The sequence below is a fragment of the Rhodococcus sp. OAS809 genome (assembly GCF_040546695.1).
GTDB lineage: Bacteria > Actinomycetota > Actinomycetes > Mycobacteriales > Mycobacteriaceae > Rhodococcus_F > Rhodococcus_F qingshengii.
Window position 1 is genome coordinate 2,299,379 of record NZ_JBEPOI010000002.1, and the last position, 56,600, is coordinate 2,355,978.

General features: G+C 62.2%; 58 protein-coding genes and 1 pseudogene (2 of these 59 running past the window's edge). 27 read left to right on the top strand and 32 right to left on the bottom strand.

Annotated elements, in window-relative coordinates:
* The 4 genes and pseudogenes from ABIE52_RS13680 to ABIE52_RS13695 all read right to left on the bottom strand — a co-directional run.
* A protein-coding gene (locus ABIE52_RS13680) for an ESX secretion-associated protein EspG (RefSeq protein WP_054187843.1) crosses the window boundary here: on the bottom strand, positions 1 to 431 show its 5' portion. It extends 328 nt beyond the left edge of the window; the window shows 431 of its 759 coding nt (coding positions 1-431); the start codon lies at positions 429 to 431; the stop codon falls past the left edge of the window.
* Complete coding sequence (locus ABIE52_RS13685) at positions 428 to 1,966, bottom strand: hypothetical protein (protein ID WP_158170617.1); 1,539 nt, start codon at positions 1,964 to 1,966, stop codon at positions 428 to 430. Before ABIE52_RS13685 ends, ABIE52_RS13680 begins: the two co-directional genes overlap by 4 nt.
* A 120-nt stretch (positions 1,967 to 2,086) precedes the next feature.
* Positions 2,087 to 3,284: pseudogene (locus ABIE52_RS13690) on the bottom strand (L,D-transpeptidase).
* Between the two features lie 32 nt (positions 3,285 to 3,316).
* Complete coding sequence (locus tag ABIE52_RS13695) at positions 3,317 to 4,360, bottom strand: UDP-N-acetylmuramate dehydrogenase (protein ID WP_158170618.1); 1,044 nt, start codon at positions 4,358 to 4,360, stop codon at positions 3,317 to 3,319.
* Between the two features lie 74 nt (positions 4,361 to 4,434).
* Here ABIE52_RS13695 and ABIE52_RS13700 point away from each other — a divergent pair, with 74 nt between their 5' ends.
* From ABIE52_RS13700 to ABIE52_RS13710, 3 genes are all read left to right on the top strand, one after another.
* Positions 4,435 to 4,932: a DUF2505 domain-containing protein gene (locus ABIE52_RS13700; protein ID WP_003942023.1), complete on the top strand. Its 498-nt coding sequence runs from the start codon at positions 4,435 to 4,437 to the stop codon at positions 4,930 to 4,932.
* Between the two features lie 76 nt (positions 4,933 to 5,008).
* Complete coding sequence (locus tag ABIE52_RS13705) at positions 5,009 to 5,509, top strand: DUF2505 domain-containing protein (protein ID WP_007735352.1); 501 nt, start codon at positions 5,009 to 5,011, stop codon at positions 5,507 to 5,509.
* 7 nt (positions 5,510 to 5,516) lie between these two features.
* On the top strand, positions 5,517 to 6,305 hold the full coding sequence (locus ABIE52_RS13710; RefSeq protein WP_007735354.1) for a hypothetical protein: 789 nt from the start codon (positions 5,517 to 5,519) through the stop codon (positions 6,303 to 6,305).
* 70 nt (positions 6,306 to 6,375) lie between these two features.
* Here ABIE52_RS13710 and ABIE52_RS13715 read toward each other — a convergent pair whose 3' ends face one another.
* The 3 genes from ABIE52_RS13715 to ABIE52_RS13725 all read right to left on the bottom strand — a co-directional run bounded on the left by ABIE52_RS13715 (position 6,376) and on the right by ABIE52_RS13725 (position 10,816).
* Positions 6,376 to 8,409: an Ig-like domain-containing protein gene (locus ABIE52_RS13715; protein ID WP_065352114.1), complete on the bottom strand. Its 2,034-nt coding sequence runs from the start codon at positions 8,407 to 8,409 to the stop codon at positions 6,376 to 6,378.
* 81 nt (positions 8,410 to 8,490) lie between these two features.
* On the bottom strand, positions 8,491 to 9,927 hold the full coding sequence (locus tag ABIE52_RS13720) for an Ig-like domain-containing protein (RefSeq protein WP_042923274.1): 1,437 nt from the start codon (positions 9,925 to 9,927) through the stop codon (positions 8,491 to 8,493).
* 310 nt (positions 9,928 to 10,237) lie between these two features.
* Positions 10,238 to 10,816: a type IV toxin-antitoxin system AbiEi family antitoxin domain-containing protein gene (locus ABIE52_RS13725; RefSeq protein ID WP_003941523.1), complete on the bottom strand. Its 579-nt coding sequence runs from the start codon at positions 10,814 to 10,816 to the stop codon at positions 10,238 to 10,240.
* Positions 10,817 to 10,943: 127 nt separating this feature from the next.
* On the opposite strand from ABIE52_RS13725, the gene ABIE52_RS13730 reads away from it, so the two are divergent.
* Positions 10,944 to 11,714, top strand: coding sequence for an LmeA family phospholipid-binding protein (locus ABIE52_RS13730; protein WP_007735358.1), 771 nt, complete (start codon positions 10,944 to 10,946; stop codon positions 11,712 to 11,714).
* Here the strand turns inward: ABIE52_RS13730 and deoC are convergent.
* Positions 11,711 to 12,376 (bottom strand): deoxyribose-phosphate aldolase, encoded by a 666-nt coding sequence (gene deoC / locus ABIE52_RS13735; RefSeq protein ID WP_047268935.1) that lies wholly within the window; start codon positions 12,374 to 12,376, stop codon positions 11,711 to 11,713. The two genes, ABIE52_RS13730 and deoC, sit on opposite strands and share 4 nt — an antisense overlap.
* A 64-nt stretch (positions 12,377 to 12,440) precedes the next feature.
* On the opposite strand from deoC, the gene purU reads away from it, so the two are divergent.
* Positions 12,441 to 13,328: a formyltetrahydrofolate deformylase gene (purU, locus tag ABIE52_RS13740; RefSeq protein WP_003941509.1), complete on the top strand. Its 888-nt coding sequence runs from the start codon at positions 12,441 to 12,443 to the stop codon at positions 13,326 to 13,328.
* 12 nt (positions 13,329 to 13,340) lie between these two features.
* On the opposite strand, the gene ABIE52_RS13745 is transcribed toward purU, so the two are convergent.
* The 5 genes from ABIE52_RS13745 to ABIE52_RS13765 all read right to left on the bottom strand — a co-directional run bounded on the left by ABIE52_RS13745 (position 13,341) and on the right by ABIE52_RS13765 (position 17,643).
* Positions 13,341 to 14,372 (bottom strand): alpha/beta fold hydrolase, encoded by a 1,032-nt coding sequence (locus ABIE52_RS13745; RefSeq protein WP_021333908.1) that lies wholly within the window; start codon positions 14,370 to 14,372, stop codon positions 13,341 to 13,343.
* Between the two features lie 168 nt (positions 14,373 to 14,540).
* Positions 14,541 to 14,837, bottom strand: coding sequence for a DUF2516 family protein (locus ABIE52_RS13750; protein ID WP_003941505.1), 297 nt, complete (start codon positions 14,835 to 14,837; stop codon positions 14,541 to 14,543).
* 95 nt (positions 14,838 to 14,932) lie between these two features.
* Positions 14,933 to 15,760 (bottom strand): heparin-binding hemagglutinin, encoded by an 828-nt coding sequence (locus ABIE52_RS13755; RefSeq protein ID WP_003941552.1) that lies wholly within the window; start codon positions 15,758 to 15,760, stop codon positions 14,933 to 14,935.
* The gene (locus tag ABIE52_RS13760) at positions 15,753 to 16,259 is read right to left on the bottom strand and encodes a helix-turn-helix domain-containing protein (RefSeq protein WP_003941483.1); all 507 of its coding nucleotides are present in this window, start codon (positions 16,257 to 16,259) and stop codon (positions 15,753 to 15,755) included. The genes ABIE52_RS13755 and ABIE52_RS13760 overlap by 8 nt, the downstream gene beginning before the upstream one ends.
* Before the next feature lie 103 nt (positions 16,260 to 16,362).
* On the bottom strand, positions 16,363 to 17,643 hold the full coding sequence (locus ABIE52_RS13765) for a DUF445 domain-containing protein (RefSeq protein ID WP_020968906.1): 1,281 nt from the start codon (positions 17,641 to 17,643) through the stop codon (positions 16,363 to 16,365).
* 170 nt (positions 17,644 to 17,813) lie between these two features.
* On the opposite strand from ABIE52_RS13765, the gene ABIE52_RS13770 reads away from it, so the two are divergent.
* Both ABIE52_RS13770 and ABIE52_RS13775 read left to right on the top strand, forming a co-directional pair.
* On the top strand, positions 17,814 to 18,548 hold the full coding sequence (locus ABIE52_RS13770) for a TetR/AcrR family transcriptional regulator (RefSeq protein WP_003941527.1): 735 nt from the start codon (positions 17,814 to 17,816) through the stop codon (positions 18,546 to 18,548).
* 57 nt (positions 18,549 to 18,605) lie between these two features.
* Positions 18,606 to 19,460 (top strand): polyphosphate kinase 2 family protein, encoded by an 855-nt coding sequence (locus ABIE52_RS13775; protein ID WP_054827968.1) that lies wholly within the window; start codon positions 18,606 to 18,608, stop codon positions 19,458 to 19,460.
* Positions 19,461 to 19,476: 16 nt separating this feature from the next.
* Here ABIE52_RS13775 and ABIE52_RS13780 read toward each other — a convergent pair whose 3' ends face one another.
* Positions 19,477 to 19,698, bottom strand: coding sequence for a hypothetical protein (locus ABIE52_RS13780; protein ID WP_039973486.1), 222 nt, complete (start codon positions 19,696 to 19,698; stop codon positions 19,477 to 19,479).
* Positions 19,699 to 19,812: 114 nt separating this feature from the next.
* Here ABIE52_RS13780 and ABIE52_RS13785 point away from each other — a divergent pair, with 114 nt between their 5' ends.
* A complete protein-coding gene (locus ABIE52_RS13785; protein WP_003941554.1) occupies positions 19,813 to 20,382 on the top strand; it encodes a DUF2231 domain-containing protein in 570 nt (189 codons plus the stop codon).
* Positions 20,383 to 20,404: 22 nt separating this feature from the next.
* Here ABIE52_RS13785 and ABIE52_RS13790 read toward each other — a convergent pair whose 3' ends face one another.
* Entirely contained in the window at positions 20,405 to 20,818 is a 414-nt protein-coding gene (locus tag ABIE52_RS13790; protein WP_003941464.1) for a DUF6292 family protein, read from the bottom strand.
* A 120-nt stretch (positions 20,819 to 20,938) separates the two neighbouring features.
* On the opposite strand from ABIE52_RS13790, the gene ABIE52_RS13795 reads away from it, so the two are divergent.
* Positions 20,939 to 22,207, top strand: a complete 1,269-nt coding sequence (locus ABIE52_RS13795) for a glycosyltransferase (protein WP_003941555.1) — start codon at positions 20,939 to 20,941, stop codon at positions 22,205 to 22,207.
* A gap of 55 nt (positions 22,208 to 22,262) precedes the next feature.
* On the opposite strand, the gene ABIE52_RS13800 is transcribed toward ABIE52_RS13795, so the two are convergent.
* Entirely contained in the window at positions 22,263 to 22,682 is a 420-nt protein-coding gene (locus tag ABIE52_RS13800) for an STAS domain-containing protein (protein WP_354541577.1), read from the bottom strand.
* A 415-nt stretch (positions 22,683 to 23,097) separates the two neighbouring features.
* Here ABIE52_RS13800 and ABIE52_RS13805 point away from each other — a divergent pair, with 415 nt between their 5' ends.
* Together ABIE52_RS13805 and ABIE52_RS13810 are read left to right on the top strand one after the other, a co-directional pair.
* Positions 23,098 to 23,529, top strand: coding sequence for an ATP-binding protein (locus ABIE52_RS13805; RefSeq protein WP_003941553.1), 432 nt, complete (start codon positions 23,098 to 23,100; stop codon positions 23,527 to 23,529).
* Complete coding sequence (locus tag ABIE52_RS13810; protein WP_054781917.1) at positions 23,526 to 24,320, top strand: RNA polymerase sigma factor SigF; 795 nt, start codon at positions 23,526 to 23,528, stop codon at positions 24,318 to 24,320. The genes ABIE52_RS13805 and ABIE52_RS13810 overlap by 4 nt, the downstream gene beginning before the upstream one ends.
* A gap of 37 nt (positions 24,321 to 24,357) precedes the next feature.
* Here ABIE52_RS13810 and ABIE52_RS13815 read toward each other — a convergent pair whose 3' ends face one another.
* The 4 genes from ABIE52_RS13815 to aceA all read right to left on the bottom strand — a co-directional run bounded on the left by ABIE52_RS13815 (position 24,358) and on the right by aceA (position 30,239).
* Positions 24,358 to 25,398 (bottom strand): NAD(P)-dependent alcohol dehydrogenase, encoded by a 1,041-nt coding sequence (locus ABIE52_RS13815; protein WP_042452947.1) that lies wholly within the window; start codon positions 25,396 to 25,398, stop codon positions 24,358 to 24,360.
* A gap of 72 nt (positions 25,399 to 25,470) precedes the next feature.
* Positions 25,471 to 27,777, bottom strand: coding sequence for a 5-methyltetrahydropteroyltriglutamate--homocysteine S-methyltransferase (gene metE / locus ABIE52_RS13820; protein WP_064443305.1), 2,307 nt, complete (start codon positions 27,775 to 27,777; stop codon positions 25,471 to 25,473).
* Positions 27,778 to 27,868: 91 nt separating this feature from the next.
* Positions 27,869 to 28,765: a 3-hydroxybutyryl-CoA dehydrogenase gene (locus ABIE52_RS13825; protein ID WP_003941541.1), complete on the bottom strand. Its 897-nt coding sequence runs from the start codon at positions 28,763 to 28,765 to the stop codon at positions 27,869 to 27,871.
* A gap of 184 nt (positions 28,766 to 28,949) precedes the next feature.
* On the bottom strand, positions 28,950 to 30,239 hold the full coding sequence (aceA, locus tag ABIE52_RS13830) for an isocitrate lyase (protein ID WP_003941533.1): 1,290 nt from the start codon (positions 30,237 to 30,239) through the stop codon (positions 28,950 to 28,952).
* Positions 30,240 to 30,743: 504 nt separating this feature from the next.
* Here aceA and ABIE52_RS13835 point away from each other — a divergent pair.
* The 4 genes from ABIE52_RS13835 (at position 30,744) to ramB (ending at position 34,626) form a co-directional block, all read left to right on the top strand.
* Complete coding sequence (locus ABIE52_RS13835) at positions 30,744 to 31,367, top strand: serine/threonine protein kinase (RefSeq protein WP_223304378.1); 624 nt, start codon at positions 30,744 to 30,746, stop codon at positions 31,365 to 31,367.
* Between the two features lie 79 nt (positions 31,368 to 31,446).
* Positions 31,447 to 31,734 (top strand): FmdB family zinc ribbon protein, encoded by a 288-nt coding sequence (locus ABIE52_RS13840; RefSeq protein WP_037129638.1) that lies wholly within the window; start codon positions 31,447 to 31,449, stop codon positions 31,732 to 31,734.
* Positions 31,735 to 31,828: 94 nt separating this feature from the next.
* Positions 31,829 to 33,088 (top strand): formamidase, encoded by a 1,260-nt coding sequence (gene fmdA, locus ABIE52_RS13845; protein WP_042923284.1) that lies wholly within the window; start codon positions 31,829 to 31,831, stop codon positions 33,086 to 33,088.
* 125 nt (positions 33,089 to 33,213) lie between these two features.
* Positions 33,214 to 34,626, top strand: coding sequence for an acetate metabolism transcriptional regulator RamB (gene ramB / locus ABIE52_RS13850; RefSeq protein ID WP_003941547.1), 1,413 nt, complete (start codon positions 33,214 to 33,216; stop codon positions 34,624 to 34,626).
* Positions 34,627 to 34,631: 5 nt separating this feature from the next.
* On the opposite strand, the gene ABIE52_RS13855 is transcribed toward ramB, so the two are convergent.
* From ABIE52_RS13855 to ABIE52_RS13895, 9 genes are all read right to left on the bottom strand, one after another.
* Complete coding sequence (locus tag ABIE52_RS13855; RefSeq protein WP_192712096.1) at positions 34,632 to 35,654, bottom strand: alpha/beta hydrolase; 1,023 nt, start codon at positions 35,652 to 35,654, stop codon at positions 34,632 to 34,634.
* A gap of 131 nt (positions 35,655 to 35,785) precedes the next feature.
* Positions 35,786 to 36,805, bottom strand: a complete 1,020-nt coding sequence (locus ABIE52_RS13860; protein ID WP_058227461.1) for an alpha/beta hydrolase — start codon at positions 36,803 to 36,805, stop codon at positions 35,786 to 35,788.
* 68 nt (positions 36,806 to 36,873) lie between these two features.
* On the bottom strand, positions 36,874 to 38,514 hold the full coding sequence (locus ABIE52_RS13865) for a class I adenylate-forming enzyme family protein (RefSeq protein WP_192712095.1): 1,641 nt from the start codon (positions 38,512 to 38,514) through the stop codon (positions 36,874 to 36,876).
* Positions 38,515 to 38,523: 9 nt separating this feature from the next.
* Complete coding sequence (locus tag ABIE52_RS13870; RefSeq protein WP_020906733.1) at positions 38,524 to 39,228, bottom strand: ABC transporter ATP-binding protein; 705 nt, start codon at positions 39,226 to 39,228, stop codon at positions 38,524 to 38,526.
* A gap of 1 nt (position 39,229) precedes the next feature.
* A complete protein-coding gene (locus ABIE52_RS13875; RefSeq protein ID WP_192712094.1) occupies positions 39,230 to 40,003 on the bottom strand; it encodes an ABC transporter ATP-binding protein in 774 nt (257 codons plus the stop codon).
* Positions 40,000 to 40,959, bottom strand: a complete 960-nt coding sequence (locus ABIE52_RS13880) for a branched-chain amino acid ABC transporter permease (protein ID WP_354541578.1) — start codon at positions 40,957 to 40,959, stop codon at positions 40,000 to 40,002. Before ABIE52_RS13880 ends, ABIE52_RS13875 begins: the two co-directional genes overlap by 4 nt.
* Before the next feature lie 68 nt (positions 40,960 to 41,027).
* Positions 41,028 to 41,903, bottom strand: a complete 876-nt coding sequence (locus ABIE52_RS13885; RefSeq protein WP_054186876.1) for a branched-chain amino acid ABC transporter permease — start codon at positions 41,901 to 41,903, stop codon at positions 41,028 to 41,030.
* 15 nt (positions 41,904 to 41,918) lie between these two features.
* Positions 41,919 to 43,103, bottom strand: a complete 1,185-nt coding sequence (locus ABIE52_RS13890) for an ABC transporter substrate-binding protein (protein ID WP_162114618.1) — start codon at positions 43,101 to 43,103, stop codon at positions 41,919 to 41,921.
* A gap of 126 nt (positions 43,104 to 43,229) precedes the next feature.
* Complete coding sequence (locus tag ABIE52_RS13895; RefSeq protein WP_162114617.1) at positions 43,230 to 43,970, bottom strand: TetR/AcrR family transcriptional regulator; 741 nt, start codon at positions 43,968 to 43,970, stop codon at positions 43,230 to 43,232.
* A gap of 267 nt (positions 43,971 to 44,237) precedes the next feature.
* Here ABIE52_RS13895 and urtA point away from each other — a divergent pair, with 267 nt between their 5' ends.
* From urtA to ABIE52_RS13935, 8 genes are all read left to right on the top strand, one after another.
* On the top strand, positions 44,238 to 45,494 hold the full coding sequence (gene urtA, locus ABIE52_RS13900; RefSeq protein WP_019744446.1) for an urea ABC transporter substrate-binding protein: 1,257 nt from the start codon (positions 44,238 to 44,240) through the stop codon (positions 45,492 to 45,494).
* Positions 45,495 to 45,548: 54 nt separating this feature from the next.
* The gene (urtB, locus tag ABIE52_RS13905) at positions 45,549 to 46,433 is read left to right on the top strand and encodes an urea ABC transporter permease subunit UrtB (RefSeq protein ID WP_003941514.1); all 885 of its coding nucleotides are present in this window, start codon (positions 45,549 to 45,551) and stop codon (positions 46,431 to 46,433) included.
* Entirely contained in the window at positions 46,430 to 47,536 is a 1,107-nt protein-coding gene (gene urtC / locus ABIE52_RS13910) for an urea ABC transporter permease subunit UrtC (protein ID WP_007735392.1), read from the top strand. The genes urtB and urtC overlap by 4 nt, the downstream gene beginning before the upstream one ends.
* On the top strand, positions 47,533 to 48,369 hold the full coding sequence (gene urtD / locus ABIE52_RS13915) for an urea ABC transporter ATP-binding protein UrtD (protein ID WP_162114616.1): 837 nt from the start codon (positions 47,533 to 47,535) through the stop codon (positions 48,367 to 48,369). The genes urtC and urtD overlap by 4 nt, the downstream gene beginning before the upstream one ends.
* Positions 48,370 to 48,372: 3 nt before the next feature.
* Positions 48,373 to 49,065 (top strand): urea ABC transporter ATP-binding subunit UrtE, encoded by a 693-nt coding sequence (gene urtE / locus ABIE52_RS13920; protein ID WP_003941544.1) that lies wholly within the window; start codon positions 48,373 to 48,375, stop codon positions 49,063 to 49,065.
* A gap of 1 nt (position 49,066) precedes the next feature.
* The gene (locus ABIE52_RS13925; RefSeq protein ID WP_042923309.1) at positions 49,067 to 49,756 is read left to right on the top strand and encodes a GntR family transcriptional regulator; all 690 of its coding nucleotides are present in this window, start codon (positions 49,067 to 49,069) and stop codon (positions 49,754 to 49,756) included.
* Positions 49,757 to 49,946: 190 nt separating this feature from the next.
* Positions 49,947 to 50,477, top strand: a complete 531-nt coding sequence (locus ABIE52_RS13930; RefSeq protein WP_162114614.1) for a hypothetical protein — start codon at positions 49,947 to 49,949, stop codon at positions 50,475 to 50,477.
* Positions 50,478 to 50,591: 114 nt separating this feature from the next.
* Positions 50,592 to 50,813, top strand: a complete 222-nt coding sequence (locus ABIE52_RS13935) for a hypothetical protein (protein WP_042923314.1) — start codon at positions 50,592 to 50,594, stop codon at positions 50,811 to 50,813.
* Between the two features lie 352 nt (positions 50,814 to 51,165).
* Here the strand turns inward: ABIE52_RS13935 and ABIE52_RS13940 are convergent, their stop codons facing one another.
* The 3 genes from ABIE52_RS13940 to ABIE52_RS13950 are packed head-to-tail and all read right to left on the bottom strand — an operon-like array spanning position 51,166 to position 53,039.
* Positions 51,166 to 51,774: a signal peptidase I gene (locus ABIE52_RS13940; protein ID WP_192712092.1), complete on the bottom strand. Its 609-nt coding sequence runs from the start codon at positions 51,772 to 51,774 to the stop codon at positions 51,166 to 51,168.
* Between the two features lie 10 nt (positions 51,775 to 51,784).
* Positions 51,785 to 52,402 (bottom strand): hypothetical protein, encoded by a 618-nt coding sequence (locus ABIE52_RS13945; protein WP_354541494.1) that lies wholly within the window; start codon positions 52,400 to 52,402, stop codon positions 51,785 to 51,787.
* A 7-nt stretch (positions 52,403 to 52,409) separates the two neighbouring features.
* Positions 52,410 to 53,039 (bottom strand): SipW-dependent-type signal peptide-containing protein, encoded by a 630-nt coding sequence (locus tag ABIE52_RS13950; RefSeq protein WP_192712091.1) that lies wholly within the window; start codon positions 53,037 to 53,039, stop codon positions 52,410 to 52,412.
* Between the two features lie 227 nt (positions 53,040 to 53,266).
* On the opposite strand from ABIE52_RS13950, the gene ABIE52_RS13955 reads away from it, so the two are divergent.
* The 4 genes from ABIE52_RS13955 to ABIE52_RS13970 form a co-directional block, all read left to right on the top strand.
* Positions 53,267 to 54,256: an LLM class flavin-dependent oxidoreductase gene (locus ABIE52_RS13955; protein ID WP_039973481.1), complete on the top strand. Its 990-nt coding sequence runs from the start codon at positions 53,267 to 53,269 to the stop codon at positions 54,254 to 54,256.
* A gap of 9 nt (positions 54,257 to 54,265) precedes the next feature.
* Complete coding sequence (locus ABIE52_RS13960; RefSeq protein ID WP_118606412.1) at positions 54,266 to 55,486, top strand: MFS transporter; 1,221 nt, start codon at positions 54,266 to 54,268, stop codon at positions 55,484 to 55,486.
* Between the two features lie 96 nt (positions 55,487 to 55,582).
* Entirely contained in the window at positions 55,583 to 56,389 is an 807-nt protein-coding gene (locus ABIE52_RS13965; protein WP_192712090.1) for an SDR family NAD(P)-dependent oxidoreductase, read from the top strand.
* Positions 56,386 to 56,600: the beginning of a carboxymuconolactone decarboxylase family protein gene (locus ABIE52_RS13970; RefSeq protein ID WP_192712089.1), read on the top strand. The gene runs 319 nt beyond the window's last position; the window shows 215 of its 534 coding nt (coding positions 1-215); it begins with the start codon at positions 56,386 to 56,388; its stop codon lies beyond the right edge, outside the window. Before ABIE52_RS13965 ends, ABIE52_RS13970 begins: the two co-directional genes overlap by 4 nt.

Below are 56,600 nucleotides of genomic sequence, written 5' to 3' on the forward strand. Positions count from 1 at the left end.
CCACGCTCCGATCCAGCGGGGCAGGTCGGCAGGTGATCGACGAGCATCCGTGGAATTGCCGATGGGCGTACCACGGTGAAAACCACGTCGGAGCCACAGTCGACAGTTCTGCCGGGCAGTTGAGTCAGGAGCACCCCCAGGTCGCCGGCAACAACGCCGTGCAATCGCGTCACCGTACTCATGTTCTGCCCGTGAAAACCGGAAACCTCAACGCGAGCATCAGGATTCGCAAGAGCACCGAGAACGTGATGCAGCCGATCGTCGAGCAACCAAGCCAGGTGTGCTCCCGCTCGACGTCGCTCTTCTGTCAGCTCGTTCATGGTTTCGGCCGTCGGACGAAACCGCAGCGGGTACGGGAGTCGGTCACGTCCGACCGCTTCCCAGAGAATCTGGAATTCGAGGCCGGTGAACTGCCACTGCATGGTGGTCATTCGCCCAGCACCGCCGGGGAGACCATCGGTAGGTCGCCGACCAGGGCATTGCCGTTCTCGACTGTGACGAGGTAGCCGGGGGTGTCGTGAACGTTGTCTTCGTCTTGCCCTTGCCCTCGTCCCGGTGCCATGCCGCCGACGCCACCCATCGCGCCCCGACCGCTCTGCGCGCCCGTCGCCGAGGTACCGCCAGCTCCGTTGACGCCCCCACGTCCGCCACCGGCGAGGCCGCCCACGCCGCCAGGGCCGAGGGCTCCGACTCCGGTTCCGCCTGGCCCGAAGCCTCCGGTACCGATTCCACCAGCAGGACCACCACCCGAACCGCTACCTACCAGGCCTGACGGCGTTCCGGAACCAAGCTGAGCACCATTCGGAGTTGCACGAGCTAGGCCATCTGGCGCTGCACCGGCGGACAGTGGACCGGCTTGTGCCGCCGTGGTCCGGGCCGGGTCGGAATCGGTTCCGGATCGAACTGCATCGACGTTCGGATTCCCTTGGGCATCAACGCCGCTACGGTTGTCACCATTTCCGGAATCGGTGCCGGATGGATTCTGACCGGAACCGTGTCCGGGCGGGTTTGCCCCGCCGGAGTTTCCACCGTCCGCTCCCCCGCCAACTCCGCCACCCGATGTAGATGGCGTGCCGAGCCCGTTTCCTGGACCCGAAGTGTTCCCCCCGTCGGCACCACCACCACCGAATGCACCGCCACTTCCAGCCCCGCCACTTCCAGCCCCTCCACCGCCGGTGACCGGATTGAATGCGGCCGGGAGGATCGGCACCTGATCGTCCGCACGCTTCATGGACGGCAGATACACGTCCTTCATCACCTGGCGCGCTTGACGTTCGGCTTCTTCCGCTTCGTATTGGGCCTGCTTCCATGTAGCCCCGGGAACCATGCTGAGAAACCTCTCGACCGTGGAGGCGCCGTCGGGTGCCGGAATCGAGCGTTTGGCCTCGTCGAGTGCGATCTTCGCCTCCTCGATCTTGTTCGAGATCAGATCGACCCGCACCTTCAGCTCACCGGCATCAGCCGAGTAGGCCAGCACTGCTTCCAGCGCAGCCGAGCCGCCGCGCCCCTGCCAGCCTTCGGTGATCGCACCGTTCACGTCGTTCTGGAACTTCCCGATGCCGGCTTCGACCCGGCCTGCAATGGCCTTCCAAGCCTCACCGATCGCACTCAGGGTTGCCGGATTCATCTCGTTGACGTGGTCGAAGATTTCGGAGTGCGACATCGCATCGAACGGATCGTCGTCCACGATTGCGTGTTCGCTGTACTCGAGCGACGACGTCTGAGCGGTGAGGGCATCGCGCTCACCCCAGGCTCGTGCGCGCTCCACATCGGCGTCGACGGTCGCAGCAGCCATCTCGTCGTCGAACGCGCCGCGGTCGTCGGTTATGGATTGCACCAGAGCAGATGTAGCGATTGCGCTCGCGATGGGAGTGCCGACAACTGGCAATGCCGCCACGCCGGGAGGCACGGCCTGCGTCGCATCGGAGATTCTTCCCAGCACGTCTTCCAGAAATGGAATGCCCACCGCTGTCCCCCTGAAGTCGAAAACCCCCGTCGGACTCCCCCGAGCCGACAGCACTTACCTGTACAGACGCAAGCAGAGCCCGGACGGTTCCCTCATCCACGGATTTACCGCAGTACAGAGTTACGGCAGTGCCGACATCGACTTCCAGGTCGGCAGATCGATTGCCCAGTCGTAGATGTCGCCGTCCGCAGGAGACAGGTCGATCGACGTGCCGGTCACCTCTACGGGGTCACCGTAGAGGGCGGTTCCGAAGTATTCCTGCGCGTCGGATGTCGACAGGTTGATGCAACCGTTCGTGACGTTCGACGAGCCCTGCACCCCGGTGGTCTCAGGATTGGCGTGGATGAATTCGCCGTTGTTGGAGATGCGCACGGCCCAACGCTCACGCACGTTCTCGTAGAACGGCGGATTGGACATCATGAAGTCTTCGTACTTCTCCGTCACCATGTGAATGCCGCTGCGCGTGACGTTGCGAGGTTCGTTTCCCTCGCCGTAGCTGACGGGAATGTCCATGATCGTCTGACCGTCGCGCACCACCTGCATGCGGTGGCTGGGCGCATTCGCCTTCACGATCTGGCTACGACCGATCGTGAAGTCGAGCGTGAGATCCTGGTCGCCGAAGGCGCCACCGCCGTAGTTCAAGCCGTATAGCTTGGCGTCCAGATGGACAGTCGTGCCCGGCACCCAGTAATCGGCCGGACGCCAATGGGCCCGCGATCCGCCGTTGTCGTCGGCCAGCCAAGCCCACGATCCGGCGGTGGGCGGCACGGTGGTCACGACAAGCGCCTTCTCGACGGCCGCCTTGTCGACGACGGAGTTGTCGAACTGCAACGTGATCGGTGCCGCGATACCAACTTCTTGGCCGTCGGCGATGTTGAGGGTGGCGCCGGTGGTCGACTCCGGGGCAACCGTCGTAAAGCTCCCTTGGACTGGCACGGATTTACCGTCGGTCCCGGTTGCCGAGCCCGACCACGAATACGTGGTGCCGTAGCCGAGTGCCTCACTGACGGTGAACGATGTCTTGTCAGGCGACAATTGTCCTGCAACGGCTTTACCGGCCGCATTGCTGAGGCTGACGTCGGACAGCGTTCCCTGGGTCACGGCTACCGAGACGGGGGCGACCGGGGCTGACATCTTTGGTGCCGGGCGCCGGCGTCGACACCACGGTCGCCACCGGTGCTGGCTCGGCGGCCGCCGCGCCGCCCTGTCCGTCCTTGCCACCGATCGTGCAGCCGACGACGGCCACCATCACAGCGAGCAATACAGCTACCAACGCAACAAGACGCGAACGACTTCTCCTACCACCCAGCTCATGCACTTCAACAGGCTACCTGCGGGCTCCGTCAGGAATCAGATGGTGCAGCCCACAGTTACCGGTTCCGGTTCCAGGTGGACACCGAACGCGGCTTCGACGCCGTCGCGCACTGTCCGCGCGAGCGAGACCACATCCGCGCTCGTTGCCGACCCTCTGTTGGTCAACGCCAAGGTGTGTTTCGTCGACAGCCTGGCCGGTGCATCTTCACCGGGATAACCCTTCGAGAATCCGGCCCGTTCGATCAACCATCCGGCCGAGAGCTTGGTTCCACCACTGCCGGGGAACTGCGGCACGGTGACGTCGCCGAGCTGTTCGGCGATGGCTGCGAGCACGGCAGGCAGCTTGTCGTCGGGCACCACGGGGTTGGTGAAGAAGGAACCCGCGCTCCAGGTGTCGTGGTCGTACGGATCGAGCACCATCGCCTTACCCGTCCGAAGTCCCAGAACTGCCTCGCGGACCTGCGACGCAGGTAACCGCTCGCCTTCTTCTGCCCCCAGTGCGGTGAACAGTTCGCGGTACGCGAGCGGGGCGCTCAATCCGTCGGTCGACGCGTCGAATTCGACGGCGAGAACCAGTGCTGCGTCCGAATGCTTGAGGACGCTCGACCGGTAACCCAATTCGAGTTTCGACGGTTCGACCCACGACACTTCGCCATTGCGTCGGTCGAGCAGTTGAACTCGCCGGAGTCGCGAGCCCACCTCGACGCCGTACGCGCCGACGTTCTGCACCGGCGTCGCACCGGTCGAGCCCGGAATCCCGGACAGGCACTCGAGGCCACCCAGTTCCGCGGCGACCGATTGACCGACTACTTCGTCCCACACCGCGCCCGCTTCGGCGACGACGCGGTCCGTGTCGAGGCTCACGGTGGTGTTGGCCACACGAACGACAACTCCGTCGAATCCCGAGTCGGAGATCACGAGATTGGATCCGCCGGCGAGAATCAGCGTCGGGATCTGCTCGCGATCGAGCAGCGTCACGACGTCGATCAACGACTGCGTCGTCGGACATTCGGCGAGCAGCCGCGCCGGTCCCCCGATTCGGAGCGTCGTCAATCCCGACAAGTCAACGTTCTCGGACACGAAAGCGCCTGATTCCACGACGCGTCTGCCAATGGTTACGTCCCACACATCGATAAACGGTAGCCTCCACAATCGTGAGCCGTCGCATCGAGCATTCGTCGAAGTACACAGTCCCCGCCGAGAAGGTCCATGAGGCGGTGACCTCCGAGCAGTACTGGCGCGACCGAATCGTCGCTGTCGGTGGTCCCGGCGCAACGATCGAAGAGCTGACCGTTCGCGACGAGACCGTCGCGGTCACGATGTCGCAGATCATTGCCGCAGAGCATCTCCCCAGCATGGTGTCGAAAGTCGTCAACGGCGACATCGTCATCAAGCGCAGTGAAACGATGGCGCCTTTCAAGGACGGCAAGGCCACCGGCACCTTTTCCGCCCACGTCGACGGCGTTCCCGCCCGTGTCGAGGGCACGCAGGTGCTGACAGGTGACGAGAACTCCGCCACTCTCGAGATCGACGGTGAGGTCGAGGTCAAGATCCCGTTCCTCGGCGGAAAGATCGAAAGTGCGATTGTCGACGAGGTTGTCCGGCTCATCCAGGCCGAACAGGACTTCACCCGGGAGTGGATCGCGAAGTAAAACCCTGCGGGCGGCGGCAGTTGTGGATACAGCCGATTTGGCTTGTCACAGCGTGTAACCGGTATTCTTTTCGATCATGGCTCGCCGCATCGACTACTCCGCCCGCTATCAGCACTCCCCCGAGCAGGTCTATGCGGCGCTGGCGGACCGCTCGTACTGGGAGGCCCGTGTCGAGGAGATGCGCAAGCATTCCGAGAACCATGTGGAACATTTCGAGGTCACCGATTCCGGAATCGATCTCGTGCTCCACCACATTCTTCCGCGCACGGATTTGCCCGACATCGCTCAGACAGTGATGAAGAAGGATCTTGTCATCACTCGTAAGGAGTCGTACGGCGCCTTCGGTGACACCGTGACCGGAACGTACGAAGCGTCCATCCCGGCCGGGCCGGGGAGTTTGTCCGGCACCATGGAGTTGTTCGCGACCGATACCGGGTCCACGCTGCGAACCACGTCCGAGGCCAAGGTCTTCATACCGTTCATCGGCGCGAAGTTGGAGCAACTGATGCTCATCAACCTCGTAGATCTGTTCCGCACCGAAGCCCAGGTCACCGCGACCTGGCTCGCCGCACGCTGAACCCGGCGTGAAGAAAGCTCCACCCCCGAAGATCGAGGGGGTCATCACCCGTGGCACGACGGGAATCAACAGACTGCGACGTAGTGACCGGTGGATCGTGCACAACCGCACTATCGCGCACGCCCTGAACAACGCGACCGATCCGTTGATCGTCGACCTCGGGTACGGGGCGAGGCCGGACACCACCTTCGAGATGGCAAGCCGCCTCACCGCTGTCCGGCGGGATCGACGCGTCATCGGGCTCGAGATCGACCCCGCCCGCGTGGTCGAGAGTCGTGACGGTGTCAGCTTCGCCCGTGGTGGATTCGAACTTGCCGGTCTCACACCCGTCTTCGTACGCGCCTTCAACGTGCTCCGGCAGTACCCGGAGGAGGCTGTGGACTCTGCGTGGGCACACATTCAGTCCGGTCTCGCACCGGGCGGGCTGCTACTCGACGGAACCTGCGACGAACTCGGGAGACGTTGCGCCTGGGTGCTTCTCGACGCCGATCGTCCATTGACCCTGACACTGGCCTGGGACCCCTTCGACATCGAGCGTCCTTCCGACATCGCGGAACGTCTCCCGAAGGCTCTCATCCACCGCAACGTTCCCGGTGAGCCGATCCACGCGTTGCTCAGCGCGGCCGATCGAGCCTGGGCCACCGCCGCGCCGCACGCCTCGTTCGGACCTCGCCATCGTTGGGCCGCCGCATTGGAAATACTTCGGGCGCAAGGAATTCCCGTGCAACCCGCGCGGCGACGTCTTCGTGACTGCATCCTGACCGTGCCCTGGCACGTCGTAGCGCCGAATCCCTGAACTCACAGACGGGAAACGCCCCGCCGCGGAGGTGTTCTCCGCAGCGAGGCGTCCGTGTGCAGGCGTCGGGCTAGGACCCGAAGATGTTTTCCAGGCTTCCCAGTGAACCGGTCGAACTGCCACCGTTGCCCGGATCGCCGCCGTCGGACGCTGCCGTTACCCTGACAGTGACTGCGGCCTGGGTCTCGGAACCGAGATAGCCGTCAGTTCCACTGAACACCGCGGTGATTCGGCGATCTCCGAGTTCGGTGAAGGTGTGCGAGAGCGTGGCCTTACCGTTCACCACGGCAACCGGTCCACCGATCGGGGTGGTTCCGTCCATGAACTGGACCGTTCCTGCGCTGAGCGTAGGTACCACTGCCGCAACGAGATCAACCTTCGCGCCCTTGACCGCTGACGCCGGAGCGCTCACGGTGATGGACGTTTCCTGATCCTCCGCGGCCGGAGCCGTGACCGAAACCGACTGAGCGGCCGAGGTAGAGGTGAGGAATCCTGTTGCACCCGAGTAGACGGCCGTGATGTCGTGCGTACCGACGCTCGCGAACTCGTGCATGATCGACGCCTTGCCCTCGACGACCGGCACCGGCGAGCCGAGATTGCCCGAGCCGTCCTTGAACTGCACTGTGCCGCCCACCGGCGTCGGCGTAACGGTTACGGACAGACCAACTGCCGTACCGGTTTTTGCATCCGCCGGAACGGTCAAGACCGTCTGGGTCTGCTGGTCGGTGGGAGCCGGCGCCTTGACGTTCACGGTCTGGGCGTTCGATGTCGAGCCCAGGTAGTTACCCGAACCCGAGAACACTGCGGTGATGCTGTACTCACCCGCCACGTTGAAGATCGGCGTGGTTGTCGCTTTTCCGGTTGCGTCCACGGGAATCGGGGAGCCCAGATCCCTGCCACTTTCCTTGAACTGCACGGTGCCACCTGCAACACCGGTCGAGACCGAGGCAGTGAACGACAATGTCTCTCCGGTCGAAGCGGTCGACGGGCCGACGAGGGTGGTCGTTGTGTTCTCCTCGACCACCACCGGAGCGACTGTCAGCGCATGCGGCGCTGACGTCGAAGTCTGGTAGACACCGGAACCGGAGTACACCGCCACGATCGAATGCGCTCCGACTGCATAGGAATTCGTCAGCGAGGCTTTGCCGTTGGCATCGACGGTAACGGCGCCGCCGAGGTCGGTTGCACCGTCTTTGAACTGCACCGTGCCACCCGCCGGAGTGGGCGACACCGTAGCCTCGACGGTCACGGACTCACCTGCAACTGCACTTGCGGGACCGGTGATCGCGGTTGCAGTGCTCTTGTCCGCTTCGGACACGACGACGTCGACAGCCGACGACGTGGAGGTCGCCACCTTTGCATTACCGAGATACTTGGCCGTCACGCTGTGGGTTCGGACGTCAGCCGGTGTCCAGGCAAGCGTTGCAACACCATTGGCGAGCGCGCCCGCACCGACCTTGGTGGCACCGTCGAAGAACTCCACCGAATCACCGTCGGCACCACCGGTCACCGTCGCGCTCAACGGAACAGGTTGTCCCAACTTCACGCCACTGGTCGGTGACAGCGTCGTCGTCGAGACGTTCTTCTGAACGTTGATCGACGGACCACGACCATTCGTCGTGTCGTCAACGAACACCGTGCCGTCGAAATGCACCGTCGTCGACAAATCAGTACCACGAGCACAATCCGCACCGACGCGATACTGGAATTCGAACGTCTTGACGTCACCACCCCACATCGGCCATTCCGTAGCACCCGCACTCAAACGAACAGAATCAGTAGCCACCTCGTTGACACGGAACGCACTACCGTTCACCGTCGCCGAACCATCGACATACGTCATACACGCCGGATGAAAATCGCGCACCGCATACAGATTGTGAACCGCGGCAGTTCGCTTGAACACCGTCTTCGACGTGATCACATCACCCTCGGACGGCGTCCCGTTACTGATCGTCCGAGTCACCTTGTACCCGTCGGAATTGAACTCCGCCGTCACCGGAGCCGCACCAGCAACCCCGACACCCGCAACCACCGCGAAACCCGCAGCAACAGCAAACACACTCAGACCTGCAACTGCACGACGTGCAGAACCTACAGACATAGATTTTCCTTCTCGAGAAGTGAGGGATATGGGTGATGCCCCACCACCTGAAGCGGGCGGGGCATCACCGGGTATCGATTGCTAGGAGCCGAAGATGTTGCCGAGGCTGCCGAGCGAACCGGTGCCGTTGCCTGGTTCTTCACCGTCGACGGGTGCGGCGATCTGGACGGAGACCTGATCGGACGATGCCGTCACCGTGCCGGCGCCCGAGTACTCCGCCGCGACAACTCGCTGCCCTTGAGTTGCGGGCTTCCACGAAAGGCTGGCCTTTCCGGATGAATCGACCGTGGCCGTGCCGATGACGGTCTCGCCGTCCTTGAAGGTGACTGTGCCACCCGCATTGGCGGGGCTGATTTGAGCGGAGATCGTCTGGGCAACGCCGACCTGGCCCGCTACTACGCTGAGATCTGTTGTGGAGCTTGTTGTTCCGGCGGGCTGTTCGGCGACTGTCACATTCGCGGTGGTACTCGACCCGGTGACACCGGATCGACCGGCGAATACGGCTTCCACCGTCTGTGCACCGGCGACCGTCGGAACCCAGGCATAGGTCGCTTCACCGTTGCCTGCCACCGGCACCGAAGCGAGCACCGTTCCGCCGACCTTGAACGTGACCGTTCCACCGGTGCCCGACGCGGACACAGTCGCTTTGAGATTGGTCGACTTGCCGACCTGCGCGCCCGAGATCGGCGCCAGAGTCGTGCTGGACTGAGCATCGGCCTGCGAAACGTTCACGATCAGCGCTGCCGAAGCGGAGCCGACGGCACGCGCCGTGTCGGCGAACTTCGCTGTGATCGAGTGGTCTCCACGGGTGGTCGGTGTCCAGGCAAGTGTTGCAACACCATTGGCGAGGGTACCCGCACCAATCTTGGTGGCGGCGTCGAAGAACTCCACCGAATCACCGTCGGCACCACCGGTCACCGTCGCGCTCAGCGTCACCGGTTGCCCCACCTGAGCGCCACCGACGGGCGCAAGTGCTGTCGTCGAGACGTTCTTCTGAATGTTGACCGAAGGACCACGACCATTTGTCGTGTCATTCACCCAAGCCGAACCGTCGAAATGCACTGTGCTTGCCAGATCGGTCCCGCGCTCACATCCTGCGCCGACCCGATACTGAAACTCGAACGACTTCGTATTGTTCTGATACAACGGCCAATCCGTGATGCTCGCGCTCACACGCACAGAATCAGCGCTCACCGGCGTTTCCGGGGAATAGGCCTTCCCGTTCACCTTCGCCGAGCCCTCGACATACGTCATGCACGACGGATGAAAATCCCGAACCGCGTAGAGGTAATTGACCACAAAGTCGGTCCGCTTGAACACTGTCGTAGAGGTGATCACATCACCTTCCGACGGCGTCGCGTTACTGATCGTTCGTGTGATCTTGTAACCACTCGAATTGAACTCCGCCGTCACCGGAGCCGCACCAGCAACCCCGACGCCCGCAACCACCGCGAAGCCCGCAGAAACAGCAAAAACACTCAACCCACCGACAACACGACGAACACCACTCACGGACATCCAGATCCCTCTCGACAACGGGGCAGACAGGCGTCCAGGACAAGCGTCCGTCTGCTTTCAATGCCGTGACGTTATCCCATTGACTGTAAAGTAACTACGCTTTTCGCAGATTTAGTTCATCGGCGACATCGCCGAACTGCAATAACAGTGGGCTGAACGTCCCGAACCGCACATCTGGATGCGTTCTTACCTGCGCTAAAGACAAAACAGTCGCCCGAAAATAGCGATTTACAAATCTCTGATATCGGCGTCATATTCGATTTCGGGCGTGATGCCAGAAGGTCGCAGGAGCCTCGAAGATCTCTCTCGGCTACAGGCTTGCGGCCAGAGCCAACTCGACCCGAACAGCAACGTCGACGCTCGCGTTCTCACACGAGAGATACAACTCGTGCGCGTCCAGTCGGCCTATCGCGACCGCATCGGCGACTACTTCGTTGAGCAGGACTTGAGAAATTCCACCGGAAGCGAGGTCGTGCACGGTACGCAAAGGCGTGGTGATGCGGATGGGCCCGATCTGTTCACACTCGTCGTCCGCGAGCGGCAGTCGGTGCAGTGCTACCTGGCGGGTCGGCGCCGCGAGAGGGTGCGCAACGGAGAGGTGAATGAAGCGAGGTTGCAGGTGCCCGAGGCCATGCAGATCTGCGGCACTGTAGTGCGAGACGGTGGCGCTACCGGCGAACCACGTGCACCACTTCGCGAACTCGTCCAAGGCGGTATGTCTGACGCGTTCGAGGCGAAAAAGCCCGCGGCACTCACATGTCCATGTTCCGGATTCCGTCATTTCTTCCATCAACGCCAGACCGAAACCCAGTTCGGATGCCTGGAGAGCCGTGACAAATCCGCACTGTCGCAGCGCCAGCAGCTCGAGTGATTCGTAGTCCGAAGCCATGACCACCTCCGGTGACCGTCGTAAACGCCGTTTCGAACAGACTACGGGCGAGTGTGTCGCGCATCACAGGAATGAGGAAGTGCGTATTCACAGAGTTCGTTCAGACTCGTCGGGAAGAATCTGGCGAATGACTGTCGCAGCGAACAACCCTCGTCCGCGCAACCGAGTGCTCATCATCCTTCTCGTGGTGATCGCCGTACTCGTCGCGGCGCTCGTCGGTGGAGAACTGTACGTACGCAACCAGGTGAAGACCTGCATGGCCGATCAGTTCCAGAGCGAACTGGGATCCCAGGTCGACGTCGGGTTGAGCTGGAAGCCCGTACTCCTGCAGGCAGTCGACAAGAAGGTGCCGTACATCAGCATCGACAGTGACGACTCTTCGTTCGGCCCCGCAACGGGAATGCAGGTTCACGCGAAGGTGAACGACATCAACTTGCAGCCCTCGGCGGGCAACAGCGGCACCATCGGCAGCTCCAGCGCCGACGTCACCTGGTCTACCGCAGGCATTCTCGCCACCTTGCAGGAACAGACCTTCGGCGGGCTCGTCTCCGGCGTCACCGCCGACTCGAGCGCCGGAACACTCGCGTTCGACGTCGGTCCGGTCGGGCTCGCGAAGCTCACGGTCAAGCCCACCGTCACCAACGGTGTGGTCGACGTCCAGACCGTCGGCGCCGAGATTCTCGGATTGGGTCTGCCGACCGATCTGGTCGACGGCATCGTCCAGACACTCACCGACAGCCTGCAGACCTACCCGCTGGACATGAAGCCCACGAAGCTGACCGTCACCGACGACGCTATCCAGATCTCGTTGGAGGGCGGCGCTTACGCCATGCCCGTCGCCGACGCGAACAACCAGAACACCTCGGCGGTTCCGGACAGCTGCGGCCTGCTGACCTAGTCGGCCAGACCGTCCAATACTGCTCGACTTCCGGATAGTCCGAGGCGGGTGGCGCCGGCCGCGATCATGTCGAGCGCTGCCTGCGTCGTACGTATTCCGCCACTGGCCTTGACTCCCACGCCCGGGCCGACCGTCTGCGCCATCAGTGCGACGGCCTCGACCGTCGCTCCACCCGCGGGGTGGAAGCCGGTGGAGGTCTTGACGAAGTTCGCCCCGGCACGCACAGCTGCGCGGCAACATTCGACGATGGCTTCGTCGGACAGCGCTGCGGTTTCGAGGATCACTTTGAGGATCGCACTCTCCCCCATCGCCTCGCGGACGGTGAGGATATCGGCCAACACCGCGCTGTAGTCGCCGGCGACCGCCGCTCCTACGTCGATGACCATGTCGATCTCGGCTGCGCCTTGATCGACGGCCAGTCGCGCTTCAGCACCCTTGACCAGCGAATGATGCTTCCCCGACGGGAATCCGACGACGGCCGCCGTCACAAGTCCCTCGGCGCGAATCGGCAACATCGACGGCGAGACGCAGACAGCCAGCACACCGAGGCTGCGTGCTTCGTCGATCAGGGCGGTCACATCGGCCGCGGTGGCTTCGGGTTTGAGGAGAGTGTGGTCCACCATCGCGGCAACCTGGGAACGAGTGAGTGCAGCTTCAGACATGTTGGAAAGCTTGGCACACCACCACGCGACCGTCGCTGCAGCCGCACCTGAGAGACTAGGCCGCATGACCGCTGCACCATCGATCGATGATCGTCGCTATGTTCTGTCCCTCGGCTGCCCCGACACTACGGGCATCGTCGCACGCATCTCGACCTTTCTCACCGACGTCGGTGGATGGATCGTGGAGGCCGCATACCACGCCGATGCCGACACCGGATGGTTCTTCACGCGTCAGGCGGTCCGTGCATCGTCGGTGAGCATGAGCATCGACGAGCTTCGTGAACGGTTCAAAGCTGTTGCGGCCGAGATCGGTCCGGAAACCGAGTGGACTCTTCACGACTCCGGCGCACCCAAGAAGATCGTGTTGCTCGTGAGCAAGGAAGGTCACTGCTTGCATGACCTCCTTGGCCGCGCCGCGGGCGGGGAACTCCCCGCAGAAATCAGCGCCGTCATCGGAAACCACGAAGATCTGCGCAGTGTCACCGAGCGCCACGGGATCGACTTCCACCATGTTCCGTTCGCCAAGGACCCGGCAGAACGGGGACCGTCCTTCGAGAAGGTCCGCGCCCTGGTCGACGCTCACAATCCCGACGCCGTGGTGCTTGCCCGATTCATGCAGGTGCTGCCCGAATCACTGTGCGAGCACTGGGCCGGGCGCGCGATCAACATTCACCACAGCTTCTTGCCGTCGTTCATCGGTGCCCGCCCCTATCACCAGGCGTTCGCCCGCGGCGTGAAGTTGATCGGCGCCACCTGCCACTACGTGACCGCCGAACTCGATGCCGGTCCGATCATCGAGCAGGACGTGATCCGTGTGGACCACGCCGACGATGTCGCTGACATGGTTCGTCAGGGTCGAGACATCGAAAAGCTCGTACTCTCCCGCGGACTGCGCTGGCACCTCGAGGATCGTGTGCTGGTCCACGGGCGCAAGACGGTCGTCTTCAGCTAGAGCTGCGTTGCGCTAGAGATTGCGCAGTCGCACGATTTCCTTGTCGAACTCGTCGATGTTCTCGATCGACGACATGTGACCGACGCCCGGCAACACGATCAACCGTTCGAGGTTGCCGGCGTCGTCGAGGACTTGCGCAAGCTTGCGCGCATGGACCGGCGGAGTGAGCCGATCGAGCGAACCGACGAGCACGGTGGTCGGCACTTCGAGATTGTCGAGTCCCTCGTGAATGTCGAGGGTGCTCAGCGCTGCTCCCCAACCTCCACGGATGCGGGGCTTGCACTCACGAACGATGTTCTCGCAGAACTGAATCTCGGCCTTGGTCGCGTTCGGTGACATCGAGACGTACTGGATCGCCTTCGTCATGGCGCCCGAGGAGACGAACGGAACGGGCGAACTGAGGATGGCGCGGCCCACGGGGACCGGCACGCGAGGGAAACGATTAGGCAGTGGGATGACCGTGGTCTCGGCGATCAACCTTTCGCTCGCGGTGCTCGCGAGCATGACCGCCGACGCGTACTTCTTGACCTCGTCGGGGTGACGACCCGCCCAGGCGATGATACTCATCCCGCCCATGCTGTGACCGACGATGACGGCCTTCTTGTCCTCGCGAACCGTGGCCGCCAGCACTGCAGAGAGATCGTCGGCAAGGACGTCCGGGCCGAGCGGAAGATTGCCGACGGTGCTGCGGCCATGACCGCGCTGATCGTAGGTGATGACGCGATATTCGCCGGCAAGCGCATTGACCTGCGGGTACCAGAATTCGGTGGAGCACGTCCAGCCGTGACTGAGAACGATCGGATCGCCGTCGACGGGACCGTAAGCCCGGACATTGATGATCGCACCGTCGTCGGTGGTCAGTTCGCTGATGTCAGCTTTGAGAGTCGGAGTCTTCAGGAGTGCATTGGGCTCGACGTCGCTCGAAAGAGTCAACCCACGCGTGGATCGCCGATGACGGATCCCAGCGACGGCCGCGACGAGTGCTCCCACTCCGACGGCGCCTGCCAGTACTCGAAGCTCTGTGGTGCGCGAACGACTGGACATGCATTTACCCCTGACTGCTGCTGACGACAGACGGATGCAATCTATGTGTGACTGCCGTTAACCGACACTATCACTCGAACAACGCCCGTTGTCAGCGTTGGAGAGAAGAGTGGGGCAGCACACCATGAGCCGGGAACCACGGCTCGGAATGAGCGGGAGTGCGGCAAACTACCAGCGAGAACCGCCGTGCTGTATGTCGTCCACCCGCGGGCGAACGTCGACGAGATACACGCACACTGCAACGACCGCGATGATGCCCAGGAGCCCGACAGGGGACGTCGCCAAGAGGATCAACGCCGCGACGATCAGAATTCCCAGCCAGATCGGCTTGGTCAATTTGTTGACCGCGGTGAAAGCGTCAGGACGCTGCCTGACGGCATGAACGATCGCGTAGACAGCACCCACCAATGCGAGCACTTTGAGTGCGAGAAAGATCAGACCGACTAGCCCATCGACTTGAGTCACAACTACATCCTAAGTTCTCATCCGGTTCCCGACGAACACGAAGGCTCCCACACTCGGCTGAGTGAGGGAGCCTTCGTCAGGTGGAGCTGGGCAAATCAGGCCTTCTTGGCCGGAGCAGCCTTCTTGGCCGGAGCCGGTGCGGTGGCCTTGGCCGGAGCAGCCTTGGCGGGTGCAGCCTTGGCCGGAGCGGCCTTCTTCGCGGCGGTGGTCGCGCGCTCCTGGACGTCGGAAGCAGCAGCGGTCACGCGAGCGGCAGCTTCCTTGGAAGCCTCGTCAGCCTGGTCACCGAGGTCGAGGACCTTCAGTGCAGCCTCGTCGCCTGCGTCGGCGATCTTCTCACCGGCGTCAGAGATCTTCTCGCCGACCTCTTCTGCGGTGTCGGAGATGCGTCCGGCAGCGCGGCCGGCCAGCTTGGCAGCCTGCTCGCCCACGGCGCGCGTCTGACGAGCAACGGTTCCGAGTGCGTCTTCGGTCAGCTCGACGGCGTCGCCGAGTGCCGACTCTGCAGCAGCGATGCCTTCTTCGACTGCGGGCTGCTTGCGGATGCGCTCGACTGCGTCTTCGCCACGTTCTGCGAGGGAGTTGTACAGATCTCCGGCAACCTTGAGGTATGCCTCGGCGACCTTGCGGAGTTCCTCGGGTGAGAACTTCTCGCGCAGCTCGGCAAGCTCTTCGGGCAGCTCGGACGGCAGGCCGGCGAGACGCTCGCGCAGCGCATCGACGCTCTCGGCAACGTCACCCTGGACGGAAGCGAGCTTCTCGCGAGCACCGTCGACACGGCCGTTGACATCGCCCTGGGTGTTCTCGGCGCGCTCACGAACCTGAGCAACTACATCGGCCACGGCCTGGACAACCAGGTCGCCTGCGCCGACGGCGGCGTAGAGCGAGGTCTTGACGCTGTCGATGGCGTTCTTGTCAGTCATCTTGTTCTCCTAGTGAAGTCTCGGTGTCTGGAATTGCGGCCGATTCAGCGAAATCGGGCGCTGCGGCTGGTCTTGACGACTCGTTCTCGCGACAGAACGAGTCGTAGATTTCGAGCAGTACTTGCTTCTGCCGTTCGTTGATGGCCGTCTCGGCCAACACCGCGTCCCTGATGGGACTGTGCGGGCGTTGCTCGAGATATCCCGCTTGGACGTACAGCACTTCTGATGAGACTCGAAGGCCCTTGGCGATTTGCGCCAGTACGTCCGCCGACGGTTTGCGCAATCCGCGTTCGATCTGACTCAGATACGGATTGCTGACGCCGGCGAGTTGAGCGAGTTGGCGCATCGAAACTTGGGCGGCTTCCCGCTGTGCACGAATGAACCCCCCGATGTCGTGTGCCGCAGAGCTGACGACGCGAGCTGCCAAGTCGCTTGCTCCGGCTGCGGCACCGGATGATTCACGATCTCCGTCATCGGAGTTCGTCGACTTCGCTGGCATTGCGTCCTCCCTTTCCAGTGGACATTTCCCAGGATAGGAGAGGGTGCTAACTATTGCAAGCACTACTGCTAGCACTCGTGGTGGACGTCACATACCGGACAGCTCAGCCGAAGATGAGCGTCGAAATCGTGTAGATCAGCAGTCCGGCGATCGAGCCCACAACGGTGCCGTTGATACGGATGAACTGAAGATCTCGACCGACCTGCAACTCGATCTTCTGGCTCGCTTCGTCGGCGTCCCACCGCTCGACGGTGTCACTGATGACTCCAGTGATCTCGTCGGTGTAGTTCTCCGCGATGTACTTGGTGCCCTGCACCAGCCAGCCGTCGACCTTCTCACGCATGGACTCGTCGTCACGCAGCCTGACTCCGAAGCCGGCGACGTTCTCGGCGACCTTGGTCCGCAGGGTGCTGTTCGGATCGTCGACGGACTCCATGATGAGCCGCTTGGCAACCTGCCATGTCGACGACGCCAGACCCGTCACTTCCTCGCGACCCATGATCTCGGCCTTGATCCCCTCGGCCTTCTTGATGGTCTCCGGGTCGTTCTGCAGATCATCGGCGAAGTCGATCAGGAAGCGGTTGGCGGCGAGGCGTACCTCGTGTTCGGGGTTGGAACGGACCTTCCAGGTGAACTCGACGAGTTCCTTGTAGATCTTCTCCCCCAGCATGGCGTCGACGAACTTCGGCGACCACGCGGGCGAATCGCGAACGATCACACGATCGATCGTCTCCTGGCTGCCGAGAGCCCACTGATGTGCCCGCTCGGCAAGCAATTCGATGATCGGCAGTTGCTTGTTGTCCTTGAGAAGTTCACCGAGCACTCGGCCGATCGGCGGTCCCCACATGGGCTCGGCCAGACGCTTCACGATCGTGTTGTCGATGATCTGGGCGATGTCCTCGTCGCGAAGAACCTCGACCATGCCGCGCAAGACCGTCGACGTCTCGGCGGCGACGCGAGCGGCGTTGGCAGGTTCGGCCATCCACGTGCCGAGCCGCAGCGGAATCTGCGCCTGCTGCACCTTGGCCGACACAACCTCGGGAGCCAGGAAGTTTTGACCGACGAATGAGCTCAGGCTGGCTCCGAGCTGGTCTTTCTTACGCTTGATGATGGCAGTGTGCGGGATGGGAAGGCCCATCGGATGACGGAAGAGCGCGGTGACGGCAAACCAGTCGGCAAGCGCGCCGACCATGCCTGCCTCGGACGCGGCCCGGACGTACCCGACCCACTCTCCGGCGCCGCGGGATTCCTGCCACCGGCAGAAGATGTAGACCACCGTCGCGAAGCCCAGAAGGCCAGTAGCGAAGACCTTCATCTTGCGAAGGTCCCGACGCTTGGCGGCGTCGTCGAAGGCGGAGAGGCTCAGTTGCTGCACCCTCGCCATTGTGCCGAAAGGTGTGACGCGGCGTAGCGCGAGCGACACGAAGTCCGATTCTGCAGGACCTAATCCCCCGAACTGCGGATGTGAGTGCCCGAGATAAAGGCGCGGACATTAAGCTGGACCGGAAAGTAGACCGATCGGACGTGGCTCGCACCACAGATATGAGATGACTCGTGGCCAAGAATGCCGTGCAGGACAACGAGCAGGTAGACGGCCCAGTCGTTGCTGATGCGAAGCCCGAGAAATCCGACGGTCGGAAGCGTCGTTGGCGTGAGCACAAGATCGCTCGCCGCGAGGAACTCGTCGACGGCACCATCGCCGCCATCCGCGCGCGCGGCCGTGAGATCGGCATGGACGAGATCGCGTCCGAGATCGGTGTCTCCAAGACCGTGCTCTACCGATACTTCGCCGACAAGAGCGACCTCACGACCGCCACGATGATGCGGTACGTCGAGACCATCCTGTCGCCGCGTATCTACGAAGCGATCAGTGGCGATCTCGACGATTTCGAACTCACCCAGGCGAGCATCACCGCATACGTCGAGACGGTGGCATCCGACCCCGACATCTACCTCTACGTCATGGCCAACGGCGCCGGCGCCAACCGCGACGTCGTTGCCGATTCCGAGCGCATGATCGCCGAATTGCTCTCCACGGTGTTGGGCAATCGTCTTCGCGAGATGGAGATGGATTCCGGCGGTTCGCTGCCGTGGGCGTTCGGGATCGTCGGCGGAATTCAGCTCGCGACGCACTGGTGGATCTCCAACAAGTCGATGTCCGCGGAATCGCTGATCGACTACCTCACGATGATGACGTGGGGCGGCATCACCGGCATAGCGGCGGTCAACGGATCACCGGCCAAGTTCAAGTCGGTTCCGCATCCCCTCGTCAAGCCTGCCGAGGACTGACTCGCCCGAGACCGAACTTTCGAGCCGCCGGGCGCGATCCTGTGGCACTCTTTCGGCATGGCACAAGACTCGCTGTGGGAAACACCGGCCGCCAAGACCCTGCGGGCGGAGCCCGGGTTCGAACTCGATCAACTCGATCGCAACAGCACTCCGGGATTCACCGGAAACAAAGCTGACGGCGAACGTCTGCTCGAGGAGCGCGGCGCGGTTCTGTCCGACCTGCAGGAGTTGCTGTACGCCAACGGCCGGTCAGGGGACAGTCGTTCAGTCCTGCTGGTTCTGCAAGGAATGGACACCGCAGGCAAGGGCGGCATGGTCCGACACGTGATCGGTCACGTGGATCCTTCGGGAGTTCAGCACGCGGCCTTCGGCGTCCCGACCGAAGAGGAAAAGCAACATCACTACCTTTGGCGGATCAAGAAGGAACTCCCCCGCGGCGGCTATCTCGGTGTGTTCGATCGCTCCCACTACGAGGACGTCCTGGTAGTGCGCGTCCACGATCTTGTCCCGGAGGATGTCTGGAGCAAGCGCTACGACGAGATCAACCAGTTCGAAAAGGAACTCGTCGACGCCGGAACCACTATCGTGAAAGTCGCGATGTTCGTCTCGCTCGACGAGCAGAAGAAGCGACTCGAAGAACGTCTCGACCGCCCGGACAAGTATTGGAAGTACAACCCCGGCGACGTGACCGAACGCGGTTTGTGGCCTGCATATCAACAGGCGTATCAGGCAATGCTCGACAAGACGTCGACCGAGCACGCGCCGTGGTACGTCGTGCCGTGTGATCGGAAGTGGTACAGCCGCATTGCGGTCACGGAGCTACTGATCGACGCTCTGGAAAAGCTCGATCTCGACTGGCCCCCTGCCGACTTCGACATCGAGGCGGAGAAGGCACGACTCGCACAGTCTTGATCAGAAGCAGGCCTGATCAGAACAGGTGTGGGGATTCGCGGTGCACTTTGTGGTCGTGACGCACAGTACTGGCGTACAGGGCTACCGCGAGGCCGATGCACGCGACGCCGGCGAGGCCGGCGATCAATGCCCAACCACCCTGGCCTGAACCTGCCGCCACCAGAAAACTGCCGAGGCAGACCACTGTGGCCAGCACCAGGAAATACGACGCCCACGCTGCAAAGAGATTGAGCTTCATCGTTCGCTCCTCCGGTCGGATCTCTTTCGTTTCGACCGTACGCCGGAGCATGACGGTCGACAAGACACCGCCGTCGCGAGGTTTCCCGACGTCTACGCCGGGTAGCCGAATTACATGGACATCGGAACTCTTTATCGCGGAATCGAATCCGCTCGCGGACTGGACGGTCCGTCCACTGGCCTCAGGCGCAGAATCCTCGAGATCACGGAGCGATCCGACCGATCGCGCACTGTCGCCGCACTTCTCCGCGGCGCCGCCGTCGGGCATCCCATCCATCCTGCCCTCGTGACCATTCCCGCGGGCGCGTGGACGGCTTCGTTGGTCTTCGATGTTCTAGGCGATCCGCAGACTGCACGACGGCTGATCGGGCTCGGATTGGTTTCGACTCCGCCGGCTTTGCTGACGGGATGGCTGGACTGGTCCGAACGTGGCGACGTCGCACGCCGAGTGGGGCTGGTGCACGCGGCGTCGAATGCAGTGGGGATCTGGTCTTTTGCGGCGTCGTACAGGCTACGCGGAAAGGACTCACTCGCGCTGGCGCGAGTGCTGTCGGTGCTGGGGCTCACCGCGGTCGGTGTCGGTGGCGCGCTCGGTGGTCACATCGTTTTCAAGCTCATGGACGATCCGGCCGTGGAGGCTGCAGCGACTCCGGTTCTCGATCCCATCCTGGATGTAGTCAACTGAGCCGATCGGACCTCGATACTGTTCAGGCGTAAGCACTTCCGGAGTAGCTCCGCAGTTCTCGCGCGGTCTCGTCCGAATCCGCCAATGGTCTGTTCATGACCCAGTGTGGGCTGCGCGTGCCCAGTGTCGCGGCAAAATCGGCGACGGCGTCCGGGGTCGGCACTGCGTGTTCGCCCAGATATCCGAGAACGATGAGGTCCTCCCCTGATCTGGTCTCCACGGCCAGGGCCCAACCGCACGTCTCCTCCCACAGCAAAGCCACCTCGCGCCCGGGGAAACGCGGCACAGTTCGGTCCAATGCGATGTAAGCCTCCAGAGGGTGCTCGCGCCTGCAACACCACTGCTCGATGCCGGCCCCCACACCGACCGCCACCCGTTGTACGTACCGCTCGAACCCGAGTCCGACGGTTGCGTCGACCAGCATTTGTTCTGTCATCGAACCTCACTCCTCGCCATCGTGTTTGGAATGTGCCCAGCGCTGACCGCGTCGAAACCCGGTTCAGATCACGGACTCCGGGTATCCCCAGACGAACCGATCAAGTGGAGAGGGGACCCGATGAAGTACTCGCCCGCTATGGCTCCCGGACGAATGCTGAAGATCTCCATGGTGTCGGTGAACGCCGATCCACTCGCACCGGTGGGCTGCTCGGCAGCCGGTGCACAGAACCTGCACGTCGACGAACTGTCTGCCGCCTTGGTTCGTGCCGGACACGACGTCACCGTCTTCACCAGGCGTGCCCACGTCGGTGGGCCGGACCGCGTTCGCGCCCGCGCCGGGTACTCCGTCGACTATCTCGAGGCCGGCCCGACGCAGGCTCTTCCGGATGCCGACATCCTCCCTCACCTGGGAACCTTTGCCAGCATTCTGCGCGCTCAGTGGAGTACCGACCGACCCGATGTGGTGCACTCGCACTTCTGGATGTCCGGTGTGGCAACGGAACTCGCGACCCGATCGCTCGGCATCCCCGTACTTCAGACATTCCATTCCCTGGGATCTGCGGCGCACCGCCACCTCGGAGCAGCCGACGACAGCCCCTCGGAGCGGACTCACCTGGAACCGTTGATCGCCAGGGGCGCAACCCATGTCATCGCGACCAGTTCGGACGAAATCTTCGATCTGGTCCGGCAGGGATCACCACGATCACGGACCACGATGGTGCCCTCGGGCGTGGACACCGAAGCATTCACCCCGGAGGGACCCGCCGCGAAGAAAACCGCACCGCATCGATTGATCTGCGTCGGAAGACTGGTGGAGCAGAAGGGCTTCGATGTTGCCGTCGCCGCGCTGGCTTCGCTGCCGGATACGGAGTTGGTGGTGATCGGCGGGCCACCCGTCGCGCAACTGAGCACCGACGAAGTGGCGATCCGCTTGGTCAAGCTCGCCGAGCGCCTCGGCGTCGCAGATCGCGTCCAATTGTTGGGACGGGTTCCGCACCGCCAACTACCGAAACTGATGCGATCGGCCGACGCCCTCGTGTGCACCCCTCGATACGAACCGTTCGGAATCGCGGCACTGGAAGCAATGGCGTGCGGAGTTCCCGTAGTCGCGACTCCTGTTGGCGGACTGCGGGATACGGTGATCGACGGACTCACCGGGCGTCGGGTCCCGGTCAACAACCCGGTGGAAACCGCGCGCGCAGTCCGCCATCTTCTCGACGACGAGGACGAAGGCGCGGCGTTTGCACGGCAGAGCCGGGCCCGAGCGTGCGAATCGTATTCGTGGGATCACGTCGCCACCGAAGTGGTCCGCACCTACGGCCGCTGCGTCACAGCACCGCCGAGAGCCCGCCAACACAAGGGCACTCACCGAAGTGAAGTGCACTGACGCTGACGGGCTCTACGAAACTGAATTTCACGAAGCTTGGACTGAAACTGCGTGATCAAGCGGGGAAACGTCGGGTCTCTTCGAGTCCGATTGCATGATCGAGCGACTCGTAGCAGGCAAACATCGACTCCTGACCAGCTGCTTTGAGCAACCTTTGCACCGGGCGGGCGCAGACGAGCGCGAGTGTGCCGCCCACGTCGCGTGATCGAGTCGACAGGACTGACAGCACCGACAAGCCGCACGTCCCCATGAATTCGAGTTCGGATAGATCGACGACCAGCGTCCGGTCCGCGGCCACGTGGTACGTCAAGAAGTCACGAAAAGCATTGGCGCTCATCAGATCGATCTCACCACGAACTTTGATCACAGCGGTGTGTGCACTGATGCGGTGCGCGTGAAACGATGCGGTCGCTGTCCCGGTCGCGGGAGGTCCGTAGTCTACCGATCCCTTCGCCGCGTTCGTAAAGCCTGAAATAGATTATCCTGGAACAACAGTCATGGTTCTCCCATCCCGCAACGGTTTACACTCTGCAAAAGAGAAGGGACCTCCGAAGGAGACGCACGATGAACGGGTCTCCAGAAATACGGATAAATCCCTCATCGGCTGTGTGCTCAACCTCGGTTTGAAACAGTACGCCAGCATGACGGACGTCACAAGTGCGTTGCGACCATTCGTTTCGGTGTTCCGAACAAAAATGTGGTTTGGTCTGCGGTTCCGCGAGGTAATCCGATGTTGCGATCGCCAACGGTCGTGAGCAGAATCGTGTCGTTTACCCCGGCACCACCATCGACCAAATTTCGTGTTCGGGGGTCACTGTGAAGGTCGGGATGGGTATCGTTCTCGGCACCAGACTTCACCGCGACCCCTGGTACGACGATCCGGAGAACTTATGGCACACCTCAGCGCACTCGAGCCCGATCAGGATCAGACTCAGCCAGTTGTGGAGTTGAGGATTCAAGCGACTCTCGATCAGCTGTCGATTTTGCGTGCACTGGCCGCCACCGTTGCCATTCAGGAAAACTTCGACCTCGACGCCATCGCCGACATCAAACTGGCCATGGACGAAATCTGTACGCATCTGATCGTTCGCGCTGCGCCTGATTCGGTTCTGGTGTGTCGGTTCGTCTTCACGCCGCCGCAATTGCACGTGTCCGTGTCCACGACGACCACGGAGTACGAGGACAGCAGTCAGCGTTCGTTCGGGTGGCACATCCTCACCGAACTCACCGATTCGATTTCGCTCGACCAGGAAGAGAACCTCGGCGGCGTCGGCTACATCACCACCATGAAGTTCACCAAGGCCCTCAGCGGGCGCCTGTGACCGCTTCCGCAGACGGCCCGTCACGCCCGCGTCGGCGGTCCACCGACGAATATCGGGACGTAATACCAGTTTTCGAGGAACTGCGGACCCTCGAGCCCGACAGCCCGGAGTACGAACGAGTGCGCACTGCACTCATCACCAGATGCCTACCGTTGGCCGAGCACATCGCCAGACGATTCGACGGTCGTGGCGAGGCACACGACGATCTGGTTCAGGTGGCGCGTCTCGGTCTGGTCAACGCCGTCGACCGTTTCGATTCCACGCGCGGATCCGATTTCGTCTCGTTCGCAGTTCCCACCGTCATGGGCGAGGTTCGACGACACTTCCGCGACACCGGTTGGGCATTGCGGGTTCCCCGCCGGATGAAGGAGTTGCACTTCCAACTCGGGCAGGCCATCAGCGAGCTGTCACAACAGCTCGGGCACGCGCCGACCGTCGACGAGTTGGCCGAGACGTTGGGGATCGAACGCGAAGAAGTTGCCCAGGCCTTGATCGCCGGCAACGCGTATCAGACGGTCTCGGTCGACGGTGCCGCGTCCAATCACACCGACGATCTCCCGCTCGTGGAGACACTCGGTGACTACGACGCAGCTCTCGAGAACGTCGAGAATCACGAGGCGTTGCGTCCGCTTCTCGACAAGCTGCCCGAGCGAGAGCGGACGGTGTTGATGCTCAGATTCTTCGGAAATCTGACGCAGACACAGATCGCCGAGAAAGTCGGTGTGTCCCAGATGCACGTGTCGAGGTTGCTCGCGAAGACATTGAGTAATCTTCGCGAGCAACTCGACTGAGCTCCGCGAACAATTCGACTGAGCAGGACCGAGCGGGTCAGATTGTTGCGGTGTCGATCACGAATCGGTATCGGACGTCGCTCTTGATCACGCGCTCGTAAGCGTCGTTGATGTCGCTCGCCGGGATCAGTTCGATTTCTGCGCCGATGCCGTGCTCGGCGCAGAAGTCGAGCATCTCCTGTGTCTGCGGGATACCGCCGACCATGGAGCCGGCGAGGCTACGACGGTTTGCGGCGAGCGAGAATGCTCGAACTTCGATCGGCTTCTCGGGCAGGCCGAGTTCGACGAGAGTGCCGTTGATGGCGAGCAAGGACATGTAGGCGTCGATGTCGAGGTTGACCGAGACCGTGTTGAGGATCAGGTCGAACTCGCCACGAAGAGCCTTGAACGTCTCACGGTCGTTGGTCGCGTAGTAGTGATCGGCACCGAGACGAAGGCCGTCTTCCTTCTTGCCGAGCGTCTGGCTCAGGACGGTGACTTCCGCGCCGAGCGCCTTGGCGATCTTCACACCGACGTGACCGAGGCCGCCGAACCCGATGATGGCGACCTTCTTGCCGGGGCCGGCATTCCAGTGCCGCAGCGGTGAGTACAAGGTGATGCCCGCGCACAGGAGCGGCGCTGCAACGTCGAGTTCGATGCCCTCCGGGATCGAGAGCACGAAGTGCTCGGTGACGACGATGTGCGTCGAGTAGCCACCCTGAGTGCGCTCGCCGTCGCGGCCGGTGGCGTTGTACGTACCCGTCACACCCTTGCGGCAGTACTGCTCTTCACCGGCGGTGCAGGCGTCGCACTCCCCGCACGAGTCGACGAAGCAGCCGACGCCCACGCGGTCGCCGACCTTGTGCTTGGTGACATCGGACCCCACGGCGGCGACGACGCCGGCGATTTCGTGTCCGGGGACGATCGGGTACTTCGCTCCGCCCCACTCGTTGCGAGCGGTGTGGATGTCGGAATGGCAGATGCCGGCAAATTTGATGTCGATGAGAATGTCCAGTGGACCGAGCTCGCGGCGTTCGACAGTGGTCTTCTCGAGGGGACCGTCAGCGGACGTCGCGGCATAAGCAGCAGCAGTAACCATGCACACATGCCTACCCGTGCATGGAGGGACCTGCAACTCGCAGGCCCCTCCATGACTTGTTCTTTACGTGACTTACCCGGCGTCGCGCTCGGCTTGCTCGGCCCGACGACGCAGGCGCCTCGCGGCCGCAACCATATTGCGCAGCGAAGGCTCGAGTTGCCACGGATGGCGGGTCTTGAGGCCGCCGTCCGGATTTGCCCACAAGCGATCGAGAGAGATCGATTCGCTTGCCTCGGTGAGCAATTCGTCGAGTTCGTCGATGTCGGGAATCCGAGCCGAGCGAGATTCGTAGACACCGGGGCCGACGCCGTGCGTGAGCGCGCCTTCCTTGAGTGCTTCGAGAACCCACGTGATGGAGCGGGTCGCGACGATAGCCGTCACATCGGCGTCCAACCGTTCGATGGCGTCGACCACCGACGACCGAGCGGAGTACGTCAGATGTGTGTGGATCTGTGTTTCCGGCTTCGCTCCACCTGTTGCCAGACGGAACGCGTCGACGGCCCACTCCAGGTAGGCCTCCCGGCCGTCCTCACGCAGTGGCAGCAGTTCACGAATTGCCGGTTCGTCCACCTGGATGATGGCGATTCCGGCAGCTTCGAGATCCGCGATTTCGTCTCGAATGACAAGTGCCAGTTGCTCTGCCGTTTCGTAGAGCGGCTGATCCTGGCGAACGAACGAACGGGCGATCATGGTGACCGGACCCGTCAGCATGCCCTTGACCGGCTTGTCGGTCAGCGACTGCGCGTACGCAATCCACTCGACCGTCATCGGCTTCGGACGTGCGATGTCGCCGTAGAGGATCGGCGGACGCGTGCAACGAGATCCGTAGGCCTGAACCCAACCGTTGTGCGTGAAGGCATAGCCCTCGAGCAGTTCGGCGAAGTACTGGACCATGTCGTTGCGCTCGTGCTCGCCGTGCACGAAAACATCGAGACCGATGTCCTCTTGCAGACGGATTGTGCGCTCGATCTCTTCCTGGATGCGCTTGTAGTAGTCGTCCCACTCCAAACGCCCCTGGCCGAGTTCGTAACGAGCCTGGCGAATCGCGTCGGTCTGCGGGAACGAACCCAGTGTCTGGGCCGGCACCAAGGGCAGATTCAACCGTTCCTGCTGAGCCTTACGACGCTCCTCGTACGGTGCACGCACACGATCTTCGGGCTTGATCGCGTTCACCCGAGCACGGACAGCGTGCTTGAGCTTGAAGTGCACCTTCGTCGGACGCTTACGCCACTTGTCCGAAGGACCTTCGGCGAGCGCCTTCGCCAGTGAGACGACTTCGCCGACCTTCTGCTTCGCAAAAGCCAGACGGTCTGCGACGTCTCCCGGAATGTCGTACTCGGAGAGCACGTCGTACGGCACGTGCAGCAGCGACGACGACGTGGAGACGACGAGGTCAGGCACAACGTCTTTGAGTTCGTTCAGGTACGTCAAGGTGTTGAACCGGTCGACGCGCCAGACGTTGCGACCGTCGACGACGCCCGCGTAGATGCGCTTGCGCTTGATGTTCGGCACCGCGGCCAGTTCCTCGGCCGTGATCTTGCCGTGCACCAGGTCCAGACCGAAGGCTTCGATCTTGGTGGGCGCCAAGATGTTGAGGGCTTCGCCGAACTTGCCGTACGGACCCGTCACCAACAGGCGCGGGCGCAGCGGGGCCGTCGAAAGCTTCTCGTACGCACGTCCCAGAGCGGCTAGCTCCTCGGGGGTGCGGTCCTCGGTGACCGAAGGCTCGTCCAACTGAACACAGGTCGCACCGGCCTTGGCGAGCTGCTCGAAGAGCTTCTCGTACTCGGGCAGGAGCGCGTCCAACAGGTCGAGCGGGGTGAAGTTCGGATCGGACTTCTCGGTGGCAGGTCCGACCTTCGAAAGCAGAAGCAGCGAGACGGGCCCCATGATGACGGGGCGCAATTCGATGCCGCGCGCCTTCGCACGTTCGAACTCGTCGAGAAGTGCATCCGAGTTGAGCGAGAACACTGTGTTCGCGTCGATCTCGGGCTGACGGTAGTAGTAGTTCGTACCGAAGAAGCGCACCAGCTCGAGAGGCGGGAAGTCCGGGCGGCCGCGGGCCATCGTGAAGTAGAAATCGAGCGGCTCGAGGGCGCCCTCGAGCGGCTTGAACCGCTCCGGCACTGCGCCGAAGAGCAGCGCATTGTCGAGCACGTGATCGTAGAAGGAGAAGGTGTTGCCGGGAACCTGGCTCAATCCCGTCGCAGCCAATTCGCTCCAGGTCGATTCCTGGAGTTCCTTGGCGACCGCGAGAAGTGCGTCCTTGTCCGAAGTGCCGTGCCAGTAGGACTCGAGGGCGCGCTTGAGCTCACGGCGCGGACCGATGCGCGGATACCCCAGGACGCTGGAGCCGAATGCTGCAGTGCTGCTGGACATGCGGTCGACCTTTCTAACCGAGGGGCGCGAGCGCCCTGTGCGCCTTTGTGGTAGCCGGAACTACCAGAAAGGCGCACAGGGGCGTTGGGCCTTAGCTTGCCTGCTTGGTGGAGCGACCGTTGTCGGCGTATTCGTAGAAGCCCGCGCCGGACTTCTTGCCGGTCAATCCGGCTTCGACCATACGCAGGAGCAGCGGCGGAGCGGAGTACAGCGGCTCCTTGAACTCTTCGTACATGGAGTCGGCGATGGACTTGACGGTGTCGAGTCCGACCAGGTCCGTCAGAGCCAGCGGACCCATGGGGTGCGCGAGGCCGAGAACCGTTGCCTTGTCGATGTCTTCCTTGGTCGCGAAGCCCGACTCGACCATGCGGATCGCCGAGAGCAGGTACGGCACCAGGAGTGCGTTGACGACGAAGCCGGAGCGGTCGGCACTACGGACGACCTGCTTGCCGAGGATGTCGCTGGCAAAAGCCTCGGCGCGCTGCGAGACGGAGGCACTGGTCTTGAGCGTCGTCACCAATTCGACGAGCGGCAGAACCGGAACCGGGTTGAAGAAGTGCATGCCGATGACTCGCTCGGGACGCTTGGTCGAGATGCCGAGCTTCATGATCGGGATCGACGACGTGTTGGACGCGAGAACCGCATCCGGGTCCGTCACGACCGCGTCGAGCTCGGCGAAGATTTCGCTCTTGATCTTCTCGTCTTCGACGACGGCCTCCACGACGAGCTGGCGGTCCGCGAAATCTCCCAGATCGGAGGTGAAACGCAGACGCCATGCGGCCTGCTCACGCTCACGTTCTGTGATCTTTCCGCTGCTCACGCCGCGGTCGAGCGAACGCAGGATGCGTGAACGCCCGGCTGCTGCAAGCTCGCGAGTCTGCTCGAAGACCAGAACATCGACATGTGCGCGGGCGCACACCTCGGCGATTCCGGCACCCATGATTCCGGCGCCGATAACGCCGACGCGCTGAATTTTTTCGCTGGTCACGTCAGCTCCTTGTTTGTCTCGTGGAGTTTGTCTGGTGAAGGTGTTGCAAAACAAGCACTTCGAACTGCGTCGACGCTGGTGGCCGACGCAATCGGAACTGCCTTGAAGACGAGAGAAAGTAGTGCGGTGATACAAGCAGGGGAGAGACCCGAAGCCGAGCCTCTCCCCCACCCGAAGTCAGTTCTTAGTGGAACTGTCCCTCTTCGGTGGAGCCCTTGAGAGCTGCCGTCGAGGTGTTGGGGTCAACGGTGGTGGCGATGGTGTCGAAGTAGCCGGCGCCAACCTCACGCTGGTGCTTGATGGCGGTGAAGCCACGCTCTTCGGCAGCCTTGAACTCGCGCTCCTGCAGGTCGACGAATGCCGTCATGCCTTCGCGGGCGTAGCCGTAGGCAAGGTCGAACATGCCGTAGTTGAGCGAGTGGAAGCCGGCCAGCGTGATGAACTGGAACTTGAAGCCCATTGCGCCGAGCTCCTTCTGGAACTTCGCGATGGTCGCGTCGTCCAGGTGCGCCTTCCAGTTGAAGGAAGGGGAGCAGTTGTAGGCCAGGAGCTGGTCCGGGAATTCGCTGCGAACGGACTCGGCGAACTTCTTTGCAACCTCGAGATCCGGCACGCCGGTCTCCATCCAGATGAGGTCTGCGTACGGTGCGTAAGCCTTGGCGCGAGCGATGCAGGGCTCGATGCCGTTCTTGACGCCGTAGAAGCCTTCAGCCGTGCGGGTTCCGTCGAGGAACGGGCGGTCACGCTCGTCCACGTCGGAGGTGATGAGGGTTGCGGCCTCAGCGTCGGTGCGGGCGATGATGACGGACGGAACGTCCGCAACGTCGGAAGCCAGGCGAGCCGAGGTCAGGGTGCGGATGTGCTGCTGCGTGGGGATGAGCACCTTGCCACCGAGGTGGCCGCACTTCTTCTCCGAAGCGAGCTGATCCTCCCAGTGGACACCGGCAGCGCCGGCGCCGATCATGGCCTTCTGCAGCTCGTAAGCGTTGAGAGCGCCACCGAAGCCGGCTTCGGCGTCGGCAACGATCGGAGCGAGCCAGTTGCTGACGGAGGTGTCACCCTCGGTCTTGGCGATCTCGTCGGCGCGCAGCAGTGCGTTGTTGATGCGACGAACGACGGTCGGAACCGAGTTGGCCGGGTAGAGGCTCTGGTCCGGGTACGTGTGGCCCGAGAGGTTAGCGTCGCCGGCAACCTGCCAACCGGAGAGGTAGATGGCCTTCAGGCCGGCGCGAACCTGCTGCACAGCCATGTTGCCGGTAAGTGCACCGAGGGAGTTGATGTAGTCCTCGTTGTTCACGAGATCCCACAGGATCTCGGATCCGCGACGAGCGAGGGTCTGCTCCTCGACGACGGTGCCCTGGAGCTTGACGACCTGATCGGCCGTGTAGTTACGAGTAACGCCCTTCCAGCGAGGGTTGGTGTCCCAATCCTGCTGGAGCTCAGCTGCGGTCTTCGGGGTGCCGGTGGTCGACATCAAGACTCCATCTCTTTGATCTGCTGGTCCGGCCTGTTGTGAGCAGTACGTGCGTACTACTTCACATACTTGCCAGGCCCTTCTTGTGTACTTACCGAGAATGGCACATCGAAAAAGTGCCGTCTACCTGTTGCTAATGCCAATCTTCGCTACCTTTTCAACACACTTTGCTAAGTCTGTGAAGATTCCTACGCGGCTAGTACTACCCAATCGGACAGGTTCCGTACTGGCGAGTAGGAAAGAAACCGCAGGCTGTGAACGAAATGCACTCAACTCCGCCGCTTGCGAATTCCGGCAGTTCGCACGCCACTCGGAACAGGCCCGTCCGCTACTTCGGAGCCAACTTCACTACCCGCGAGTGACCGCAATCACTCCTCGGCAACAGGCTTCGCTCGGGCAATTCCAGGGATCTACCCGCCAGAAAGCCACAGACAACCCATTCGCCGGCCATATGCTGTCGAACCATGACTTGTCGTTCGACGCCCCCGACCGGGCGATAAAGCGGTGCCGGACAACTATCAGCGGCCACCGAACAACCAGGCATGGTCGCAATCCGGTCCACAGCCGCCGCAGTTGGGCTACCGAGCCGCGCCGCAGTCGTATCCCCCGCCCCAGGGATTCCCGCCTGCACCGCCACGTGGAAATCCGCCGCCGCGTCGGCCCGGCTGGGTGATTCCGGTATCCGTAATCGGAGTCATCACTGTGTTGGCTCTCTTCGGCGGGCTTGCCTGGGTCCTCTGGCCGAAGGACGTCCCCAACTCGGCCGCCGGTGGCGCCGCCCACACCACCATCAGCGCCGCGAACACACCCGGCACCACGACAACCGCTCCCAGCACGACATCCCCGACGACCACACGCGCCGCGAACTTCCCGGCCGGTGCGTCCGCCTGCCCCGGCGGGCAGCCGGCCGGAAGTTACAAGGAGTCCGCGACAAGTGGGGGCAAAACTTCATGTGAGTTTGCCGAGGCGGTTCGGATCGCCTACGGGAACTCCGGTGCAACCGGTGCATCCAGCACCGTGTCCGCACGTAGTCCGGTGACCGGCAAGGAGTACACGATGGCATGCAAGGTGACCTCCGGCATCGTCACCTGTACCGGCGGAGACAACGCGGTTGTGTACTTGCGCTGACGGGCGCAATTGCGGCATCGGCAACCCGGTGCGTGTCGTTCCAGTGTCGCACTTACGGATCCTCCGATAGCGTGACCGCATGCCTCTGTACGAGTTTCGCTGTACCGGCTGCGGCCCGCTCGAGCGGTCGTTCGCGATGGCCGAAGTGCCCCAGTCGATTACTTGCCCCCAGTGCAGTCTCGAGTCCAAGCGGGTGGTCTCGTCTCCCCGGTTGAGTCACGCGTCGTCGGCCGCGATGGGTCTACTGGACAGCACTGCTCGATCGGCTCACGAGCCTGCCGTGGTCAGTGGGTCGCTACCCGGCCGCGGCCGGCAATCTGCCCCGACGACGTCCAATCCGTTGCACCGCAAGCTACCTCGCCCCTGAGCGTCCTCACCGCGCGTCCTCGCCATGAGGCCCGATCCGACACGAAAGTCCTGCCGCCACGAGTTTTCCGTTTCTTCGAGAATGAGGAGTGCATATGCCTGAACTGCTGTTTCCACTCGATTCCGCCAAGAAATTCACCGACCAGGCAATCGTCGGCCACAATCGGTGGCACCCGGACATCCCAGCGGCGGTGACAGTGAAACCCGGTGATGCGTTTCGTGTCCATTGCCGCGAATGGTTCGACGGCGCAATACACAACGACGACTCAGCCGACGACATTCTCAATGCACCACTGACCACGGTCCACACGCTGTCCGGCCCCTTTGCCGTCGAAGGCGCGAAGCCCGGCGACCTCTTGATCGTCGACATCTTGGATATCGGGCCTATCCCCCAAGAAGATTCGGGTCCGTTGGCCGGCCAAGGCTGGGGGTACACGGGCATCTTCCCTCGGAACAACGGCGGCGGCTTCCTCACCGAACAGTTCCCCGATGCGTACAAAGCCGTCTGGGATTTCTCCGGCCAAACGGCGACGTCGCGTCACATTCCGCACGTCTCGTTCACGGGCATCGTCCACCCGGGACTCATGGGCACGGCTCCGTCGGCAGCCTTGCTCGCCAAGTGGAATGCCCGCGAGGGCGCCCTCATTGCCACCGATCCCAATCGGGTTCCCCCGCTTGCACTTCCGCCCGAGCCCCGCGATGCAGTACTGGGAACCTTGACCGGTGACGAGTACACACGCGTGGCCGGCGAGGCGGCGCGCACCGCTCCCCCTCGCGAGAACGGTGGAAACCAGGACATCAAGAACCTCACCAAGGGCAGCCGAATCTTCTATCCGGTATTCGTGGACGGTGCGAATCTGTCGGTCGGCGATCTTCACTTCTCCCAGGGCGACGGAGAGATCACTTTCTGCGGTGCCATCGAGATGGGCGGCTTCATCGATCTTCGTGTGGACATCATCAAGGGCGGAATGGATACCTACGGCGTTTCCGAGAACGCCATCTTCATGCCGGGCAACACGGATCCGCAGTATTCCGAGTGGCTTGCGTTCTCGGGCACTTCCGTCACGTTGGACGGCGAACAGAAGTACCTGGATTCACATCTGTCCTACCAGCGTGCGTGCTTGCATGCGATCGAGTATCTGACCAAGTTCGGGTACGCGCCAGAGCAGGCGTACCTGCTACTCGGTGCGGCGCCGATCGAGGGTCGCCTGTCGGGTGTCGTGGATATCCCCAACTCGTGTTCGACGGTCTATCTCCCGACTGCGATCTTCGACTTCCCCCTTGCACCCTCGTCGAGCGGGCCGTTCCAGATCGATCCCGGAATCGGCGCCCCTCGTTCGGAGAACAGGGTCTAGGCCTCCGGCCCCGTGAGTGGTTAGGGAGTGCCGAGGCTCCTCAACCACTCACGGGGGCGGAGCCCCTGTGCGAAGACTGCGAACCCACCTTTGCGAAGCCGGACTGTCACTCGTATCCTGGGAAAATGTCGAAAACCTTTGTCGGTGTCCGGCTCCGCCAACTGCGGACCGAGCGCGGGTTGAGTCAGGCTTCGCTGGCCAAGACGCTCGAGATCTCGGCAAGCTATCTCAATCAGATCGAGCACGACGTCCGGCCACTCACCGTGCCGGTGCTCCTGCGAATCAGTGAAGTCTTCGGTGTCGACACCACCTTCTTCTCCCCGCAGGACGACACACGCCTGATCGCGGAAATGCGTGAAGTTGCCCTCGATCAAGAGATGGGTATCGACGCCGACGCCCACGAAATCGCGGAGATGGTCTCCACCCACCCGGGCCTGGCCAAGGCGATGGTGAACATGCATCGCCGCTTCCGGAACACGACGGCGCAGCTCGCCGCAGCCACGGAGGACCGTTTCTCGGACGGCAGCGGCAGCGGTTCGATCACCATGCCGCACGAGGAAGTGCGGGACTACTTCTATCAGCGACAGAACTACATCCACGATCTCGACACCGCAGCCGAAGAACTCACGGCCCGGATGCGCTTTCACCGTGGCGACGTCGCCGGCGAGATCGCCAGACGCCTCGAGTCCGTCCATGACGTGCAGATCGTTCGACGAGTCGACTTGGGCGAGAACATACTTCATCGCTACGACCCGGACACCAGGGTCCTGGAAATTTCCGCACGACTCTCCGGCGGGCAACAGGTCTTCAAGTTCGCGACAGAACTCGCATACCTCGAGCATGGCGACCTGCTCGACTCGTTGGTGGCCGAGGGCAACTTCACCAGCGAAGCGTCGGTCTCCCTGGCGAAGCTTGGTTTGGCCAACTATTTCGCCGCGGCCACCGTGCTGCCCTACAGCCAGTTTCACGAGGTTGCCGAGGACTTCCGGTACGACATCGAGCGTATGTCTGCCTTCTATTCCGCGAGCTACGAGACGATCTGCCACCGCCTCTCGACCCTGCAGCGCCCCAAACTTCGCGGGGTTCCGTTCATGTTCGTGCGTGTCGATCGTGCCGGAAACATGTCGAAGCGTCAGTCCGCCACCGGATTCCACTTCTCCACCAGCGGCGGTACGTGTCCGCTGTGGAACGTCTACGAGACGTTCTCGTATCCGGGCAAGATCATGCCTCAGATCGCACAGATGCCCGACGGCCGCCGATACCTCTGGGTTGCTCGCACGGTCGAACGTCGAGCGGCTCGATACGGACAGCCCGCAAAGATCTTCGCCATCGGATTGGGATGCGAGATTCGACACGCCCACCGACTCGTCTACAGCGACGGTCTGGATCTGGACGAGTCGAATCCGGGAACGCCGATCGGCTCGGGCTGCCGTGTCTGCGAACGCCTCAATTGTCCGCAGCGTGCCTTCCCTCCGTTGGGTAAAGACCTCGACATCAGCGAGCACCGGAGTTCGATTTCGCCGTACGTGATTCGCTGACCGCGCTAACGCACATGGTCGCGCAGGAACGCGACTGTGCGATCGAACGCGACCATCCCGTCCACGGTGTCGAGGTCGAACTGATATTCGTGGTCGAGTGCAGGCTCGTGATCGTCCGGGTAGAACAGTGCATCGACCTCGACGCCCAGATCGGCGAGCCGTTCTGCCATGGGTTTCGACTGGCTGGCGGTCAGTGGGTCGACATTTCCGCCGGTGATGAACGTCGCTGGAAAGTCCGAGGTCACATGACCCAGTGTCGACATCTGACCCACTGCAGTCGACCCGTCGAAGTCCCTCGTTCCGAGGTACCCCCACAGCGATTGCTTGTCGACGCCCCAACCGAAGTACTTCCCCTGTGACAGCAGCGGTTTCAGATCGAAGACCCCACAGTCGAGGACAACTCCGCGTATCTGCTCGGGACGTAATGCCGGCTCCACACCCATTTCCGACGCGTAGTCAGGGCTGGTCATGACGGTCGCCAACTGACTGGACAACTGCGCGCCTGCCGAATCTCCGGCAAGAAAGAGGTTGGTCGAATCGACATGCAACCTGTCCGCATTGCTCACGATGAATCGATACGCGTCGTTAAGCTGATTCACTGCGGTGGGGTAATACGCGTCCGGCCCCAGTGAATAGTCCACCGAAATCACAGTGAACCCTTGATCGGCCAGTAGTTTGTAGTAACCGTCGGTGTCGGTTTTCGAACCCGCTATCCAGCCGCCGCCGTGCACCCAGACCACCGTCGGTAGCGCCGAAGTGGACTCCGACGGGTAGTAGACGTCGAGTTGTGCATCGTCGTCGCCTTCGCGGTACGACTGATCGAGGACCGAGACGATTCCTGATGGTGCATGTCTGTCGAGTTGTGCGTGTGTCGCTTCGGAGCCACCCGCTGACATCCACCGTACGACGAGAACTCCTGGCCACGGACTGACGAGTGCCGCGGTTACCCCGGACAGCAGAATGACGACGAATACCGCCGCGGTTCCGACAATGCGCCTTCGCCGTCTGTCGGGGGAAGACGCGCGCACAACAACTCCTGGGGTCGGATCGGATTCACCCAGGCTAGACCAAAAGGACTAGTTGAGAATTCCCTGGCAACGCACCCGCGGAGCTTTGTCCAAAATGACCATTTTCGCAGTGGTTCACCACAATCCGACATTTAGCCGGTATGAGCCTCGAGAAACTGAACCGTGCGATCGAGCGCAGTGAGACCGTCGGCATTGTCCAGATCGAACTGATACTCGTGACCGAGCGCCGGAACGTGATCGGCCGGATAGAACAGTGTGTCGACCGCAACTCCCAACCCGGTCAATTTGTCAGCCATCGGTTTCGACTGAGAATCCGTCAACGGATCGGCGTTGCCGCCGCTGATGTAGGCAGGCGGAAATCGATCGCTGACGTAGTTCAAGGTCGACATCTGATCCGCTGCGTCGGTACTCATGAAGTCACGCACGCCGGTATACGCCCAGAGGGACCGATCAACTCCCCAACCGATGATGCCGGGTCCGCCGACCATGTTCCCGACGTCGTAGATTCCACAGTTCAGGATTACTCCACGTAACTGATCCGGCCGCAGCGACGGGACCACGCCCACACGGTTCGCATAGGCGGGATCAGTGATGAGAGTGGCGAGCTGACTCGAGAGTTGCGCTCCCGCAGAATCACCCGCCAGAACGACCGTCGTCGGATCAACATGCAGCCGTTCCGCATTCGCGACGACGTACGCGTGAGCGTCGTTGAGCTGCCGCACTGCCGTCGGATAGTGGTGCTCAGGTCCGAGTGAGTAGTCCAGGGACACAACTGTGTAGCCACGCGAGGCCAGCAACTCGTAGTACGGCGCGTAGTTGGACTTGCTTCCCGAGATCCAGGCACCGCCATGAGTCCAGATCACCGTAGGCAATGCGGTCGTCGTCGCTGCGGGAAAGTAGACATCCAGGTATGCGTCGTCGTCATCGGCGCGGTACTGCTGGTCCTTGATCGAGTCGACGCCTTCGGGCGCGTGCTTCTCGAGCGCCTCGGTGACTTTCACGGCATCACGATCGAAGACCCATCGCACGGTGAGTGCGCCAGGTCTCGGGCTCAGAACGAAGGCCAGAACCACGGCTCCGACCAGAACGAACACAATTGCCAGAGCCCACAGCAAGCGCCTGCGCCACCGATGCGGTGAAGGGTTCGTCATCGGGTTTCCTTCACTCTCGGCACAATGTCCGGATCAGCGTAACGCGAAGCCGGTACCGCCAAGTGCGATCAGCCGAGTTCAGCGATCCGCCTCTGCGCGAGTGCCTTGACTTCACCCTTGGCTACTTTGCCGCCTGCCGCCATCGGCAATTCGGCGACCGTCATCACGTACTCGGGTATGTACTCGCGGGTCACTCCTCGGCTCTGCAGCCAGGCGGTCAGATCCTCCGAACTCAGATCGTCATCGGCGGACACGACGACCGCACAGACCTTCTCACCGAACAGCGGATCGTCGACCCCGACCACGGCGACCAACTCCACCGAAGGGTGCGCGCGCACGTACTCCTCGACTTCGACCGCGGAGATGTTCTTGCCGCCACGAATGATGATGTCGGCTTTGCGCCCGACCACACGCACCCGTCCTGTCTCGTCGATCTCGACGATGTCGCCGAGAAGCATCCAACCGTCATCGGTGTACAACTCGTCGTTCGCATCGGTGTCCCCCCAATAGCCCTGACACATCAGCGGTCCGTTCACCCCAGGCTGACCGCGGCGGACGGAGCCGGTCATTTCCTTTGCCGCATCGTCGAATACACGAACTTGCATGCGATCGATGACGTGGCCGCACGTCTTCAGTCGGGTGTCGGAACCGTCCGAAACCGTCGTCACCGAGACGGCGCCGGTTTCGTTCGATCCGTAGAACTGCAGGACAGCCGCTCCGGTACGTTGTTCGAATGCCAGCGCCTCCGAATAGGGCACGGCTTCACCACCGGTGAACATGAAACGAAGTGACGAGAGATCGGCCGATTCCGCGGCGTCCGAACGCAACAGCATCTTGAATTGTGTACTCACACAATTCAAAGCAGTCACCCGTTCGCGCTCGATCAACTCGATCATCACCGAAACGTCGAAGCGTTCCATGACGACATTGCGAGCACCGAGTAGTGCCGGCAGGAAATGCGAAGTCCAGAGGCCGAATCCGAAAGGTGCTGGAACCGCGCCGAGGAACACCTCATCCGAACCGATCGCCGCCGCCTCGGCGGCAATCTCGGAGAAACCAACCCAACGATCCTCGGTTTGTGTGACCAGTTTGGGTAGGCCCGTTGTGCCGGAGGTCGAGTTCAGCATCGAAACGGCTGACGTGACAAAACACGGACTGGTTGCGGGGAACTGCTTTAGCTCGACCGGCAACGAGGTGAGTTCGCCGTTTGCGCTCACGCGTTCGAAACTCACGTCGGCGCGTTCGTCGGCGAAGACGACGTCCAGTCCGGGATGCTCTGCCCGCAGACTCGCCACGAGTTCGGCGGTATCGACGCCGCGCAGCGTGCGAGTGGTGACGAGTACGGAGGCTTCCGAGCGGGCGATCAGATGAGAGATCTCGCGAATGCCCGAGCGCGAACCGATTCCGACGGCGACGCGGCCGGTACGAAATGCTGCGCAGAGAGCCGCATGGAATACAGCGGTGTCGGGGAGCAACACGGCTACATGTCCGCATCCCTCACCAGCTAGATCCAGCGCCGACGCGATCGCATCGGCAGCCGCGTCGTACTGCTTCCACGACACCCTCGATTCCGGAGTGACAAAGGCGGTTTCGTCCGGGATGGTCTCAGACCAATGCCTGACCATTTCGCTGATGCTGACGCCGGCGAAGCGGTCCGGATTCGTGGCGAATTCACCGACGGTGAAGTCGAGTGTCTTCGTTTCAAGCATGATCGTCGATCATCTCCCGTCGGCGCTGAGGACGCCCATCGATTGTTTGTACGCGTTGTCCAGTGTCGCTGCGGAATCGCATTCGCGGACGAGTTCGCCGCGCTGCATGACATATCCGCGGTCGACAACCGATTTCAGTGCAGTAAGTGCCGGTTCCGTCACGATGACGGTCACACCCTCGGCGGCCAGACCCCCGACCAATGCTCGCAGCTCCGCGACGATTTTCGGTGCCAGTCCTGTCATCATCTCGTCGAGGAGCAACACCTTCGGGGTTTCCAGAAGGGCCCGCCCCAGAACCAACATCTGCTGCTCACCACCGCTGAGGACCCCGGCATAACTCTCCGAGCGTTCACGCAGGATCGGGAACCTCTCGAAAGCTGTTTCCACGGCTTCGGCTTTCAATCCCAGCAGGTCTGCGCCGACGCGTAGGTTCTCGCGAACGGACATTCGCATGAACAGTTGCCTGCCTTGGGGAACGTAGGCAAATCCGCTGCGGACACGATCCAGTGCCGATAATTTCTGGATCTCTCGACCATCGAATTTGATTGTCCCGGTGGCGGGAACCGAGCCGTAGATGGATCCCGCCAAGCTGGTCTTGCCCGCACCGTTCGGCCCGACGATCGCTGTCACTTCACCGGCGGGGGCGACAAGGGAGACTTCCCGGACGGCGACAGCGGATCCGTATCGAACTGTGACTCTGTCGAGTTCGAGCATGTCAGGCGCCTTCCTCGTATTCGGAACCGAAATAGACTTCTCGCATCGCGTCGCTGGCCAAGCACTCCTGCGGTGGTCCGTAGAACGCCACTGATCCGAAATTGAGCAGCACGATCTTGGTGGCGAGCGCCGCGATGAGATCGACGTTGTGATCGACCAGGACTACTCCTTTGCCCTGCGCGGCAATCGATCGCACGGCACCGGAGATGGCAGCGATGCCGTCGTGATCCGCACCGGCAAACGGTTCGTCCAACAGGAGGACTTCGGGTTCGGTCGCCATCGCCCGCGCCACCTCGACCAGACGCTGCGCGCCCAAACTGAGATCCCCGCAAGCACTCTCGACGTCGGTGACCGAGTATCGCGCAGCAATCTCCCGGGCCCGCTGTGCTGTCCGGTCCCAGTTCTCGAACGGTCCTTTGATCGCCCACCACAGCGAGTGCAGCGGTGAGGTGATCTTGTGTCCGTACAGTCCCGGGATGATGTTGTCGAGGGCGTCGAGTTCCGCCGCGAGCTGCGGATGTTGAAACGTGCGCGAGAGCCCTTGCCGTGCACGGCGCTCCGACGGCCCGGTCAAGGGAGCATCGGCGAGCGCGACGGTTCCGGAGTCTGCTTGCTGTGTGCCGAAGATGCAGTCCACCAGTGTGGTCTTGCCTGCCCCGTTCGGGCCGACAAGGCCGATCACCTCTCCCGGTCCGACGCTGAACGAGACATCGTCGACAGCGCGGACGCCGCCGTAGGACTTGTGGAGCCCGCTCACTTCGAGTAGCCGAGTCATCGATTGCCACGCTCCTTGTACAGACGGTTCATTCGACCCAGAACGTTCTGACTCCACCCGATCACCCCACCAGGCGCGACGATGAGGATCACCAGGACGGCTCCGGCAAGCAGGAGTTCGCCACTTCCCTGGTACCCGGGCATGTTCAGTGTCACGATCACCACGATCAATGCACCGAGCGGAGCACCCCACGCCGAACCGCGACCGCCGATGATCGGCATGAAGATCGCAAGGAAAACAATACTGAGAGTGAAGGTTTCAGGAGTGACAGCTTGCACCGACACGGTGAACAGCGATCCGCCGGTCGACGCGATCGCGGCACCGATCGCCAGCGCCACAACGGTCAGGTGCGCAGGATTGACGCCGGAAGACCGTGCGACATTACGATTGTCGCGGGCAGCTTGCAACATCAGCCCCCACACCGATTTCCGAAGTCGATCGACAGTGACCGCGATCAGACACACGAACAAGATCGCGAACACGACCAATGCGTAGCGCGGTGGCTCCCAGCCGAACATCGTCACAGTCTCGACGCCCGAGATCCCGGCCGACCCGCCGGTGAAACTCGGCCCGTCGATCAACCAGTGCTCGAAAGCGATACCGAACAACAAGGTCACCGCGGCAAGGTAGAAGCCGGAGAGTTTCTGTGTTGCCAAGCTGAGGAGTACTGCAACCGCTGCAGCGGCGAGGGCGCCGAGAATCCATCCCCACCACATCGACAACCCGGTCCGAACCGAGATCAGCGCAACGGCATACGCGCCGATCGCCGCATACGCGCTGTACGCCATCGACAGTGATCCCGCGAGCACGAATGGCACGTACATGCCGAGGGCGATCAGCGAATACGTCGCAGCGAGGAACACCAGATCCTGCCGGTACAGACTCGGCCCCATCCACAGCAGCACGGCCGCAACCACGGCCACGGTGATCAGCGCTTCTCGTGACACGGCGAGCATCCTCGTCCGGGAACTGCCGGCCGGAGTGGGCGGACTTGACGTCGGCGGACTGGTAGAAAGCGAGGCCATCAGACGCGAACCTTCCTCGAGAGCAAGCCTTCCGGACGGAAAGCGAAGAACACCAGGGCAATCAAGAGAATCGCGGTTTGAGCAGCACTCGCACCGAAGTAGTACGGGGCGAATACCTGGACGACGCCCAACACCATTCCGCCGATCAGCGGAGCCCAACTCCTGCCGGTACCACCGATGACGAGTGCGATGAATGCCGTCAGCGTCCATGACAGACCGCTCGTGAACTGAACACCGGCCTTGGGAGCGAACAGAAGTCCGGCGACCGCGGCGATCACACCCGCGAGGGTGAACGCGATGAGGCGTACCCGATCCACCGGCAAGCCCAGGACGCGGGCGGCATCCGGACTGTCGCCGACGGCGCGGAGCAGACGGCCCGACGTGGACCGGTTCAGCCACAATCCGATACCGACGAAGATCAGAGCAGTTCCGACGACGAGCACAACGGTCGAACTGTCGACGGTCGCACCGAGTACCGATATCGGATCGAAGTCGAAGATCTTCTGCCCGGGAAGTGGTGTGCGGCCGAAGACAGTGCCGGCGAGCTGCTGGATCCCGAACAGTACTGCGGTCACCGCCACCAACGCCGGTAGTTCCCCACGACCCGAACGCTTCTGAACCTGTTTGACCACAAGCTTTTCCGTCAAGATCGACAGCGCCACCGCTACCGCGATCCCCAGCGGCATGGCAATCCAGAGAGCGAGCCCGTAATTGATCGCGACCCAACTCGACGCCATTGCCGCAGCCATAGCGTACGGGCCCATCGCAAAGTTGAAGAAGTCGGCGCCGACCACCACGAGATACATTCCGAGGGCTATCAGAGAGAAGAAGGCACCGATCTCGATGGCTGCGAGCCACAGTTGTGCGTCTGTCATGTCAAAGCTCCTCGGTTATCCGCACGGGGGTTGGTAGGAATCCCACGGATGGGCCGGTTTGTTGTCCTCACCGAATTCGACGAGCACCAGTCCGCAGAGGCTGTCCGGAGCAAGGTGATCCTGCGAGGAGAACGACAGTGTCAGTCCGTCCTGGCCGAAGCTGGCGGGAAGTGCCGAAACCTGTTGAAGAGCATCACGAACGGCCGTCCGATCTCGGTGATCGCCGGCAATCTCGATGGCCTCGGCCAACATCATGACGGCGTCGTACGCCTGTGCGTCGTAGGCGGTCAGTTGATAATCGGGCCCCTTGACCGCCTGCACCTTGCGACGCAGTTCGGCGGTTCTCGGGTTGTTCTCACTGAGCGAGCCCATGTACACCATGCCGGTCAACGCGTTCGGGTCCGCCAAAGCCCAAGATGCGGGCTGGTTTCCGATGGAAGCGAGTGAGAAGCGTTGCGTCTGCGGGGTGATCTTCGACAAGGTGTTGTGCGCGAGGATTTCGAAGTGCCCGCCGATACTGGCGACCAGAATCGCGTCCGGTTCGGTTTCCGCGAGACGTGAGACCTGTGCGGTGATGTCCGCGGCATCGACCGGCGCCTTTTCGACGCCCGTCACTCTCGCGCACTTCTCGAGCGCCGGCCGCAGGGTCTTGATGATTCCGTCGATGGACGCACTCGCGTCACCGAGAATCCCCAGGGACTTGTACCCCATCTTCTCGAAAGCCCCGCAGTACACCTGGGCGTACTGCTTCAAGGAGTTCGGAATCATGAACGAGTAGTCGTTGTCGGGCGCCGAGGCAAAGGCGTCGCTGAGAACGACCGGAGCTATCGCGGGAATCTTCGACTGCTGGAGAATCGACTTGGCCTGCAGCACCGACCCGCTGCCGGTGGCGAGGATGACCGCACTTGATCCGTGATCGACCAACTTCCGAATGATCGACGGGGTCTTGGTGGGACTACTCTCGTCGTTCTCGACAACCAATTCCACCTGCTTGCCGTTGATTCCGCCTGCCTGGTTGATCAGGTCAACAGTCATACGCACGGTTTTGCCGGCGATCGTGCTGTACGACGCACCGGGCCCGGTGGAGTCCTCGTCCAAACCGATGACGATGATGTCTTCGGGAATGACACCGGCAGATGCGCACGCGCTCGCCCCGAGGACCACTGCCGCGCAGACGGCAATCGCCTTTCCGAGTCTCACATCAATCTCCCGTCCAAACTCTGCTTGGTAAATCAAACAAGCGCTTGATTTACGAGTGTGGACAGAAGTATGCACTGGGTCACACCGATAGTCAAAACTCGAACTACACGCGCAGGAACTGCGGTGTTACGGCTTCTGCAGATGCCGGATCGAGGAGCTGAGTTCGCGAATGACGGACTTCAATTCATCGACATCAGAGCGGAGTTCGGCAAATTCGGAGGCAGGAGATACGGTCTGCGCTTCCTTCTTCGCCGTGCGCCGCGCAATGCGTGCCACCGGCTCGCCGTCGACGGAACGTGCGGCGAAGCCGTCCAGGAAAACCGAAATCAGATTGCGCTGCAGATCATCCGCCAACTCGGAAAGCTGAGGGCGATACTGCGCGACGGTGGACCAGACGGATTCACGCAGGAGACGGTGAAACTGTTCGGGATCGATGTCTTCCCGAAACTCCGCGTCGGCAATTCCGCGAGCGATAGCCGATCGCCAGTAGCTGTGTGCCTTCTGAACCAGGATGGTGATGGGCGCGTCCGCCGGTTGCGACGAAAGTATGGCTTCTCCCTGATAGACCTCCGTGGCATACGGGTGATCCACCGCCGAGGCAAAAGACACCGAGACCATCGTTGCCAGGCGATCTCGGGCCGAACCTCCCGGCTCGATCGAGTCTTCGTACCTGACGTTGAGATCTTCGAGGAACCGGACGACGATCTCGTTGGCTATCGCATCCTTGGAGTCGAAGTAGTGGTAGAGGCTGCCGGAGAGAATCCCGACTTCGTCGGCGATGTCGCGTACCGTCGTCGCGGCGATTCCCCGCTCACTGAACAGCTTGGCCGCATGAGCGAGTATTTCGTCCCGTCGGGTCGAGCGCACGAGAAGATCCTTCCGACGTTCCGATCGTCAAGCGAGTGCTTGATCAATTTCTCGTCGATGCTAACACCGCACCCTCGCTGACCTGCGGTGTGAGGTCCTGGACATCCAATCGAAACACCGGACACACACTTGTCACCGACAGTCATTCCACCGCAACAACTTCCACCTACTCTGTGCACTCGACGAATACAGCGTTGTATACGCACTCCGGATACAGATCTGTCAGAGCCATTGTCTGCCAGAGCCATCGACACGAAAGGCCCGTACATGCGAACCTTCTCGAAGCGCACCCTTGCCGCGCCGGCCGCTCTCGCCGCGCTGGGCTTGGTTCTCACCGGCTGCGGAAGCAAGGCGACAGACACCGCATCGGGAGATTCGACGGCTACGTCGTGCGTCGACACCTCGGGGGACACGATCAAGGTCGGTTCCCTGAATTCACTCTCGGGTACCATGGCCATCAGTGAAGTGACGGTCCGCGACTCCATCTCGTTGGCGGTGCAGGAGATCAACGATTCCGGCGGTGTGCTGGGCAAGAAGATCCAGATCGTGGCAGAGGACGGCGCGTCGGAGCCGACAGTGTTCGCCGAGAAGGCCGAGAAACTGATCAGCAGCGATTGCGTCGCAGCAGTTTTCGGTGGCTGGACCTCCTCGAGCCGTAAGGCCATGCTGCCGGTGTTCGAGGACAACAACTCTTTGCTCTACTACCCGGTCCAGTACGAGGGACTGGAAGATTCGAAGAACATCTTCTACACGGGTGCAACGACCAACCAGCAGATCATCCCCGCTCTGGATTACCTGAAGGAGAAGGGCGTCAAGTCGCTGTATCTGGTCGGGAGCGACTACGTGTTCCCTCAGACCGCGAACCGCATCATCAAGGCGTACGCGGCAGCGAACGGCATCGAGATCAAGGGCGAGGATTACACGCCATTGGGCTCGACCGACTTCTCCACCATCGTGAACAAGGTCCGCACAGCCGACGCCGATGCCGTGTTCAACACACTCAACGGTGATTCCAACGTCGCGTTCTTCCGTGAATACTCGAATGTCGGCCTGAAGCCCGCCGACATGCCCGTCGTCTCCGTCTCCATTGCGGAGGAAGAGGTCGGCGGTATCGGAGTCCAGAACGTCGAAGGCCAGCTGACGGCGTGGAACTACTACCAGACCATCGACTCCCCCGAGAACAAGAAGTTCGTCGAGGCGTACAAGGCGAAGTTCGGCCAGGACAAGCCCACGTCCGATCCGATGGAAGCGGCATACACCTCCGTCTACCTCTGGAAGAACACCGTCGAGAAGGCCAACTCGTTTGCGGTCAAGGATATTCAGGACAACGCCGACGGTGTGACCTTCCAGGCGCCCGAAGGACTCGTCACCATCGACGGCGACAACCACCACATCACCAAGACTGCCCGGATCGGCGAAATCCGTTCCGACGGACTGATCTACACGGTCTGGGATTCGGGACAGCCGATCGAGCCGGATCCGTACCTGAAGAACTACCCCTGGGCTGAGGGGCTCGGTAGCTGATCGACAAAAGGCGGAATTGACGGAATCGACGAGTAGAGAGGTGGAGCGTCTGTCATGGATGTTGTGATCGGGCAGTTGTTCACGGGTTTGAGTATCGGATCGATTCTCCTGTTGGCAGCGTTGGGGTTGTCTCTCACGTTCGGGCAGATGGGTGTCATCAACATGGCACACGGCGAGTTCATCATGGCCGGCTCGTACACCGCATACGTAGTGCAGCAGGTGATCTCGAATGCAACGGGATCGTTGATCATTTCTCTGCTCGTCGGTTTCGTCGTCGGCGGACTGATGGGTGTTGTGCTCGAAGTGGTCCTGGTATCGCGGATGTACCACCGACCCCTCGACACCCTGTTGGTGACATTCGGCGTCGGATTGATCCTTCAGCAGTTGGCGCGCGACATCTTCGGCGCGCCGGCAGTCAATGTTTCGGCGCCGAGCTGGCTTTCGGGCGGGGTCGATATTTTCGGCGCCGTGGTGCCGAAAACCCGCATCTTCATTCTGGTGTTGGCGATCGCAGCGGTGATCGCACTTTCGGTCGCACTGAAGCAGTCGTCGATGGGTAGACGCATCCGGGCCGTCGTCCAGAATCGCGATCTGGCCGAGACGAGCGGAATCTCCTCTCGTCGTACGGACATCACGACCTTCTTCCTCGGTTCCGGGCTCGCCGGCGTCGCGGGTGTCGCGTTGACGCTCATCGGTTCCACCAGCCCGACCATCGGCCAGTCCTATCTGATCGACGCCTTCCTGGTTGTTGTCGTCGGCGGTCTCGGTCAGATGAAGGGAGCCGTGATCGCAGCCTTCGCCCTCGGCATCTTGAACTCGTTCATCGAGTACTCGACGACAGCGTCGATCGCGAAGGTGATCGTGTTCGTCATCATCGTCGTCTTCCTTCAAGTTCGGCCGCAGGGCCTGTTCGCAGTCAAGACGAGGAGCCTCGTATGAGCATCCTGAACAATTCCCGAATTCGGGTGTGGGGCGGTTTTGCACTCGCCGCCATCGTGCTGTTCGCCGTCGCTCCGGCTGTGCTCTCGGACTTCAGGCTGTCACTGTTGGCCAAATTCCTGTGCTTCGCCATAGTCGCTGTCGGTATCGGTTTGGCTTGGGGCAGAGGCGGAATGCTCACGCTCGGCCAGGGGGTGTTCTTCGGGATCGGCGCATACGTGATGGCGATGCACCTCAAGATCGCCGATGCCGAACTCAAGGGTGACGCGGTCCCGGACTTCATGTCCATCGCCGGCAAGACCGAACTGCCGGGATACTGGCAACCGTTCGCCTCGCCATTCGTGGCGATCTTCGCCATCCTTTTCCTGCCGGCCGCTGTTGCCTTTCTCCTCGGACTCGGTGTGTTCAAGCGGAGAGTCAAGGGCGCGTACTTCGCGATCCTCTCGCAGGCACTCGCCGCGGCTTTCGCGATCCTCTTGATCGGCCAGCAGTCGATCGGTGGCAGCAACGGCCTCAACCGTTTTCGTACGTTCTTCGGTTTCAATCTCAACGATCCGGCGAACAAGCAGATGTTGTTCTTCATCGCTGCCGGAGTTCTTCTCGCATCGGTCGCTCTCATTCGCCAGCTGATGAACTCCCGATACGGCGAACTCCTCGTCGCCGTCCGTGATCAAGAGGAGCGAGTACGTTTCCTCGGATACGATCCCGCGAACATCAAACTGGTCGCCTACGTGACCGCGGCATTCCTCGCCGGTATCGCCGGCGCGCTGTTCGTTCCGATCGTGGGCATCATCTCCCCCGCCGACGTCGGGATCGTCCCGTCCATCGCTTTCCTCATCGGGGTCGCGATCGGCGGCCGCGCAACGCTTCTCGGTCCGGTACTCGGTGCGATCGGCGTCGCGTGGGCGCAGTCGACATTCTCGGAGAAACTCCCTTCGGGATGGATCTACGCACAAGGGTTGATGTTCATCGTCGTGGTCGGGTTCTTCCCGGCAGGTGTGGCCGGATTGTTCGCCCTGATGCGCCACCGCAAGAAGCGTGAGACCCCGGCCGACCCGCCGGTCAAGGTCTCCCAACCCGAACCAGTGGAGGTGTCGTCATGACCAACACAACCGCCACCAGCGAACCCAAACCGGCACTGGGTGGCAACGCCGGAATGTCGTCCGAGTACCTCGAAGTACGAAATCTTTCGGTCAGCTTCGACGGTTTCAAGGCCGTCGACGGCGTCGACTTGACCCTCATGCAGGGCGACCTGAGGTTTCTCATCGGCCCGAACGGGGCTGGAAAGACAACGTTGGTCGACGCCATCACCGGACTCGTTCCCGCGACGGGTTCCATCACGAAGTCCGGCGAGCAACTGCTCGGCAAGAAGGTTCACAAGATCGCCCGCCTCGGCGTCGGGCGAACCTTCCAGACGGCAAGCGTCTTCGAAGAGCTCTCGGTGCTGCAGAATCTCGACATCGCGGCCGGAGCCGGCCGATCACCGTGGAACCTGCTCAGAAAACGCAAAGGTGTGCTTCCCGAGATCGAAGAGGCGCTGGAGACAACCGGGTTGGAGCACCTCAGGGACACCGCCGCAGGCATTCTGGCGCACGGACAGAAGCAGTGGCTCGAAATCGGAATGTTGTTGGTACAGAACTGTTCCGTGCTCCTGCTCGACGAGCCCGTCGCAGGCATGAGCCTCGAGGAGCGCGAGGAGACCGGGAACCTTCTGCGGCGCATCGGCGGTGCGCGAACCGTCGTCGTAGTCGAGCACGACATGGACTTCATGCGATCCTTCGCCACGTCCGTCACAGTGCTCGCCGCTGGGAAAGTACTCGCCGAAGGAACTGTGGCGGAGGTCCAAGCCGACCCCAAGGTGCAAGAGGTCTACCTCGGCACAGCCGCTGCCGGAACCGATCTCGGCGCCGACACCGAACCGACCCCGGAGGACTGAATCATGCTCGAACTCGTCGACATCCGCGCCGGCTACGGACGTACCGAAGTGATCCACGGCGTTTCCTTGCTGGTTCCCAGCGACGGGGTTGCGGCAGTCATGGGTCACAATGGTGCGGGTAAAACCACCTTGCTACGCGCCGCCGTCGGACTGATCAAACCCACACGGGGAAAGGTACTTCTGAACGGTGAGGACATCACCGGTCTACGGCCGAGCGCCCGCGTCGCTCGCGGACTTGCCTACGTACCGCAGGGTCAGCAGTCGTTCGGACAACTGACAACTGCCGAGAATCTTCGGGTGGTCGCCGACGGGCGCAAACGCGGAAAGGCACTCATCGCAGAGGCATTGGATCTGTTTCCCGCACTCACCACGCTCCTCGACCGTCGCGCGGGACTTCTCTCCGGTGGGCAGCGACAACAGCTTGCCATCGCTCGCGCCCTGATCACCGAGCCCAAGATCCTCATCCTCGACGAACCGACCGAGGGCATTCAGCCCAACGTGGTCGCCGAAATCGAAAGAACAGTCATGGAACTCACCGAGCGCGGCGATCTCGGTGTCCTCCTCGTCGAGCAGCACATCGGTTTCGCGCTCCAATCTGCTCAGCATTACAGCATTCTCGCGGCCGGACATGTGACCTCGACCGGTGAGGGCGGCACCACGTCCACCGAGGCGGTTCGTCGAGCGATGGCAATCTGACATGAGTGTGCGGCCGCCGCTGCGCGAACAGGTTTACCGGTCGATCCGAAACGATCTGATGTCGGGTCAGATCGCGCCATCCGAACGACTCGGCGAAGAACGGTTGGCTCATCTCTACGGTGTCTCGCGAACACCGGTGCGCGAAGCGCTCGCGAAGTTGGAATCCGACGGGCTGGTCGAGCGCGACGAACACGGCCTCTTTCCGTACCGACCGCACCTCGACGAGTTGGGTGGCCTCTACGAGCTGCGCATACTCCTCGAGGTACACGGACTTCGGCGGGTACTCGACGGTGAGGCCCCCGCTCATGATCGAGACGCGCTCGGTTCCGAACTCGACAAGTGGTACGCATTTCTCAAACAGATGCCGGTACCGGACGCCGGTTTCGTGACGCTCGACGAGGAGTTCCACATCGCGCTCCTCGCCTCGTCCGGAAACCATGCGTTGGTCGACGCCTTGCAGGCCGTCAACTCGAAGCTGCGCCCCGTGCGGATGTTCGACTACCTGACTCCCGACCGTATGAAGGCCACCGTGGAGGAACATATCGCCGTCGTCGAGCTGGTTCTGGACGGCAAGATTCCGCAAGCGCACGAGGCACTGGTGTCGCACATCGACATCTCTCGTGCGGTTGTCCTCGACCGTGCTCGTCAGGCCCTCTCGTTGGCCGCCATGGCCAATGCCGTGCGTAACTGATCAGCGTCGTGTCGCTGACTTCAGGGTGACGACTTCGGTGACGTGGTCTCTCGTCAGGGGGACCAGCAGATACTCCCCCGCTACGGTTGGCTGCGGGCCGAGTACAGAACCGGGGACCGTACCCGTTGTGCCGTCCGAGCATTCGACTGCAACTTCGCTCGTGTAGTCCGCATCAGGCGCAACGTCGCAGGTGAGTCCGTCATCCGTGGTGAAGGCGGAGATACTCGAATCGGCGGGTTCGTGGATCGCTGTCCCGATTGGATCCGCCGGAGCCGGTGTGCTCGTAGTTGGTGCGGCTGTCGTTGTCGGGGTTGCTGTCGTTGTCGGGGTTGCTGTCGATGTCGGGGTTGCTGTCGGTGTCGGCACAGACGCGGTGGTCGTCATCCCTGCCGTGTTCTCAGCTGCCGTGGTCTCAGCTGCCGTGGTCTCAGCTGCCGTGGTCGAAGAAGTCGTCGATGACGGGGGTTCGCTCACCGAAGTAGACGTCGGGCTGACCGCACGCGCAGCAAATCCGGTTGGGAGGCTCAGCGGCGTGACCGGGTATGTCGCGCTGCCAATTCCGCATTGGGCCGTTACAAGATTGAATGTCACGTTTGTGGTGCCCAGTATCTGCGCCCCCAGAATCGCAAAAGCTGCCATCGAAAGACTCACGCTCAGCGTCGATTGCGCCGTTGTTGCCGTGGACGTTCGCGTGCTCACGAGCTTGATGTTCGTGTATTGAATCGTCGCCAAGCCAGCGGCGTTCACAGTGGCGTCCGCCCCTGTTACCGTCACCGATGCGTTCTCGGCAGGCTGTGGAATCGTGAGGACGCGAGATCCCACCGTCACCTGATTCGTGGGGCTACTCGCCGATACCGATGCCCTGTTCGAGGTATCGCACGCAGCCCCTGCCGTAATCGGCGATGCCACAGTGACTATCGGCGCACTGACCAGATCAACCCCCAGTAGAGACAGCAAGTTCACTGTCACGGTCATCGAGGTGAGTGTCGACGTCGCATCGGTATCCGAAACAATTGCCGACTGGCAGCGGCCGCTCGCTGGCTGCCCGACCGAGTAGGCAGCGCACGACGAGATCGATCCGGTCCGGGACAACGAGTTGACGCCCAGTAGCTTTGCAACCACCAGATTGGTTGTGTCCAGGTCCTTTCCAATCGTGTTCTGTTGTGAGACACCTTCGAACATCGAACTGCCGAAAAGATCTATCACGATTCCGCCACTGGACAACCCGAGCCCGCCGGCGCCTCTGCCGTACCCACTCGTCGTCCATGAACCGGTGGAAATCGGGCCGGTAACGTACTCGGAGTCTGTCCACGCCGCTTCTGTCTCTCCGAGGAGTGGGTGAGACGAGAAACCAGAGCCCAAAACAACCGCAACTGCCAATACGATGACTGAAAACAGGTGGCGACGCTTCATTGTCTACCGCCGTCTGGCGGTAGAAGAACCTGGATGGGTTCGGTTTTCGGGTCGGCCGAGTCGGCATCATCGTCGTCATCGGTATTGCGCGGCCAGAATACCGCGACCACCAAAGCGGCCATGGTCAGCGTGATCGCCCCCAGAACAAGAGGATTCGAGAAGTAGACGATCACCCGCGCCAATCCCGGAACGTGCCAGAGCACCTTTCGGACCGTGGTGACCTCGTATACCGCGGGATCAGCCGAAGTGTTGGCATCACCCTTGAGATCGAGAATCGTGATGCCGTTGTCCTGGGTACGAGCGGAGACGACCCGGTGGGTCACCGGCAGTTCGGACACTCCCCGATCGACGGTGACGACGTCGCCCACCTCGACGGAATCTGCCGGTACTTCCCGCACAACTGCCAGAGATCCGGTCGGAATGGTCGGCGACATCGATCCGGTCTTGAACAAGATCAGTGTGATGTCGAAAACGAAGGCACAGATCACCAAAGCGATACAAACAACCCCACCGGCAGCGAGAACCTGAAGGATGCAGTCCCCGATGATCGTGGGGATCGAACGCTTCTTCGTCCGGGCATGTGTTGCCCGGGCATGTGTTGGCATTGCAGCTCCTTCAGGGTGTTGCACTGAACTGCCAAGTGGGAGTTGCCGTTTTACCGGTCAGCGCCGAGTTGCTCCAATTAGCCGAGGTTGCGGGCAGCGAAATCTCGAAGCACAGCGCCACCGCGGCGCCCGGGGACGCTCCACCGGTGGGTAGCGCGATGGCCCCGACTGCGGAACCAGTTGAGAGCGACGGAAACACCGTCGCACTTCCCGCCACGAATTGTGGTGTTCCCGTGGCGAAGGCTGACGCATCACAGGTCGTCGACTTGACCACCCGATACCGCAGCGCCGACGCCAGAGTGGAGTCGCCGGCAACCGTGGCCGCCTGCAGAGTGACGGATGCTGCCGGCGAGACCGGCACTGTTCGAAGAGATATCGGGCCGTACGAGAACGCACCGGGGCGAATCAGGAGCGCCGAGGGCGTGTACGTGAAAACGCCAGGGGCACTGGATGAATGCGACGACCATCCACCGCCGACGTTCGACTCGATTCCGAATGTTCCGGTGCGAAACGATGCATCGCCCATCGTGCTGTCCACCCAACTGGCAGCCACGGTGGTTGCACCGATACCCAGGACGAGTCCCGAGGCCGCCAGTGCGTACACCTGACGCATTCGCCGTGTGACCACGCAGGCGTCAGGGGGTGGACTGGCCGGTGAACTGCCAGAGCAAGCGCCCGGTGTCCTTGCCCGACACGATCGAAGGGTCGACTCCGGCAGGCAGCGTGACCGCGAAGCACAGTTCGACCGGCACGCCCGTGCCTAGCAAGGTGACGTCCGAACCCGAACCTGCCGTCAAGGCCACCGGACTGGCTGTCGTGCCTACCCATGCTGTTCCTGCTCCAATTCCCGCTGCCGTGCAGGTCGTGGAGGGGACACCTCGATACACCGAGTACCGCAGGGCGGGTTTGAGGTCGGTATCACCGCCCGTTGCACCGAGTAGTTGTACCGTCGCGCCGGAAGTGCTGGCCGTGGGACCGATCCGAAGCGCTACCGGCGCGTATACCGTCGTTCCGGGTGAGAGTGCGTCGAATCCCGTGCTGAATTGGAAGTGGCCGGCGGAAGCGTCCACTTGATACTCACCCCAGGTCGTCAGTCCGTCGAAGCTGCCCTGGAGATTCCAACTTCCCGTCTTGAACTGCGCGTCGCCGAAAACGTTGTCTGTCCACGCCGCTAAGGTGACAGCGGCGCCGATACCGAGGACAAGTCCTCCGGCAAGTAATGCACGTACTTTGCGCTTGTTTACAGCCTTCCGATCAGTGGCCATGCTGGTCTCGATTCACTTGGAATGCGAAAGAACCTCCGATTCGGGAAATCTAGCCCCCAATTTCATCCGAAATATCCGAAATGACCGAAATCGAGACAAGAACTTCACGCCTTGTCCGCCTCGCCACCATCCGTGGGCGCTGACCAGGCGGAAATAGGAAAGCCGGCCAGATGGTTGCACCTTCCAACGACGTTTGCGTTCTATTCGCTGAGAAAGGCACCACATTCATGGCCGTCCCACTTTCCATCCTCGATCTCGCCCACATCGGCGACAACGAAACCGCCAAAGACAGCTTCGACGCCAGCGTGACCTTGGCGCAGCGTGCCGAGGAGTGGGGTTACAAGCGAATCTGGTATGCCGAGCACCACAACATGGGTTCCATCGCGTCTTCGGCCACCAGCGTTCTGATCAGCCACGTCGCCGCGCACACCAGCAAAATCCGCCTCGGCGCCGGTGGAATCATGCTGCCCAACCACGCGCCGCTGACGATCGCCGAGCAGTTCGGCACCCTCGAGACTCTGCACCCGGGTCGCATCGATCTCGGTCTCGGTCGCGCGCCCGGTAGTGATCAGAAGACCATGCAGGCTTTGCGACGCGACCCGAGTTCTTCGGACAGCTTCCCGCAGGACGTACTCGAGCTTCAGGGCTACCTCGGCGACACTTCGCGCGTCCCCGGAATCAATGCCGTTCCCGGTAAGGGCACTCACGTTCCGCTCTACATTCTCGGATCGTCACTGTTCGGAGCCAAGCTCGCCGCGATGCTCGGCCTGCCGTATGCATTTGCCTCGCACTTCGCCCCCAACGCCCTGCGCGACGCCGTCGCGATCTATCGACGCGAGTTCAAGCCGTCGGAGCAGTTGGCGGAGCCGTACGTCATCGCGGGCGTCAACGTCATCGCCGCCGACACCCATGAGCAGGCTCAGCAGGACTTCCTCGCGGCCAAGCGTTCGCGCGTCAGCCTTCTTCTCGGACGCGGACGCAAGTTCACGGACGACGAAGCGGACATGCTGCTCGACTCCCCCGCGGGTCAGCAGGTTCTGCAGATGACCAAGTACAGCGCCATCGGCACGCCCACGGAGGTCCGCGCCTACCTCGACGAGTTCACCGAGCATGCACAGGCCGACGAGCTGATCACGGTGTCGACCGGCACCAACCGCGAGGCTTGGTTGCGCACGTTCGAACTCCTCGCCGACGTGAGCGATCTGGTACCCGCCTAAGCTGCCGGTATGGGCGATCCATCCCGTCGCGGGTTCATCTCGGTACTGGCAGTTCTACTTTCGACGGGTTGGGCCGCCAACCACTTTGCTTCGCTCATCCCGGTTCTCCGGGTGGACGAGGGTCTTTCGCATACCGTGCTCGACGGTGTTTTCGGTATCTACGCGCTCGGACTCCTACCCGGCCTGTTAACCGGTGGAGCACTGTCGGATCGCGTCGGCCGAGCTGTAGTCGTCCTGCCCGGAGCGCTCATAGCCTCGCTCGGAACCTTGATTCTTCTTCTCTGGCACGACGCGCCCGGGCTCATGGTCGGGCGCCTCGTTGTCGGTATCGGTGCCGGTCTGGCAATCGGCGCCGGCACCGCGTGGGCGGCTGACCTTCGCGGCAAGTCCGGAACCGTGATGGCGGGCGTAGTACTCACCTCGGGTTTTGCACTGGGACCACTGTTTTCGGGTCTGTTGGCACAATTTGCCGCCTTCCCACTCGCTACGCCCTTTGTCGTCTCGGCCTTCTTGTCGGTGGGTTCGGTTACCGCGGCAGCTGTGTGGAGTCGTACACCTGTTTCCGTAGAAGCCGCGACCATCACACCCGTCCCAGACGGCGCGGAGCGCTCCGTCGCAAATGCGCCAGACGGCGCGGAGCGCTCCGTCGCAAATGCGCTGCTCTGGGCACTTCCGTTGGCGCCATGGGTGTTCGCCAGCGCAACAGTGTCTTTCGTGACCATGACGGCCAGGCTCGGGGACCGCTACTCAGGTCCTCTCCTTCCGGGTTTCGCGGCGGCGCTGACTCTGGGTGCTGGAATCCTGGTTCAAACCGCTGCGCGCCATCGCAATTGGGGTCCTCAGGCCGGCACGGTCGGCGCCGCACTGGCGGCGCTCGGATACTGCCTGGTCGCCGTCGGCGGCGCACACCCCGCGCTCGGGTTGTTCATCGTCTGCGCGCTCGTCCTCGGTACGGCCTACGGACTGTGTCTGCGTGAGGGACTGCTCGACCTCGAGTCGCTGGCTCCCCCGGCCTCGCGGGGCGCCCTGACCGGGATCTTCTACGTCGGCACCTATCTCGGATTCGGACTGCCGGTGCTACTGGTTGTCATCGAACCCACGATGGGTCCGTCGCTGCCGTTGGTGATCCTCGCCGCTGTTGCCGCCGTCGTTGCCGTGGTCCGATTCCGTCGATTGCGGTCGACCCAGGCTTCCGCGTCACATCCGCGTCTCGAGGTCGCATCGGTCTGAGCGTCCATTCGGACGGAGTTGGCGGTACTTGCAGTCGCAGCTACCCGGCGGTGTTAGCGTCGGAGGACCAGAAGGTCACTGCGTAGGGACACAGCAATGGGCAAGAGCGAGGCGGGCAAGGCCGAATCGGCCAAGAGTAGTGCGGACGACCTGACGGGTCGGCGCATCCTGATCACCGGCGCTGCCCGCAATATCGGTTCTTCGCTGGCCAGACGCCTGTACGACCGTGGTGCGTCCGTGGGACTGCTCGGCCTCGAGCCGGAACTTCTCGAACAAGTCGCCACTTCCTGCGGCCGCGCACCCTGGCAGTTGTGCGATGTCGCCGACCCCGAGCAGGTATCTCGCGGCGTCGACTACATCGCTGAGAAGCTGGGAGGCATCGACGTCGTCGTCGCCAATGCCGGCGTCGAGGCGAACTCGTCGATCCTCGGCGGCGACCCTGCGGACATGCGCCGCGCCGTCGAAGTCAACCTCATGGGCACGTACTACACCCTGCGCGCAGCGGGTCCCCACATCAGTCACGAAAACGGTTACGCCCTGGTGGTCGCCTCGGCTCACGGCGCCGCCAAGCATCCGTTTCGCGGACCGTTCGGTGCTTCGCGCGCCGGCGTCGAAGCGTTGGGCGACGCGTTGCGCTTGGAAATGAAACACCTCGGCACCAAGGTGGGCGTCGCGTACATCGGCGACATCGACACCGATACCACCGCACTGTCGTTCGACGGAGCACGCGGAACCCTCGCCAGCGTCGGCACCACGACCGTCGCTGACGCCGTCGACGCGTTCGAGCGCGGTATCGTCGGCCGGAAGTCACGCGTACACGCGCCCCGCCGCAGCGCCGCGGTTCGCCACATCGCGCAACGAGCTATCGACCTCCGTCCCTCTCACATCCGTGGAGTCGCATGAACCCCCGCATCCCGCCCGGCCGATTCAAAGACCTCGGTCCGATCAACTGGGGAATCTGGCGTGTCCTGTCGAAGGCTGCCGGAGCACCCGACGCGCATCTGTTCAGCACCTTGGGCCGCACGGGCGGACTCTTCCGCGGTTGGCTGCACTACTCCGGCTCACTCATGCCCGGCGGCAAGATCTCTCGCCACGACACCGAACTGATCATCCT

Coding starts and splice junctions, on each gene's coding strand:
- ABIE52_RS13705 (WP_007735352.1), top strand. CDS start 5,009: ATGGCTCGCCGCATCGACTACTCCGCCCGCTATCAGCACTCCCCCGAG.
- ABIE52_RS13715 (WP_065352114.1), bottom strand. CDS start 8,409: ATGTCTGTAGGTTCTGCACGTCGTGCAGTTGCAGGTCTGAGTGTGTTT.
- ABIE52_RS13720 (WP_042923274.1), bottom strand. CDS start 9,927: ATGTCCGTGAGTGGTGTTCGTCGTGTTGTCGGTGGGTTGAGTGTTTTT.
- ABIE52_RS13725 (WP_003941523.1), bottom strand. CDS start 10,816: ATGGCTTCGGACTACGAATCACTCGAGCTGCTGGCGCTGCGACAGTGC.
- ABIE52_RS13730 (WP_007735358.1), top strand. CDS start 10,944: ATGACTGTCGCAGCGAACAACCCTCGTCCGCGCAACCGAGTGCTCATC.
- deoC (WP_047268935.1), bottom strand. CDS start 12,376: ATGTCTGAAGCTGCACTCACTCGTTCCCAGGTTGCCGCGATGGTGGAC.
- purU (WP_003941509.1), top strand. CDS start 12,441: ATGACCGCTGCACCATCGATCGATGATCGTCGCTATGTTCTGTCCCTC.
- ABIE52_RS13745 (WP_021333908.1), bottom strand. CDS start 14,372: ATGTCCAGTCGTTCGCGCACCACAGAGCTTCGAGTACTGGCAGGCGCC.
- ABIE52_RS13755 (WP_003941552.1), bottom strand. CDS start 15,760: ATGACTGACAAGAACGCCATCGACAGCGTCAAGACCTCGCTCTACGCC.
- ABIE52_RS13760 (WP_003941483.1), bottom strand. CDS start 16,259: ATGCCAGCGAAGTCGACGAACTCCGATGACGGAGATCGTGAATCATCC.
- ABIE52_RS13765 (WP_020968906.1), bottom strand. CDS start 17,643: ATGGCGAGGGTGCAGCAACTGAGCCTCTCCGCCTTCGACGACGCCGCC.
- ABIE52_RS13775 (WP_054827968.1), top strand. CDS start 18,606: ATGGCACAAGACTCGCTGTGGGAAACACCGGCCGCCAAGACCCTGCGG.
- ABIE52_RS13780 (WP_039973486.1), bottom strand. CDS start 19,698: ATGAAGCTCAATCTCTTTGCAGCGTGGGCGTCGTATTTCCTGGTGCTG.
- ABIE52_RS13785 (WP_003941554.1), top strand. CDS start 19,813: ATGGACATCGGAACTCTTTATCGCGGAATCGAATCCGCTCGCGGACTG.
- ABIE52_RS13790 (WP_003941464.1), bottom strand. CDS start 20,818: ATGACAGAACAAATGCTGGTCGACGCAACCGTCGGACTCGGGTTCGAG.
- ABIE52_RS13795 (WP_003941555.1), top strand. CDS start 20,939: ATGAAGTACTCGCCCGCTATGGCTCCCGGACGAATGCTGAAGATCTCC.
- ABIE52_RS13805 (WP_003941553.1), top strand. CDS start 23,098: ATGGCACACCTCAGCGCACTCGAGCCCGATCAGGATCAGACTCAGCCA.
- ABIE52_RS13815 (WP_042452947.1), bottom strand. CDS start 25,398: ATGGTTACTGCTGCTGCTTATGCCGCGACGTCCGCTGACGGTCCCCTC.
- metE (WP_064443305.1), bottom strand. CDS start 27,777: ATGTCCAGCAGCACTGCAGCATTCGGCTCCAGCGTCCTGGGGTATCCG.
- aceA (WP_003941533.1), bottom strand. CDS start 30,239: ATGTCGACCACCGGCACCCCGAAGACCGCAGCTGAGCTCCAGCAGGAT.
- ABIE52_RS13840 (WP_037129638.1), top strand. CDS start 31,447: ATGCCTCTGTACGAGTTTCGCTGTACCGGCTGCGGCCCGCTCGAGCGG.
- fmdA (WP_042923284.1), top strand. CDS start 31,829: ATGCCTGAACTGCTGTTTCCACTCGATTCCGCCAAGAAATTCACCGAC.
- ramB (WP_003941547.1), top strand. CDS start 33,214: ATGTCGAAAACCTTTGTCGGTGTCCGGCTCCGCCAACTGCGGACCGAG.
- ABIE52_RS13860 (WP_058227461.1), bottom strand. CDS start 36,805: ATGACGAACCCTTCACCGCATCGGTGGCGCAGGCGCTTGCTGTGGGCT.
- ABIE52_RS13865 (WP_192712095.1), bottom strand. CDS start 38,514: ATGCTTGAAACGAAGACACTCGACTTCACCGTCGGTGAATTCGCCACG.
- ABIE52_RS13870 (WP_020906733.1), bottom strand. CDS start 39,228: ATGCTCGAACTCGACAGAGTCACAGTTCGATACGGATCCGCTGTCGCC.
- ABIE52_RS13875 (WP_192712094.1), bottom strand. CDS start 40,003: ATGACTCGGCTACTCGAAGTGAGCGGGCTCCACAAGTCCTACGGCGGC.
- ABIE52_RS13880 (WP_354541578.1), bottom strand. CDS start 40,959: ATGCTCGCCGTGTCACGAGAAGCGCTGATCACCGTGGCCGTGGTTGCG.
- ABIE52_RS13885 (WP_054186876.1), bottom strand. CDS start 41,903: ATGACAGACGCACAACTGTGGCTCGCAGCCATCGAGATCGGTGCCTTC.
- urtA (WP_019744446.1), top strand. CDS start 44,238: ATGCGAACCTTCTCGAAGCGCACCCTTGCCGCGCCGGCCGCTCTCGCC.
- urtB (WP_003941514.1), top strand. CDS start 45,549: ATGGATGTTGTGATCGGGCAGTTGTTCACGGGTTTGAGTATCGGATCG.
- urtC (WP_007735392.1), top strand. CDS start 46,430: ATGAGCATCCTGAACAATTCCCGAATTCGGGTGTGGGGCGGTTTTGCA.
- urtD (WP_162114616.1), top strand. CDS start 47,533: ATGACCAACACAACCGCCACCAGCGAACCCAAACCGGCACTGGGTGGC.
- urtE (WP_003941544.1), top strand. CDS start 48,373: ATGCTCGAACTCGTCGACATCCGCGCCGGCTACGGACGTACCGAAGTG.
- ABIE52_RS13925 (WP_042923309.1), top strand. CDS start 49,067: ATGAGTGTGCGGCCGCCGCTGCGCGAACAGGTTTACCGGTCGATCCGA.
- ABIE52_RS13940 (WP_192712092.1), bottom strand. CDS start 51,774: ATGCCAACACATGCCCGGGCAACACATGCCCGGACGAAGAAGCGTTCG.
- ABIE52_RS13950 (WP_192712091.1), bottom strand. CDS start 53,039: ATGGCCACTGATCGGAAGGCTGTAAACAAGCGCAAAGTACGTGCATTA.
- ABIE52_RS13955 (WP_039973481.1), top strand. CDS start 53,267: ATGGCCGTCCCACTTTCCATCCTCGATCTCGCCCACATCGGCGACAAC.
- ABIE52_RS13960 (WP_118606412.1), top strand. CDS start 54,266: ATGGGCGATCCATCCCGTCGCGGGTTCATCTCGGTACTGGCAGTTCTA.
- ABIE52_RS13965 (WP_192712090.1), top strand. CDS start 55,583: ATGGGCAAGAGCGAGGCGGGCAAGGCCGAATCGGCCAAGAGTAGTGCG.